Source organism: Flavobacterium sp. C3NV (assembly GCF_046825355.2).
GTDB lineage: Bacteria > Bacteroidota > Bacteroidia > Flavobacteriales > Flavobacteriaceae > Flavobacterium.
Genome location: NZ_JBKQBJ020000013.1, coordinates 115,344 through 173,014, shown reverse-complemented (window position 1 = coordinate 173,014; position 57,671 = coordinate 115,344). Strand labels below are relative to the sequence as shown.

General features: G+C 34.6%; 47 protein-coding genes (2 of these 47 cut by a window edge). 19 read left to right on the top strand and 28 right to left on the bottom strand.

The window, feature by feature from the left end:
* Positions 1-21, bottom strand: partial view of an MFS transporter gene (locus ACIDC4_RS18255; protein ID WP_412045469.1) — the 5' end (the start) only. The gene continues 1,182 nt to the left of window position 1, outside the view; 21 of the gene's 1,203 nt are visible here — the first part of the coding sequence; it begins with the start codon at positions 19-21; the stop codon falls past the left edge of the window.
* A 40-nt stretch (positions 22-61) separates the two neighbouring features.
* Positions 62-892 carry a helix-turn-helix domain-containing protein gene (locus ACIDC4_RS18250; RefSeq protein ID WP_412045468.1) on the bottom strand — a complete coding sequence of 277 codons (831 nt, stop codon included), beginning with the start codon at positions 890-892 and terminating at the stop codon, positions 62-64.
* A gap of 1,245 nt (positions 893-2,137) precedes the next feature.
* Here ACIDC4_RS18250 and ACIDC4_RS18245 point away from each other — a divergent pair.
* Positions 2,138-4,540, top strand: coding sequence for a TonB-dependent receptor (locus ACIDC4_RS18245; RefSeq protein ID WP_412045467.1), 2,403 nt, complete (start codon positions 2,138-2,140; stop codon positions 4,538-4,540).
* A 34-nt stretch (positions 4,541-4,574) separates the two neighbouring features.
* Positions 4,575-5,909: a DUF4374 domain-containing protein gene (locus ACIDC4_RS18240; protein ID WP_412045466.1), complete on the top strand. Its 1,335-nt coding sequence runs from the start codon at positions 4,575-4,577 to the stop codon at positions 5,907-5,909.
* 298 nt (positions 5,910-6,207) lie between these two features.
* Here the strand turns inward: ACIDC4_RS18240 and ACIDC4_RS18235 are convergent, their stop codons facing one another.
* Positions 6,208-7,425 carry a DUF4272 domain-containing protein gene (locus tag ACIDC4_RS18235; protein WP_412045465.1) on the bottom strand — a complete coding sequence of 406 codons (1,218 nt, stop codon included), beginning with the start codon at positions 7,423-7,425 and terminating at the stop codon, positions 6,208-6,210.
* Positions 7,426-7,998: 573 nt separating this feature from the next.
* On the opposite strand from ACIDC4_RS18235, the gene ACIDC4_RS18230 reads away from it, so the two are divergent.
* Complete coding sequence (locus tag ACIDC4_RS18230; RefSeq protein ID WP_412045464.1) at positions 7,999-9,687, top strand: glycoside hydrolase family 28 protein; 1,689 nt, start codon at positions 7,999-8,001, stop codon at positions 9,685-9,687.
* A gap of 123 nt (positions 9,688-9,810) precedes the next feature.
* On the opposite strand, the gene ACIDC4_RS18225 is transcribed toward ACIDC4_RS18230, so the two are convergent.
* Complete coding sequence (locus tag ACIDC4_RS18225; protein ID WP_412045463.1) at positions 9,811-10,530, bottom strand: MBL fold metallo-hydrolase; 720 nt, start codon at positions 10,528-10,530, stop codon at positions 9,811-9,813.
* Positions 10,531-10,626: 96 nt separating this feature from the next.
* Here ACIDC4_RS18225 and ACIDC4_RS18220 point away from each other — a divergent pair, with 96 nt between their 5' ends.
* The 8 genes from ACIDC4_RS18220 (at position 10,627) to ACIDC4_RS18185 (ending at position 24,700) form a co-directional block, all read left to right on the top strand.
* Positions 10,627-11,499: a LysR substrate-binding domain-containing protein gene (locus ACIDC4_RS18220; RefSeq protein ID WP_412045462.1), complete on the top strand. Its 873-nt coding sequence runs from the start codon at positions 10,627-10,629 to the stop codon at positions 11,497-11,499.
* A 300-nt stretch (positions 11,500-11,799) separates the two neighbouring features.
* Positions 11,800-12,387 (top strand): RNA polymerase sigma factor, encoded by a 588-nt coding sequence (locus ACIDC4_RS18215; protein ID WP_412045461.1) that lies wholly within the window; start codon positions 11,800-11,802, stop codon positions 12,385-12,387.
* A 226-nt stretch (positions 12,388-12,613) separates the two neighbouring features.
* Positions 12,614-13,654, top strand: coding sequence for a FecR family protein (locus ACIDC4_RS18210; protein ID WP_412045460.1), 1,041 nt, complete (start codon positions 12,614-12,616; stop codon positions 13,652-13,654).
* A gap of 223 nt (positions 13,655-13,877) precedes the next feature.
* Positions 13,878-17,204 carry a TonB-dependent receptor gene (locus ACIDC4_RS18205; protein ID WP_412045459.1) on the top strand — a complete coding sequence of 1,109 codons (3,327 nt, stop codon included), beginning with the start codon at positions 13,878-13,880 and terminating at the stop codon, positions 17,202-17,204.
* Positions 17,205-17,216: 12 nt separating this feature from the next.
* Positions 17,217-18,587: a RagB/SusD family nutrient uptake outer membrane protein gene (locus ACIDC4_RS18200; RefSeq protein ID WP_412045458.1), complete on the top strand. Its 1,371-nt coding sequence runs from the start codon at positions 17,217-17,219 to the stop codon at positions 18,585-18,587.
* Between the two features lie 64 nt (positions 18,588-18,651).
* Complete coding sequence (locus ACIDC4_RS18195) at positions 18,652-19,599, top strand: ABC transporter ATP-binding protein (RefSeq protein WP_412045457.1); 948 nt, start codon at positions 18,652-18,654, stop codon at positions 19,597-19,599.
* A gap of 11 nt (positions 19,600-19,610) precedes the next feature.
* Positions 19,611-21,875, top strand: a complete 2,265-nt coding sequence (locus ACIDC4_RS18190) for a Gldg family protein (protein ID WP_412045456.1) — start codon at positions 19,611-19,613, stop codon at positions 21,873-21,875.
* An 11-nt stretch (positions 21,876-21,886) separates the two neighbouring features.
* On the top strand, positions 21,887-24,700 hold the full coding sequence (locus ACIDC4_RS18185) for a M16 family metallopeptidase (RefSeq protein ID WP_412045455.1): 2,814 nt from the start codon (positions 21,887-21,889) through the stop codon (positions 24,698-24,700).
* Between the two features lie 172 nt (positions 24,701-24,872).
* Here ACIDC4_RS18185 and ACIDC4_RS18180 read toward each other — a convergent pair whose 3' ends face one another.
* The 4 genes from ACIDC4_RS18180 to ACIDC4_RS18165 form a co-directional block, all read right to left on the bottom strand.
* Positions 24,873-25,355, bottom strand: a complete 483-nt coding sequence (locus ACIDC4_RS18180; RefSeq protein WP_412045454.1) for a hypothetical protein — start codon at positions 25,353-25,355, stop codon at positions 24,873-24,875.
* Positions 25,356-25,571: 216 nt separating this feature from the next.
* Positions 25,572-26,975 carry an efflux transporter outer membrane subunit gene (locus ACIDC4_RS18175; protein ID WP_412045453.1) on the bottom strand — a complete coding sequence of 468 codons (1,404 nt, stop codon included), beginning with the start codon at positions 26,973-26,975 and terminating at the stop codon, positions 25,572-25,574.
* A 19-nt stretch (positions 26,976-26,994) separates the two neighbouring features.
* On the bottom strand, positions 26,995-30,162 hold the full coding sequence (locus ACIDC4_RS18170; protein ID WP_230039218.1) for an efflux RND transporter permease subunit: 3,168 nt from the start codon (positions 30,160-30,162) through the stop codon (positions 26,995-26,997).
* Positions 30,163-30,168: 6 nt separating this feature from the next.
* Positions 30,169-31,329 (bottom strand): efflux RND transporter periplasmic adaptor subunit, encoded by a 1,161-nt coding sequence (locus ACIDC4_RS18165; protein ID WP_208685745.1) that lies wholly within the window; start codon positions 31,327-31,329, stop codon positions 30,169-30,171.
* A 265-nt stretch (positions 31,330-31,594) separates the two neighbouring features.
* Here ACIDC4_RS18165 and ACIDC4_RS18160 point away from each other — a divergent pair, with 265 nt between their 5' ends.
* The 3 genes from ACIDC4_RS18160 to ACIDC4_RS18150 are packed head-to-tail and all read left to right on the top strand — an operon-like array spanning position 31,595 to position 33,683.
* Positions 31,595-32,644 (top strand): sensor histidine kinase, encoded by a 1,050-nt coding sequence (locus ACIDC4_RS18160; protein WP_412045452.1) that lies wholly within the window; start codon positions 31,595-31,597, stop codon positions 32,642-32,644.
* Entirely contained in the window at positions 32,641-33,372 is a 732-nt protein-coding gene (locus ACIDC4_RS18155) for a LytR/AlgR family response regulator transcription factor (RefSeq protein ID WP_412045451.1), read from the top strand. The genes ACIDC4_RS18160 and ACIDC4_RS18155 overlap by 4 nt, the downstream gene beginning before the upstream one ends.
* Positions 33,373-33,389: 17 nt before the next feature.
* Positions 33,390-33,683, top strand: a complete 294-nt coding sequence (locus ACIDC4_RS18150) for a DUF3861 domain-containing protein (RefSeq protein ID WP_230039226.1) — start codon at positions 33,390-33,392, stop codon at positions 33,681-33,683.
* Positions 33,684-34,236: 553 nt separating this feature from the next.
* On the opposite strand, the gene ACIDC4_RS18145 is transcribed toward ACIDC4_RS18150, so the two are convergent.
* From ACIDC4_RS18145 to ACIDC4_RS18100, 10 genes are all read right to left on the bottom strand, one after another.
* A complete protein-coding gene (locus ACIDC4_RS18145; RefSeq protein WP_208685732.1) occupies positions 34,237-34,851 on the bottom strand; it encodes a thioredoxin family protein in 615 nt (204 codons plus the stop codon).
* A gap of 3 nt (positions 34,852-34,854) precedes the next feature.
* Positions 34,855-35,334 (bottom strand): TlpA disulfide reductase family protein, encoded by a 480-nt coding sequence (locus tag ACIDC4_RS18140; protein ID WP_412045450.1) that lies wholly within the window; start codon positions 35,332-35,334, stop codon positions 34,855-34,857.
* 115 nt (positions 35,335-35,449) lie between these two features.
* Positions 35,450-36,103: an Imm19 family immunity protein gene (locus ACIDC4_RS18135; RefSeq protein ID WP_412045449.1), complete on the bottom strand. Its 654-nt coding sequence runs from the start codon at positions 36,101-36,103 to the stop codon at positions 35,450-35,452.
* A complete protein-coding gene (locus tag ACIDC4_RS18130; RefSeq protein WP_412045448.1) occupies positions 36,096-36,422 on the bottom strand; it encodes a hypothetical protein in 327 nt (108 codons plus the stop codon). Before ACIDC4_RS18130 ends, ACIDC4_RS18135 begins: the two co-directional genes overlap by 8 nt.
* Before the next feature lie 84 nt (positions 36,423-36,506).
* Positions 36,507-37,094 (bottom strand): hypothetical protein, encoded by a 588-nt coding sequence (locus ACIDC4_RS18125; RefSeq protein WP_412045447.1) that lies wholly within the window; start codon positions 37,092-37,094, stop codon positions 36,507-36,509.
* A gap of 65 nt (positions 37,095-37,159) precedes the next feature.
* The gene (locus ACIDC4_RS18120) at positions 37,160-37,873 is read right to left on the bottom strand and encodes a YARHG domain-containing protein (RefSeq protein ID WP_412045446.1); all 714 of its coding nucleotides are present in this window, start codon (positions 37,871-37,873) and stop codon (positions 37,160-37,162) included.
* A gap of 12 nt (positions 37,874-37,885) precedes the next feature.
* Positions 37,886-38,335: a hypothetical protein gene (locus ACIDC4_RS18115; RefSeq protein WP_412045445.1), complete on the bottom strand. Its 450-nt coding sequence runs from the start codon at positions 38,333-38,335 to the stop codon at positions 37,886-37,888.
* 39 nt (positions 38,336-38,374) lie between these two features.
* The gene (locus ACIDC4_RS18110; protein ID WP_412045444.1) at positions 38,375-38,776 is read right to left on the bottom strand and encodes a hypothetical protein; all 402 of its coding nucleotides are present in this window, start codon (positions 38,774-38,776) and stop codon (positions 38,375-38,377) included.
* Between the two features lie 158 nt (positions 38,777-38,934).
* Complete coding sequence (gene tnpA, locus ACIDC4_RS18105) at positions 38,935-39,393, bottom strand: IS200/IS605 family transposase (protein WP_412045443.1); 459 nt, start codon at positions 39,391-39,393, stop codon at positions 38,935-38,937.
* Between the two features lie 771 nt (positions 39,394-40,164).
* On the bottom strand, positions 40,165-40,482 hold the full coding sequence (locus tag ACIDC4_RS18100; protein ID WP_412045442.1) for a winged helix-turn-helix transcriptional regulator: 318 nt from the start codon (positions 40,480-40,482) through the stop codon (positions 40,165-40,167).
* A 165-nt stretch (positions 40,483-40,647) separates the two neighbouring features.
* On the opposite strand from ACIDC4_RS18100, the gene ACIDC4_RS18095 reads away from it, so the two are divergent.
* Positions 40,648-41,565 (top strand): DsbA family protein, encoded by a 918-nt coding sequence (locus tag ACIDC4_RS18095; RefSeq protein ID WP_412045441.1) that lies wholly within the window; start codon positions 40,648-40,650, stop codon positions 41,563-41,565.
* Between the two features lie 82 nt (positions 41,566-41,647).
* Here ACIDC4_RS18095 and ACIDC4_RS18090 read toward each other — a convergent pair whose 3' ends face one another.
* The 5 genes from ACIDC4_RS18090 to ACIDC4_RS18070 all read right to left on the bottom strand — a co-directional run bounded on the left by ACIDC4_RS18090 (position 41,648) and on the right by ACIDC4_RS18070 (position 48,055).
* Entirely contained in the window at positions 41,648-43,924 is a 2,277-nt protein-coding gene (locus ACIDC4_RS18090; protein ID WP_412045440.1) for an ATP-binding protein, read from the bottom strand.
* Positions 43,914-44,525 carry a biliverdin-producing heme oxygenase gene (locus tag ACIDC4_RS18085; RefSeq protein WP_412045439.1) on the bottom strand — a complete coding sequence of 204 codons (612 nt, stop codon included), beginning with the start codon at positions 44,523-44,525 and terminating at the stop codon, positions 43,914-43,916. Before ACIDC4_RS18085 ends, ACIDC4_RS18090 begins: the two co-directional genes overlap by 11 nt.
* Before the next feature lie 190 nt (positions 44,526-44,715).
* Positions 44,716-45,189, bottom strand: coding sequence for a CinA family protein (locus ACIDC4_RS18080; protein WP_230039252.1), 474 nt, complete (start codon positions 45,187-45,189; stop codon positions 44,716-44,718).
* Between the two features lie 25 nt (positions 45,190-45,214).
* Positions 45,215-45,871: a DUF6766 family protein gene (locus ACIDC4_RS18075; protein ID WP_412045438.1), complete on the bottom strand. Its 657-nt coding sequence runs from the start codon at positions 45,869-45,871 to the stop codon at positions 45,215-45,217.
* A 33-nt stretch (positions 45,872-45,904) separates the two neighbouring features.
* Positions 45,905-48,055: a catalase gene (locus ACIDC4_RS18070; RefSeq protein ID WP_412045437.1), complete on the bottom strand. Its 2,151-nt coding sequence runs from the start codon at positions 48,053-48,055 to the stop codon at positions 45,905-45,907.
* A 378-nt stretch (positions 48,056-48,433) separates the two neighbouring features.
* On the opposite strand from ACIDC4_RS18070, the gene ACIDC4_RS18065 reads away from it, so the two are divergent.
* The 4 genes from ACIDC4_RS18065 to ACIDC4_RS18050 all read left to right on the top strand — a co-directional run bounded on the left by ACIDC4_RS18065 (position 48,434) and on the right by ACIDC4_RS18050 (position 49,889).
* The gene (locus tag ACIDC4_RS18065) at positions 48,434-48,583 is read left to right on the top strand and encodes a hypothetical protein (RefSeq protein ID WP_230039256.1); all 150 of its coding nucleotides are present in this window, start codon (positions 48,434-48,436) and stop codon (positions 48,581-48,583) included.
* A gap of 22 nt (positions 48,584-48,605) precedes the next feature.
* Entirely contained in the window at positions 48,606-48,980 is a 375-nt protein-coding gene (locus ACIDC4_RS18060) for a hypothetical protein (RefSeq protein ID WP_412045436.1), read from the top strand.
* A gap of 197 nt (positions 48,981-49,177) precedes the next feature.
* On the top strand, positions 49,178-49,579 hold the full coding sequence (locus tag ACIDC4_RS18055) for a hypothetical protein (RefSeq protein ID WP_230039260.1): 402 nt from the start codon (positions 49,178-49,180) through the stop codon (positions 49,577-49,579).
* Positions 49,580-49,607: 28 nt separating this feature from the next.
* Positions 49,608-49,889: a PrgI family protein gene (locus tag ACIDC4_RS18050; RefSeq protein ID WP_412045435.1), complete on the top strand. Its 282-nt coding sequence runs from the start codon at positions 49,608-49,610 to the stop codon at positions 49,887-49,889.
* A 182-nt stretch (positions 49,890-50,071) separates the two neighbouring features.
* On the opposite strand, the gene ACIDC4_RS18045 is transcribed toward ACIDC4_RS18050, so the two are convergent.
* From ACIDC4_RS18045 to ACIDC4_RS18025, 5 genes are all read right to left on the bottom strand, one after another.
* Positions 50,072-50,473: a hypothetical protein gene (locus ACIDC4_RS18045; protein ID WP_412045434.1), complete on the bottom strand. Its 402-nt coding sequence runs from the start codon at positions 50,471-50,473 to the stop codon at positions 50,072-50,074.
* A gap of 125 nt (positions 50,474-50,598) precedes the next feature.
* Positions 50,599-50,973, bottom strand: a complete 375-nt coding sequence (locus ACIDC4_RS18040; protein ID WP_412045433.1) for a SpoIIAA family protein — start codon at positions 50,971-50,973, stop codon at positions 50,599-50,601.
* A 1,163-nt stretch (positions 50,974-52,136) separates the two neighbouring features.
* A complete protein-coding gene (locus ACIDC4_RS18035; RefSeq protein ID WP_412043643.1) occupies positions 52,137-53,909 on the bottom strand; it encodes a RagB/SusD family nutrient uptake outer membrane protein in 1,773 nt (590 codons plus the stop codon).
* A 3-nt stretch (positions 53,910-53,912) separates the two neighbouring features.
* The gene (locus ACIDC4_RS18030) at positions 53,913-57,197 is read right to left on the bottom strand and encodes a SusC/RagA family TonB-linked outer membrane protein (protein ID WP_412043642.1); all 3,285 of its coding nucleotides are present in this window, start codon (positions 57,195-57,197) and stop codon (positions 53,913-53,915) included.
* A gap of 73 nt (positions 57,198-57,270) precedes the next feature.
* Positions 57,271-57,671, bottom strand: partial view of a FecR family protein gene (locus ACIDC4_RS18025; protein WP_412043641.1) — the 3' portion only. The gene runs 523 nt beyond the window's last position; only the last 401 of its 924 coding nucleotides appear in the window; the start codon falls outside the window, past its right edge — the gene reads right to left on this strand; its stop codon occupies positions 57,271-57,273.

Below are 57,671 nucleotides of genomic sequence, written 5' to 3'. Positions count from 1 at the left end.
TTTTTTTGATTTTGTTTTCATATGTAATAATTGAAAGACAAAATTCTAAAAAGGGCATTCCTTAGGATTGTACAAACGCGACAAAATCGTTGCTGATGGTCTGTTTTGCTTTTCGTGCAAATGCACCCGGCGTGGTACCGCTGTAGCGCTTAAATTCTCTGCTAAGATGAGATTGATCTGTATACCCTAATTCCTGAGCCAAACCGGCAATATTAGCATTGGGAAAATGCCATAAATGATTACGTACCTGCTCAAAACGCATCAAACCTGACACGTCTTTTACGCTATGACCGGACGATTGCTTGAAGTTTCTTTCTAATGTACGAACTGTTGCGTGAGCCGCCGACGCTACTTCACTTACCGGAATAATTCCTTTGGCGTTTCGCATTGCCAGTCCAGCTTTAAACAATAAACTGTCAGTAGGAATTTGTGAGTGTACATTCACAAAAAACTCTTGTACATGAGCAATCGCCTCTTCTATTTTATGGTTTTGAATTAATTCATTCAAACGTGATTGAAGCTGAGCAATAGGATGTTCGAAAATATGTACTCCGTCTTTACCCTTTCCTGATGGCAATCCGAGTAAATCAAAAACAGTCCACGGAAAACATCTTATAGCAATGATTTCTAAACGGTTATTCGAATTTAAAATAACAGGCTGATTGAGTAATCCCATTATAAACGGCGATGGCAAGGGCTGTAAAACTCCATTATAAGAAACACTGCAGGTACTTCCAAAATAAAAAATAATTTCAGCATAACCATCCGGCATAACTTCAAAATCTGAGAATTCTTCACAGGAATCTCGTCTGTCGTACCAAAAACACTTAATGCTATCCTGCAATATTTCAGGAGCGTCAAATTCGAGATGGTGCAATTTGAAATTAAGCATAATTAAAATTTAAGAGAGACAAATATAAAGAAGAATATATCAAAGCCTGACCACATTATAATGTGAACTACAAAGTTTATCATCCTGAAAGAAAGGATCACATTAGTAACTCCGGAATCTTTATCGAGTTTCTTTGCCATGGCACACGGATGACACGGATTTGCTTCGCAAAAACGCGGATTAAAACGGATTTTTATTCTTTTGTCGTTTGCTTAACGCAAAGTAACCGCAAGATTGTCTTCCTGAGGAATGAAGGATCACACTAGTAATTCCGTAAAGTGATGCCGCAATCTTTGTCAAGCTTCTTTGTCATGGCACACGGATGACACAGATTTGCTTCGCAAAAACGCGGATTAAAACGGATTTTTATTCTTTGTCATTTGCTTAACACAAAGTAACCGCAAGCTTGTCTTCCTGACGAACGAAGGATCACACTAGTAATTCCGCAAAGTGATGCCACAATCTTTGTCGAGTTTCTTTGTCGAGTTTCTTGTGTGATCCTTCCTGCGTCAGGATGACAAATACTTTGGGGTAATGTTGCGTGTTGATTGTTTTTTCCATAAAGTAACCACAATCTTGTCTTCCTGAGGAACGAAGGATCACACTAGTAATTCCGTAAAGTGATGCCACAATCTTTGTCGAGTTTCTTTGCCATGGCACACGGATAACACGGATTTGCTTCGCAAAAACGCGGATTAAAACGGATTTTTATTCTTTGTCATTTGCTTAACGTAAAGTAACCGCAAGCTTGTCTTCCTGAGGAACGAAGGATCACACTAGGAACTCCGTAAAGTAATTCCGTAAAGTGATGCCGCAAGCTTTGTCGAGTTACTTTGTCGAGTTTCTTGTGTGATCCTTCGTGCCTCAGGATGACAAATACTTTGGGGTTATGTTGCGTGTTGATTGTTTAACGCAATCTGTGTAAATCCGCGTTTTTGCGAAGCAAATCCGTGTCATTAGTGTGCCATGATAAAGATTGTCGAGCTTCTTGTGTGATCCTTCCTTCGTCAGGATGACAAAAAATCTGTGTAAATCCGCGTTTTTGCGAAGCAATTCCGTGTCATCCGTGGGCCATGACATTGTTTGTAAACTCAAACTGGAACTTATTCAAAATCCTTATAATTTGCAACATTTTCTCCAACATTAGAATTTCTAATGTAATTCTAATGATCTTCTAATTCGTTTATTTAGATTAAATATAAACAATAACATAAGTTTGCGCTCCTATTGGTAAGTAAATAAATTATGAAATTTTTAGCAGTTGTGTTTTTGTTTGTTCATTTTTCAGTTTGGTCTCAAAAGGGAAATATTAACGGAAAGGTTCACTTTTCTCACAACGAACCGGCTTTGGGTGCTACAGTATTAGTTTTAGGAACACAGAATTTTGCTGTTGCAGATCATAACGGAAACTTCGAAATCAAAGCAGTTGCTTACGGAAATTATACTTTAGAAATTTCTTCGCCTGAGGGCAAAACTAAAACGCATACCATTCACGTACATCAGCCTTCTCATCATATTAGCATTGCTTTAGAAAAAAATGATCCTAAAGCTTTGAAAGAAGTTGTGATTCAGAAAACTACGGTAAAGAAAGAAATTATGGAGAAAGGTTTCTCTGTAAATGTTATCGACACTCAGGAAGCTGCAAAACGTAATATTCAGACCAATGATCTTTTAGGGCAATCGGCTGGGGTTCGCATCAGACAAAACGGAGGTTTGGGATCGAGCATCAATTATAATTTGAACGGAATGTCGGGTAACGCCATTCGAATATTTATAGACGGAATTCCTATTTCGACTTACGGTTCTTCATTCAGTTTAAACAGTATTCCGCCTGCATTAATTGAGCGAATCGAAGTGTACAAAGGAGTAATTCCGGCACATTTGGCAGATGATGCTTTAGGAGGAGCCATAAATGTAATTTTGAAAAAAGGGGCTAAAAATACCCTGAATGCTTCGATATCTTACGGTTCGTTTAATACCACTCAATCCAACTTTAATACCACTTACCGCGATAAATCTGGTTTTACCTTAAAAGGTTCCGGTTTCTATAATTACTCGGATAACGATTATGAAATTTGGGGTAAATTCGCCTATAATATTGCTCCTAACGGAGTAATGACGCAAATAAAAGCCAAACGTTTTAATGATGCGTACCGTTCTTATGGCGGACGTTTTGAAGCCGGATTTACAGATGTAAAATGGGCAGATACTTTCTTAATTGGTATTAATGCTTCTGACGATTATAACGAAATTCAGCACGGGCAAGCGATGTCTAAACCCTACAAAGGCCGGTTTACTGAAGCTGATGCACAGGTAATCAGCATTAATTATGCTAAAAAAGATTTTATTGTAAAAGGACTTGAATTCACCGTCAACTCTGTTTTTAGCCAACGAGGAGAAGTTTTGAACGATACAGTTAAATGGAATTACAATTGGTTTAACGAAAAAGCAATTGGCATTGATGGTCAGCATTTTTTATCGCCAACGGGTGCGCAACAAGGTGCTGCTACAATTTTGCACATCAATAACAAAATATTCAGTACCAGAGGCGGATTGAATTATACCTTAAATGATAATCACAAATTTGTTTTTAGCACGATGCTTTATGACTTTTCCAGAGATGATTATGATGAATTGAAATCTGAAATGGAAAGAAATTTTCAGCAAAAACGAGATCTTCAAAAAAGCGTTTTGTCTTTTGCCTACGAACTTCAGGCGTTTGATTCCCGCCTAAGAACCAATTTGTTTGGGAAACGTTATAACCAGAAAACAGAACAAAGAACCCCGCAGATCATTACAACAGGCGGACAGTCTGCAATAGTTGAAAAATTAGAAAACAATAATACTACTTTTTACGGTTACGGTTTCGCAGGGTCTTATTTTGTTTTACCAAAATTGATGTTTTCTTTATCGGCAGAAAAAGCGATCAGACTTCCTTCTGAAAATGAAATTTTTGGTAATCCGGGCGAAAATCAAACCAGTAACAGCGCATTAAAACCTGAAGAAAGCGACAATCTGAATGTAGGATTACGTTTTGGACCTTACCTCATTAATCAGCATAAATTTAGTTTTGGCGGCTCGGGATTCTGGAGAAATTCTAAAGACAAAATCGTTCGTGAGTTTAGTAATCGTTTAAATGAAGCTTTGCAGACCTCACCTTCAGTAAACTTAGGTACAGCACAATCTTTAGGTTATGAAGCTTCATTAGAATATTCATATAATAAAAGATTATTTATAGGAATGAATATGTCTAAGTTCAATTCGCTCTTTAAAGATAAATACGATAAAAACGGACAAATACTGGATTACTATAACAAGCAATATCCTAATGAGCCTTATTTTATTATTAACGGAAATGCTCAATATAATTTTAAAGATGTATTGCAGTCTAATTCGGAGTTGAATTTGTATTACAATTTTACTTATGTGGGCGAATTTTTCACCACCTGGCAGGAAACTCAAATAGATAAAGTGCCCTCTCAGTTTCCGCATGATTTAGGTTTGAGTTATACTTTTCCTAACAAAAAATACATTGTGAGTTTTGATGCCAAGAATATCACCAACGAACAGGTTTACGACAATTTTGGGGTTCAAAAACCGGGAGTAGCATTTTATCTGAAATTCAATTACATACTGAATAAGTTTTAAATCTATATAATTAATTTTTTTAAATACCATGAATATGAAAAAAAGTACATTTAAATTAATGGCATTTGGTTTGGTTTTTACCACATTTGCCTTAACGACAAGCTGCAGCAGTAATGATAATGAAGACCCGATAACACCAACATTGCCAGAAACAGAGAGCCGCTGGATAACAGTTGCAGGAGCCTTAATGCAAACTGCTCCCGGAGACGGAAACGGTGGTACAAAAGTTTTTTCTGTTAGTAAAGAAGATGCTAAAAACCCTAATATTTCTATCAACGTTTACGACAACGGAACACCTGTACAATCAACCAGAACAGCTCGTTTACAATCATCTGTAGACGGAAACACGCTTTTTAATATTACGTATACAGGTGCAAACGGTGGTGAGTTTATGACGTATAAAGTAAATGGCGGTAATAATTTTACACAATCAGGATCTACAGTAAACATCTCACAATATGCGGGAACTTCTCCAAGATGGACTAAACTTTTTGACGGAGATAAAACAGGTGTAGCAGTAAACGTAACTGCGCCGGTAATTGTAACTAATGAAGATAAATCATATAAACATACAAGAGGTTCTGCCACTGTGTTAAGTTTAGATTTAAAAAATATCCTGATTTCTGCTGCAAAACAATACGAGATTCCGTTAACTCCTGAAGAAGAAGCTTTAGGACATCATATTTTCCGTTTAGATGCGCCAACTCTAAACAAAGCCGGAAACAAATTAATCATCGGAACATGGATGCGTAAAACAAATACTGCTACCGGAGCAAACGAAACTGAATTTGAGCGTTTAGGTTCTAAATCACTTGTGGTGGATTATCCGTCATTATTAAACCCTAAAATTATTACTTCTACAGTTGGTTTTGGAGATACAAGCGGATACCGTAGCTTTAATAGTTTTGTGGCTAACGATGGTAATATTTACCAAGCTACTCAAAGAGATACAAAAAACGGTTCTTATATCTTAAAAATCAACCAAAGCAACGAATATGACAACTCTTATGTATTTAGTTTAGATACTGCTCTTGGAGTAAAAGGATCATACATTGATGCATGGAGATACGTAGGAAACGGAATTGCTTTTGCAGTTTACACTCACGATGGTGCTAACAATCAAGGTTTTGTAGCAAGAATCGATCTTAACGCAAAAACAGCTAAAAAAGTAGAAGGAATTGCTTACGATACTGATTTAGATTTTGGTCAATATCAAGGTTTTGTAGTTGATGGTAATGATTTATATGTAGCTGTAACACCAGTTGGTAAAGATGGAAACATTTATATCATTGATGCTGTAACAGGTGCTGTAACAAAAGGAGCTAAATTGGTAAACAAAGCAGGAAACCATTATATTGGTGTATTCTAAAAATAACAATAGCAGAAATGCAATTGCAACAATGCTATTACTTGAGTTTTTTTTTTAATTAGAACATTCCGCTTCAGATTTTGGAGCGGAATGTTTGCTTTATGTTGATTCTTGAGGGATAAATTAACCGCAAAGAACGCAAATGTTTTACTTTATATTATGCTGATAAACAAAAAGTTCGCAAAGCTTTCTATTGATACAGCTTTGCGAACTTTGTCTTTTTTATAAACCCCACAGATTTATAAACTTTGCGTTCTTTGCGGTAAAATTATGCTCAAAGAAAAGCAACCTTTACAAATTAAGTATCACAAGTAATAGAATCCCAATCCTGCTCCATATAATTAATCAGCCAGTTTAAGGCATATTGTCTTTCATAAACAATACCCGGATTAATCCCTTCGATTTCCCTGCCATTGATTCTCTCATCAACGCAAGCCCAATTGAATCTGTAATACAAATCATTGGCATCCAAAATTTCACTTTTAGATCGTATTTCAACAATCGAATCAATAAAAATATTGGGGTCTTTGTCCTGACCCACAGGGTAATTATCAGGATCAATGTTTTCCAGATCACAAAATTCATCCGGAAAATCCAGTGTTTCTATTTTATTCAAAGCCCACATCAAAACCCATATTCCTTCACATTTCCAGCTTTCGTTTGCTTTTTTATCATCGGTTGGGTTGCCCAGAAATTCTTTCTCATTCTCGGTCGTAAAATCCCAAAGATTATAATTTTGAAGATATTCTGTCGCTTCTTCGGGAGAAATACTACTAAACGCCACTAAATTGACGACAGCCAAAGCACTCACTCTCTGCGCAATTTCTTTTGGAGTTCTTAAAGTAGTTTCTGCTTCAGATTCAATACAAGGTAAATTCCTGTTGATTTTGATATCATATTCTTCCAGAATTTTTTCGTTATTCTCTTTTCTTTGCAGCTGATCTTCTGTCAACTCATTCTGATCTGCATCAAAATAAACCGAGTTGATTTTGACATCTAATGCATCAATTTCGCAATTTCCTTCGGTATCAATAATCAAATCTAAATTTTTATCCAGAAAATGTTGTCCGCTCGATTTACTAATAACAGCATCAGGCTCAACAAACAAAATCGCTTCAAGTTCGTTGGCGATATTGGCTATTATGGTTTTCAAATTGGCTAATTCTCCCTCTTCCTGAATAATGGTAAATTCAGAATTTAAAGTTTCTATTTTGCGCAAAAACAACTCTTTTACTTTTTCGTTTGCAGTTGGCAATCCATATACAAAACCATAAAGTCCTTTTAAGTTCGCTGTTAGCGCAGAATCATCAATTTCAGGAATTTGATAAGAAGGCTCGGCTCTTTCGCGATATAAGATTTTTATTTTTTGAGAAGAATTTCCTTCTTTAATTTCCAATTCTATGATATCAGATTCCTCCTCTTTATCAATTAAAACATTTCCTTCCGGAAAATGAGAAACGATTATTTCTTTAATATTATCAAACCCGGATTGGTGTGAGTAAATAGTACAAATCATGCTTTTATTTTCTATTTGTGATTAAATATTCAGGCGTATAAAATTGGTATATTTAGGCTAATATAGGTTTATTTTACTACAAAATGCAAACGTAATCAGGATGAAATTTATTGCGGTACAAAAAAATGTTTCACGCAGATTTAATATGGATTTAAGCAGATAATGCAGATTTATTTTCAAAAAAAATATCAAATTTTAATCTGCTGAAATCTGTAAAAATTTGCGTGAAATATTTTTAATTGGCTTTCGCCGAAATTTACTTCTTTATCTCTAAAATTAAAAAATAGAATAAATCTTAAATTCTAAAAATGTATCCCGTACTTTCCTGATACCTTTAAAATAAACCGATGAATGAGACTTTCTTAACGAATCTCTTTTATTTTGTGGCTACGATCAATTTTAATCTCTTTTCTAAATATTTTTTTATAGATTTGTGTAATCGATTACATTTACATATATTTATCGATCGAAGTTCTTTTTTTCTGAATCAGCAAAAAAACAAGGATCAATAAATACATTTAGCAAAAAAGTCTCTCTATTAAGACTGAAATTTTTAACCATAATACAATTAGAATGAAAACTAACCCAATTAACTTTTTACGTATTGCTCTGGCAGTTATAATAACAAGTTGTGTGCAAAACAGTATTGCTCAAAATTCAAAGTCTTATGATACTTATAAGAATATTGAATTTAAAATGGCTAAAGTCAAAGAACCTGTAATTCCAAAAAACAGCGTAAACCTTAAAGATTTTGGTGCTGTAAATGGCGGGTATGTTTTAAATACAAAGGCTTTCGCCGATGCAATAAACGCGGTTTCAAAAAAAGGCGGTGGAAAAGTGATCATCCCTCCAGGAATCTGGCTTACAGGTCCAATTTTATTAAAAAGCAATCTTGAACTTCATGCAGAAACTGGTGCATTAATTATTTTTTCGCAAGATAAAAGTTTATATCCCCTTATAGAAACCAGCTTTGAAGGATTGAATACCTGGAGATGTATCTCTCCTATTTATGGTAAAAACCTTGAAAACATTGCTTTTACCGGTAATGGTGTCTGGGACGGATCCGGAGAAGTTTGGAGACAAGTAAAAAAGAACAAACTAACGGATAGTCAATGGAAAAAAGTGATTGCTTCGGGCGGAGTTTTAAACAAAGAGAAAACAAGCTGGTATCCGTCAGAAACTTTTATGAATGCTTCTAAAGGTGCCGATCAAAACGTACGTCTGGATTTAAAAACCAAAGAAGAGTTCGAAACCATTCATGATTTCTTACGTCCGGTAATGGTCAGCATTCAAAACAGTAAAAGAGTATTGTTTGATGGTCCGGTATTTCAAAATTCACCAGCCTGGAATATTCACCCTTTGATGGTCGAAGATTTAATTGTACGTAATGTAACGGTTCGTAATCCGTGGTATTCTCAAAACGGAGATGGTCTTGATGTAGAATCCTGCAAAAATGTAATCATCGAAAACTCTAGTTTTGATGTGGGTGATGATGCTATTTGTATTAAATCAGGAAAAGATAAAGACGGACGTGATCGCGGTGTTCCCTGCGAAAACATTATCATAAAAAATAATATTGTGTATCACGGACACGGTGGCGTAACGGTTGGAAGTGAAATGTCAAGCGGTGTAAAAAACATGCACGTATCTAATTGTACTTTTATGGGAACTGATGTTGGATTACGTTTTAAAAGTAATCGCGGACGTGGCGGTGTAGTCGAAAACATTTTTATCTCGGATATTTTCATGACTGATATTCCTTCTCAGGCAATTTCATTCAATTTATATTACGGAGGAAAATCGATCGAAGAAACGCTTGCCGAAGGCGGTAATACATTAAGTTCTAAAGCAATGCCGGTGAATGAAGAAACGCCGCAATTCAAGAATATTTCTATCAAAAATGTAACGATAAAAGGAGCCCAACAAGCTGTATTTTTACAAGGTTTACCTGAAATGAATCTGGAGAATATCGAAATTTCTAATCTGACAGGAAATGCCAAAAAAGGCTTTTCTATCATCGATGCAAACGGAATTAAAATAAGCAATGCGAAACTAGACATCGAAGAAACGACTGTTTTTGAAATTTACAATACTAAAAATATGTCCCTTAAAAATGTAGAATTCAATTCTACTTCTCCTAAAGCGATTACGGTTAACGGAGAAAACAGCCAGAATATAGAGTTTGTTTCATCGCCTAATTTTAGCCTAAGCAATAAAACTACAGTTGGAGAAACTGTTCCTAAAGGAGCCGTAAAATTCTAAATTGAAAGTAATTCATAAAAAAAGGGTTGAATCAAAATATATCTGATTCAACCCTTTTTTATATCCTCTTCATTCTAGTTTCTTTGTTCTTTTCTCTTTGTTCTTTTCTCTTTGTTCTATCCTCTAAAACTCCAAAACCGGCTTCTTCATATCATGATACAAAAGAACTTTCCAGTGTTGTTCTCTAGCTTCCTGTTCCCATTTTTTTCTAGATTCCATGGCACGTTTACCATCATAATCTGTTTTGTAGGCAACATGCATTTTTAGATACGCTTCTTGTGGCAAATCATCTGCTCCGTAAAAGGTGATCTCGTTATTTTCCTTAATCCAGAAAACCTGATGAAATGGCGAATGTCCGCCTGAAACTTCATAGAAAATTTCATTTGTGATTTGTCCCTTATCATCGTTAAGAAACTCAACATTAGGAAACGATTTAAACAGATTGAGGATGTCAAGATTATAAGAAGGATGTTGTTGCGCTAAAGCAAAATCAAGTTCTCTTTCCTGCATATAAATGGTTGCATTTGGAAAATTCTGAATAAAGTTTTCTCCTTCAAAAAAACCAATTCCCTCGATATGATCTTTATGAAAATGCGAAATCAGAACTTTTGTAATTTGTTCCGGTGCTATATTGTGAGTTTGCAGTAAATGATGAATAAAAGGTTTTCCGTTTTTGTTAATTCCTAAACCTAAATCTAAAAGTATATAATCATTTTGAGTAACGATCAAAAAAGGCTGAATGGCCATTTTAAGTCCTGAATCTAAAGGGAATTCATTGATGAGTTTAAATTCTTTCTCGCTGCTTACAACATAATTTCCTTCTTGTAGTGGTATTATTTTCATTTTACTCGTTCATTATTTTTACAAAGGTCTAAAGAATTTCTATATTTGTAAAACGTTATTTTTCGATAGCATCAATCGATAAAACCGATTTAAAAAATGGAACTCAGACAACTTAAATATTTCCTTAAAGCCAAAGAATTACTCAACTTTACTGAGGCTGCAAATGCTTTAAACATTAGCCAGAGTACTTTATCGCAACAGATTAAACAACTGGAAGATGAATTGCAAATTTCGCTTTTTAACCGAATTGGCAAGCGGATTACCTTAACCGAAGCTGGAGAATTATTCTCAGGTTTTGCCTTGCAAAGTATTAGCAAAGCCAATGAAGGGTTTGCATTATTAAAAGACTTAAACAACCTGAACACCGGAAAAATTGCGATTGGTGTTACTTATGCTTTACGCAATATAGTGACGCAAACCGTCATTGAATTTGCCAATCAGTATCCTGAAATAGAATTTAAAATTGTGTTTGGAACTTCGAAAGAACTGATCGAAAAACTAAATCACTTTGAATTGGATGTCATTCTGACTTTCGAAGAAATCATTACCGAGAATCATTTTAAATATCAAGCTCTTTTTACCTCGCCGATGACTTTGGTAACTTCGACAGAATCTGCTTTAAAAAATAAAAAGTCTATTTCATTAAAAGAAATAAGCAGACTTTCTCTTGCTCTTCCTTCAAAAGGATACAGCACAACACAATTTATTAGTGAAGCATTTAATAAAAATAACCTGCACCCAAAAGTGGCTATCGAAATCAATGATATCCCAACCTTATTAGAACTTGTAAAAAGTGGCAAATGGTACACCATTCTTACTCAGGCCACTATCAAAAACGAAAAAGGAATTTCGTGTATTCCGATCGAAGGAAAAAATATGACGAGAACTGCTATGATTATTTCGATAAAAGAAGTTTATGAAAAGAAAGCGGTAAAGGTGTTTTTGTCCATTTTGAAATCGCTGGTTTAAAAAATTCTTTACAACAAGAATTCAAAATCATTTTTATCTCCAAAACCATTAGTTACATATTTTCGTATATTTTATAAAACAAAGCTCTTAAAGCTTGTAAAACAGAAGCTTTAAAAGAATTTCGTACTCAAAATAGTACGTTTCGTTGATTTATAAAATGACTGATGTATTTTTACAAATTAAACAAATTTTGTAGTAAATAATTAACAAAATAACATTTCGACTAAATATTTTTAGTGGTAATAGTGCATATATTCAAAAAAGTAATAATATTGTCCAAGTTAACAAATTATTATCTAAATGTCTTTAAATCCCAATTCCGACCAAAGCAAGCTCCTTTACGAGTTATCGCAAGGGAATGAACTGGCGTTTACAAAACTGTATAATGAATACAAAAATGTTGTTTTTTCTACTGCTTTAAAAATAACAAAATCCAGAATCTTAGCCGAAGAAGTTGTTCAGGATGTCTTTTTGAAAATCTGGCAAAATCACGAAAATCTGGCTGAAATTACCAGTATCGAAAACTATCTTTTTATTATTTCCCGCAATCATATTTTTGATATGATCAAGAAAATTGCCAGAGATACGTCTATAGTTGTCGATACTAATTACAAAAGTACATCGACAAATGATACCGAAGATGCTATAAAAGACGATCAGTACAATGTTATCTTAAATCAAATCGTCGATCAGCTTCCGCCACAACAGCAAAAAATCTACAAAATGGCAAAATGGGATGGTTTAAGTCACCAGAAAATTGGTGAGGATTTGGGCATCTCTACAGAAACAGTAAAAAAACATATGGCACAGGCGCTGAAATTTGTTCGCACAAAAATTTCGCCTTATATGAATATGTTCATGACATTGTTTTTATTTTTTAAAATGTAAACTTTCGGCTATAGCTAAAAAGGCTGTTTTATATTATTTTACATTTTTTTTACATTTTTTTCACTTTCGACTACTCCTTCCCTATTTTTCAATCGTCTTTATAATAAAGATCATTACTTGACATAGGTTTATCTCCTATTTTAACAAGATCATTGCATTAAAACAAAAACAAAAAACACTCAGGTTTACTATTATAAACGATTATTAACTCACAATCAAAACGCAAATGCAACAAAAAGTATTTGAAGAATTATTCGAAAACTACCTGCAGAATAATTTATCTGAGGCAGAACAACAAAAGCTGATGGAGATTATCCAGTCAGGCACGCACGATGATTTTATAAAAGAAAAGATTCAGTCGCTGATGAAGGAAAATCAGAATGTTGAAATTCTGGATAAACAAAAAAGTGATGATATCCTTAGTTTTATTCTTTCTCAATCATCAGCTCCTAAGGTTATTTCGATTCATGAGAATAAAAGATCTTATAGAAAAATTGGAAGAACGCTGGTTGCCATTGCCGCAGCGATCACCATTTTATTTGCTTTAAGAACTGCTTTTGTTTATGAAAATGTACCCAATGCCATAAAAACAAAAGACGAAAATATAGAGAAAGAAAGTTCGGTTTTGGCATTTAACGGAAAACAGCTTATTCGTTTACCAGACGGAAGTACGATTATCCTAAACGATAAAAGCAGTATCACGTATGACCAAAATGATTTTGACAAAGAAACCAGAGAAGTTACTTTATCCGGAGAGGCTTATTTTGATATTAAGAGAAATGAGAAAAAACCATTTATCGTGCATACAGGCAAAGTAAGTACAAAAGTTTTGGGAACTGCCTTTAATATCAATGCTTACGACACATCTGACAATATCGAAATTACGGTTGAACGTGGTAAGGTACAAGTGGGAGATGTTAAAAAAACCTACGGTATCATCACGCCTAACCAACAAATAAAAGTGAACAAAAACACTTTAGACTTTGAGCAAAATAATATTAAAATCGAAACTGCAATCGCATGGAAAAGTAATTACCTGATTCTGGACGATATCAATATGGAAGAGGCTGTTGCGCTAATTTCTCAAAAATATAAAGTCTCGATTGTATTAGAAAATGAAAATATTAAAAAATGCAGAATTACTGCCAGTTTCTTAAACGAAGAAGATTTAGATCATGTTCTAAAAGTAGTATGCAGTGTAATCGAAACCACATATCATTATAATCAAAATAACGCCATTGTCCTGGAAGGAAAAGGCTGTGAATAGCACCAATAACTGAGTATTAACCTTTTAAAAAACGATATAAAAACTAGCTAAAACCAAAATAAAAAAGCCATCTAGCTCCTACACCAGATGGCCGCGATTCTTAATAATTAATTCCAGTAACCATTAAAAAACATGCAAATTTATGAAATTACGCTGTAAAACAACCATGTTTGACAGGGAAAAGACATCTACGTCTTTTTTTAACCTGTCAAAAAAAACCATTATGATCATGCGAATCAGTTTATTCCACATTTTCTTACTGACCTGCGGCACGCACATGGTCTTTGCCAACGAAATGAGCGGTCAGAATCTGGAAGCGATATCTGTTGATATTGAACTTCATAATCAGGATATTAAAACCCTTTTTAAAACGATTGAAAATAAGACAGGATTACTATTTGCTTACCAGCCACAGATCATAAAAGATTTTCCTAAAGTGAGTACACCAAAAGGACGCCGCAGTGTAAGCGATATTTTGAATAGTGTACTTCAGGGCAGCAATTTGGTCTACAAACAAGTAGATAAAAATGTAGTCATTTATAAAAAAGAAAAGTCTAAAACTGAAGCCGAAACAGAAACAAGTGCTTCTAAAAAAGAAAATTCAGATGATGCTGATTATATGCTGTCAGGAAAAATCCTTGATGAAAATGGTCAGCCTTTACCTGGTGTCACTATCTCGCTTTTAGGCGGAAACAGACAAGGTGTTTCTGATTTCGACGGACAATTTTATGTTCAGCTTCCATCAGGAAAACACACCCTTAGAATATCTTATTTAGGGTATAAGACACAGGATATTACGGTTGAAAACCAAGTATCTGTTACGATCAAAATGCAACCCGATTTAGCGAAACTAGATGAGATCGTAGTGATTGGTTATGGTACCACAACCAAAAGAACTTCGACAGGATCTGTAGTAAAAATTACGGCAGAAGATATCGAAAAACAACCGGTAACCAATATTTTGCAAACACTGCAAGGAAGAACTCCGGGGGTATTTGTAACTCAGACATCCGGTTATGCAGGATCTGATATGAATATCAGTATTCGTGGAAGAAATTTTATTGCAGGAAACAATTTACCACTTTATATTGTTGATGGGGTTCCTTATATTGGAGATGACATTAAGGAACAGGTTCAGGATCAAAACGTTATTAGAGGTGCTCAAAAATCGACCAGCCCCCTTAATATCATCAACCCAAATGATATAGAAAGTATCGAGATCTTAAAAGATGCAGATGCTACGGCAATTTACGGTTCAAGGGGAGCGAATGGTGTGGTATTAATCACGACCAAAAAAGGAAAATCTGGAAAAACAGAATTTACTGTAACTACCAATTCAGGAGTTTCTGAAGTAGCCCATATGGCAAAAACATTAGGCACGCCGGCGTATTTAAACATGCTGCAAACGGCATTAACCAATAATGGTGATATTGCAGATGTTGATAGCAACGGTATTGCTATTACAGACTGGGACCCGAATGCACAAACGAACTGGCAGAAAAAATTAATAGGCGGAACAGCGAATTTCAATAATTATTCTGCGTCATTAAGAGGCGGTAATGACACTACAAATTTTCTTTTAAGTGGTACTTACCATAAAGAAACGACTGTTGTACCGGGAGATTTTAGCTATGACAAATTTTCTACCAACTTTAATATCAATCACAGTACACTGAATAATAAATTAAAAGTTGGTGCTTCTGTAATTTTTGCAACAGACAACAATAAACTGCCATTTTTTGATATCACAACTTATGCTGTAGGCACCGCTCCTAACCGTCCGTTGTACAATGCAGATGGCAGTTATTACTGGTCTCCGGATTATTTTAGCGATATTAATCCGCTTGCTGCTTTAGAGAAAAGAGTAGACGATAAAGGAACGAACTTAATTACAAGTTTAAGTCTTCAGTATGAGATTGCAAAAGGGTTTTCTTTTAAAACTGATCTTGGATACGGAAGAGCTCAGATGCAGACCAAACAATTCATGCCGGCATCTGCAAGTAATCATGTTTATGCCGAAGCCAATGGCATGGATATGAACTTTCAGAGGTCTTATACTGTTTCGACAAACAATACCAATAATTTTACTGTAGAGCCTCAGCTGAATTATACAACTGAATTATGGAAAGGAAATCTTACCGCTCTTGTAGGAGGTTCATGGCAGAACAGAAAATCAGAAATGCCATCTTATGTGAGTTCAAGCGGATATAGTTCAGACAATTTAATTGGAAATCTTGGAACTGCAGAAAACATAACCGCTAATAACGGAAGCGCAGAATATAAATACATTTCTCTTTTTAGCAGACTTAACTATAATATTGACAATAAATACATTCTGAACATTAACTTTAGAAGAGATGGTTCATCCCGTTTTGGAGCTAATAATCGTTTTGGAAACTTTGGTTCTGTGGGTGGTGCATGGGTATTTACTCAGGAAAAATTCTTAAACAGCCTTAGCTGGCTGAGTTTTGGAAAACTACGTTCGAGTTATGGAGAAATAGGAAGTGACGAAATTGGAGATTATCAATATGCTGAAACTTTTGACACTCGTAATTACGGTGACGGAAATGCTTCTATGGCAGCGGCCAGAATTGCAAATCCTAACATCAAATGGGGATTAACAAAGAAATTTGAAGCTGCTCTTGATTTAAGTTTCCTAAACGACCGTATCTCTTTTACTGCTGCTTATTATAAAAACACTTCTAGTAATCAATTGGTAAACTATACACTTAGTGCGCAGGCAGGTTTTACAACTTATACGGCAAACTTACCTGCAAAAGTTGAAAATCAAGGTTGGGAATTTACTCTTGCTACAACCAATATTCATACTAAAAACTTCAACTGGTCAACGTCGTTTAATATTTCGACCAATTCAAATAAGTTAGTATCATTTCCTGGTATAGAATTCACCAGCTATTATTCACAATATGTTGTTGGAAACCCTTTAGGCGGCAGGTATTTGTATAATTATACCGGAGTAAATGCCAATGGAATTGCTCAGTTTGAAGATCTAAACGGAGACGGAAGAATCTCTAGCGGATATGCTGACACCGGCAGAGGTGACCGAAAATACGCAGGACCATCTTACCCTCAATATTACGGGGGAATCTCGAATACAATAAGTTATAGAGCTTTTACACTTGACTTTTTGTTTCAATTCGTAAAACAAGATGGTACTACTTTACTGTCTTCTACTGGTGCTCAGCCGGGTTATCCTTATTCAACAGCGAATTTTCAGGTAGACGAGTACAATGATTATATCGCACAAGGAAATGTTTTAAGTTCCGGTTTTCAAAATAGTTTTTTCAATTATTTAGGATCAAATGCTTCTATTGTAGACGCATCGTATATCAAACTTAAAAATGTAAGCGCTTCTTACCAGATTCCTTTAGATGAGGCAACAAAGAAATATTTACAGAGTATTCGCCTTTCGGTTCAGGGACAAAACTTAGTAACATTTACTAAATACAAAGGTCTTGATCCTGAAACGCAGGGATTGGCTTTGCCTCCATTACGTACCATCACTTTGGGAACTCAGTTTACATTTTAAATCTAAAAAATCATGAAAAATATTTCTATAAAATATACCTCTATATTTTCGTTTTTTCTTTTATTAGGAATTACAAGCTGTGATAATGCTCTTGATGTTGATCTTCCCAGCAATCAGCTATCATCAGAAAGTGTTTATGCTTCAGAGCCAACAGCTGAGGCTGCTGTAAACGGAATTTACCAAAGCATGGTTGCCGATTTTTTTTATAACAGAGTACATACTGTTTTAGGAGAAACGGCCGATGAATTAGTACCAAGAACAGGTATTGCCAATATTTACAGTTCGAATGAAATTCCGGAGACTGACGGGACTATAAACGCTAACTGGGGCGAATTATATAAAACTATTTATAACGCAAATAACGTAATCGAAGGGCTTACTAAAAGCACATCTCTTAATGCCGTAAAAAGCAAACAATGGATTGCCGAAGCTAAATTTCTAAGAGCGTATTCTTATTTTTACCTGACCAATCTTTGGGGCAATGTGCCGCTGGTACTTACTACAGATGTAGATGTATCTGCATTGTTACCGCAATCTTCGCAAGAAAATGTTTATGCGCAAATTTTGCTGGACTTAACCGATGCTTCAAAAGATCTTCCTACAGATTATAAAAATTATGATCAGGAAAGAATCAGAGCTACAAAATGGGCGGCAGAAGCTTTATTGGCAAGAGTAAATCTTTATTTAGAAAGATGGAACGAAGCCTCAAACCACGCATCTGCTGTAATTAATGAAACTGGTACTTTTGGTTTAATTACAGGATTAACAGATACTAACAGTCCTTTTATTGCTGATAATAAAGAGTCTATTCTTCAAATACCTTATTTTAATGTTGATTATACTTATGAAGGATCTTCTGTATTTACAACCGCTGGTACTTTATTACTAAGAAAAGGCAATGCGCTTTTTGAAACCGGTGATGCCAGAAAAACAAACTGGACCATTGACATTAATGACAGATTGGGCGTATTTTTAGGGATTGCACCTCATAAATATCAAAATGATTTTGGGGACTCTCCTTCAGAGCGCTCTACTCTGCTTCGATTAGCAGAACTTTATTTAATACGTGCCGAAGCCAGAGTAAAATCGAATGATATTACCGGAGCTCAGCAGGATATTAATACAATTCGAAACAGAGCCTTACTAGACAATACTACGGTAACAAATCCAAACCAATTGTTAGACTTAATTGCTCTTGAGAGACAACGCGAGTTCTTTGCCGAGAACGGACATCGCTGGCTGGATCTTAAAAGAACCGGAAAACTAGATGAGACACTCTCTGTTTTATCTGATAAAATCTGGAAATCTACGGATAACTTATATCCTATTCCGGAGCCGGCAATTCGATCTAATCCTTTCTTAAACCAAAATTCTGGATACTAATAAATAAAATAAGCGCAAGAATGTTACTTCAAAAAAAACATTCTTGCGATTTTTAAAAAACACTATGGAAACAACAATTGTAAGAGTTGAGGACTTGTCACATCAATATAGTAAGGATTGGGCAATACAAAATATTAGTTTTGAAATTAAAACAAATCGAATTTTAGGCCTTTTAGGATCTAATGGCGCCGGAAAATCAACTACAATGAATATTCTTTGCGGCGTTTTAAACCAAACCAAAGGAAACATTTTTATTGATGGAATTAATCTAAAAGAAAATCCTGTCGAAGCCAAAAAACTAATTGGTTTCCTGCCACAAACCCCTCCGCTACATTTGGATTTAACGGTAAATGAATATTTGATTCATTGTGCAGAATTAAGACACGTAAAAAAAGAAGATTTAAAATATGCTTTAGAGAAAGCCAAAGAACAATGCGGTATTGCACATTTCAGCAACCGATTAATCCGAAACTTATCCGGAGGTTACAGACAGCGTGTAGGTATTGCTCAGGCCATTATTCACGAACCTAAATTGGTCGTTTTAGATGAACCAACGAACGGACTTGACCCTAACCAGATATTGGAAGTTAGAAAATTAATCAAAAAAATATCCAAAGATAAAGCTGTTATTTTCTCCTCTCACATTCTATCTGAAGTTCAGGCAACCTGTCAGGATATCAGAATGATCGAAAACGGACATATGGTTTTTTCGGATACGCTTGATGCTTTTAATAATCATATCGAAGCAGACAAACTAACGGCAAGTTTTGAAAATCCGCCGGCCCTTGAAGCATTAACAGATATTCCTGAGATAACAGCTGCTGTTTTTCTGTCTCCAAAAAAAGTACAGATCACCTTTACCGGAACACAAGAAGTTGCGGAGAAAATTATTTCGCTTAGCGTTTATAACAACTGGAAATTGAGAGAAATTCAATTTGAAAAAGTATCTCTTGACGAAATTTTTGCTCAATTATCTAAAAAAGCGCCTTCTAAAAACGCTATTCTTTCTTAAAAAACAAACAAATGAAAACAATATACAGAATCGCTAAAACAGAACTCTACACGATGTTTTATTCGCCGGTAGCATGGGTCGTTTTAGTCATATTTTCAATCCAGTCCAACTGGAAATTCTTTGACTCTCTGGAACGCTTTGAAAAATCACAAAAAATGGGCGACGGAATGGGTAATTTGTCGCAAGCTATTTTTTCAGGTTTCATGGGACTATATACTGAAATGCAGAATTATTTATATCTATATGTTCCGCTATTAACAATGGGATTGATAAGCCGTGAAATCAACAGTGGTTCTATCAAACTATTACTTTCTTCGCCCATTAAAATTAAAGAAATTGTACTAGGCAAGTATTTAGCCATTGCGGCTTATTGTCTTTTATTTGTTGGTATATTGGGGCTGCAGGTTGTTATTTCTTATTTCTCTGTCGAAAATTTAGATTTAAAATTTGCCATTTCGGGACTTATTGGTTTGTATTTACTGGTTTGTACCTATGCCGCAATTGGTCTTTTTATGTCTTGTTTAACCTCTTATCAGGTTGTTGCTGCGATTAGCACATTGGTAGTTTTAGCAGGATTAAATTTTATTGGAAAATTATGGCAGGATGTCGAGTATGTAAAAGACATCACTTATTTTCTATCGATTGCCGGTCGTGCCAATGAAATGCTCGAAGGTCTTATCATCAGTAAAGATGTATTGTATTTTATACTCGTAAGCAGTCTTTTTATTGGCTTAAGTATTTACAAATTACAAACCGGAAGAGATGCGCAGCCAGCTTCTCAAAGAGTTCTAAAATATACCTTGCTAATAACTGTTGTTTTGGCACTTGGTTATGTTACTTCAAGAGCATCGCTGACATTCTATGAAGATATGACGCGCAATAAAGACAGAACATTAACCAAAACGAGCTTAGACATTGTCAATAAAATAGAAGGCCCTGTCAAGCTTACCACTTATGTAAACTTATTAGATATTAACTATTATATGGCTATGCCGTATTCGCAAAATCAGGACATTTCGAGTTTTGAAAACTACACCCGCTTTGTGCCTCAAATGCAAATGGAATATGTCTATTATTACGACACTTCAAACAATGAAGCATTATATGCACAAAACCCGGGATTAAATGACAAACAGCTTGCCGAGAAACTGATCGAAACTCAGAACGTAAAACTAAAGAAATTATATTCTCCTGAAGAAATTAAAAAAGTAATTGACCTGAAACCGGAACAAAACCGAGTGGTAAGAACAATTGAATACAACGGAAAGAAAACATTTTTAAGAATGTTTGATGATTTGTTTAAAGCGCCGGGCGAAAAAGAAATCTCTGCTTCTTTAAAACGATTAGTCGTTCCTGCGCCAAAAATTGTTTTTGCAACCGGAAACATGGAACGCAGCATTGACAAAAACGGAGATAAAAATTATAAAACAGGATTTAACGAAATCACTTTTAGATATTCACTTATCAATCAAGGTTTTGATGTTTCATCCGTAGATATAAATGCGCAGAATATTCCGGAACAAACCGGTATTTTAATCATTGCCGATCCAAAAACACAATTGAGTCAGGGCGCTATTGACCGTATTACGAAGTATATCGACGAAGGAAAAAATGTAATGCTTTTGTCTGAACCTGAGACCAATTCGGCTTTAGCTGCTATAACAGATAAATTAGGGTTAAGTTATACCAAACAAACACTGGTTCAGGAAAGTGAAACCAACTCTCCGGATTATTTAGTAACCGATCTTCAAAAAAATACAGATCCTGTTATAAAATTTAGTAAAACTCGAAATAACTATCCAATTCCGCTTTTAGGAAGCAGCGGAATCACAATCACTAAAGATGCCGGATTTAAAGTTACGCCACTTTTAAAAACCAATAATCAGCCTGCATGGGAATCTCAAATGGGAATTACTTCGGTTTCGGAAGAGTTGAAGAAACAGCCTTCTATAACGGCGATTCCTCTGGTTGTGGCATTAACGAGAAATATTAACGGAAAATCTCAAAAAATAATTGTTACCGGAGATGCTGATTTTATGGGCAATGCCGAATTAAGCCGAAACGGTTCAGGAACATTTCAGTTTATGACTGATATTTTTAGCTGGTTCAGCAATTACGAATTTCCAATCGACACCACTCGTCCGGAAAATACAGATAAGAAAATAACCATCAATGCAAATCAGGTTTTCATTAATAAAATTGTCTTTATTGGGCTCTTTCCTTTATTGATCATATTGAGCGGTGCTTTTATACTAATTAGAAGAAACAGAAGATAAAAAATATCAAAATGTATACTAAAAAAAATATCATCATAGGCATTTTAGCGCTTTCAGTTCAGGGTGCTTTTGCGCAGTTCAAAACCAATATCCCGCTGGATAAAAACGTGACAACCGGAAAATTAAAAAACGGATTAACGTATTATATCCTGCACAACGAAGAGCCAAAAGACAGAGCCAGTTTTTACTTTGTTCAAAATGTTGGCGCCATACTCGAAGACGACAATCAAAACGGATTGGCGCACTTTCTGGAACATATGGCTTTCAACGGAACGGAACATTTTAAAGGAAAAGGAATCATTAAAATGCTGGAAAAAAACGGAGTAAGTTTTGGTAAAGACATCAATGCTTATACCGCTCAGGATGAAACTGTTTATAATATTAGCACGGTTCCGGTTAGCAATCAAAAACTGATAGATTCTACACTTTGGGTACTTCATGACTGGTCAGGATCGCTGTCTTTAACGGATGCTGAAATTGATGCCGAAAGAGGTGTAATCAGGGAAGAATGGAGAACCCGAAGAACAAGTGGTTTTCGTTTGAAAATGCAGACAGATCCTGTTTTATACAAGGGTTCAAAATACAGTAAAAGAGATGTTATTGGTGATTTGAATATCATCAATAACTTCAAATATCCTGAATTACGCAATTACTATAAAAAATGGTACAGACCAGATTTACAGGCCGTAATTATTGTGGGAGATATTGATGTAAAAGCAATGGAGCAAAAAGTAAAAGCCATATTTTCAGGTATACCTTTGGCTAAAAAAGCAGCTGCAAGAACTTATACAGAGATTCCAAAACACGATGAATTGTATTTTGGAACAGCATCAGACAAAGAAGCTTCATCTACTTCTATTACTCTTCAGTATGTTCTGGATGAGCCTTTGTTAAAAGACAGCATCGTAACACGCAAAAACGTGATGAACTCTTTTTATACCAGTATTTTAAACAATCGTTTCAGAGAATTAATCCTGAAAAACCAAGGTTCGGCATTAAACTTAAAAACATATTTCGAACCGGTTTCAAGATTAAATACGTCGTTTAATATTTCGGCTTTAGCCAAAAAAGGAAAAACAATTCAGGCTTTTGAAGACGCGTATACTGAGGCAGAACGCTTAAAACGTTTTGGTGCCGCACAAGCCGAATTAGACCGGACAAAAAAGATTTTTATAAGCTCATACGATGATTTCATCAGCAATAAAGATAAAGTCGACAACGACAGCTGGGCAGATAAACTGACGAATTATTTCCTGAAAGCAAAACCATTTCTTTCTCCGGAAGATGATTATAAATTGACTGTTGGTATTATTAAAAGCATCACTTTGGAAGAATTGAACGCTTACGCGAAAACGATCCAGAAACCTGCCAATCAAGTGGTTTTAGTGACAGGTTCTGATCAGGATAAAAATGATTTCCCGAATAAGGAAGCTGTTGTTAATGTGATGAAAAAGGTAGAAAGTATGACTTTAGAACCGTACACCAAAAAAGAAAACAATTCGCCTTTAATAGAAAAAGAATTAAAACCTGCTGCTATCAAAAAGACATTTGATGTAGCCGGAATTAAGAATGCAAAAGGTTATATTTTAGAAAATGATGCAAAAATAATTGTACTTCCTACAACGTATTCAAAAGATCAAATTACGTTTTCTGCTTTTTCAAAAGGTGGTAAATCTTTAGTAAAAACTGAAGATTTGGCTTCCGCCGAAATTGTAACAACACTGGCAAGATCTTCCGGTTTGGGCAATTTTGACAATATAGGTTTAAAAGAAAAACTAACCGGAAAAGTAGCGCAGGCCGCCCCTTTTATTGGCGAAAATACGCAGGGTTTTCAGGGAAGTTCTAACAAAGCCGATTTCGAAACTATGCTGCAATTGCTTTATCTTTCTTTTGAAGCGCCACGTTTTGATCCTAATATTTTTAGTATTCTGAAAGAGCAATATAAAAACAATCTTGAGAATATCAAACAAGACAACGGAAACACTTTTAAGGATACTATTGAGCTGGCCAATTCTAATTACAACCCGCGTACATTTATATTCAACGAAAAATTCCTTGAAACTATTGATCTCAAAAAAGCAGAAAATATTTATCGTGACCGCATAAAAAACGCTGCCGATTTCACTTTTATTTTTGTTGGAAACATTCCGGATTCGGCCTTAGAGCTGATTCAGAAATATATTGGAAACATCAAATCAAATCCGGCTTTAAAGGAAAATTATGTCGATCATAATATTGAACCTAAAAAAGGAAAAACAGAAGTTCATTTCACCCGTCCGATGGAAGTTGCGAAAACAACCGTTTATTTAAACTTAACCGGAACGATAGAATACAGCAAAGAAAATGCTTTGTCGATGTATGTGATCGGCGAAATATTATCAAAACGATTCCTGCAGACGATTCGCGAAGAAGAAGGCGGCAGTTATGGCGTAAACGTGGGCGGAAATCTGGAAATAATTCCAAAACCCACATTTAGTCTTGCCCTGACTTTTGACTGTAATCCTGATAAAGAAGAAAAATTAATGCAGATTGTCTGGAAAGAATTAAACGATTTAAAATCAAATCCGGTCAATGCAAATGATTTGGAAGACATTAAAAAAGCACTTTTAAAAAACAGGGAAGAATCACTTAAAACCAATTCTTTCTGGAACAATACACTTTATAACAACAGCTTAAATCAGATTCCGTTTTTACAGGATGAAGAATATAAAAATTTAATTTCTAAAATTAATCAAAAAACTATTCAGCAGTTTAGTAAGCACGTTTTGGATAGTTCTAGTAGTGTCGAAGTTATTATGAGCCCTGAAAGTAAATCAGGTAAGTAAAACTTTAGAATACATTTTTATTTTATTAGTCATTAAAGGTTGTCTTGCCAGGACAGCCTTTTTTGTTTATTTAAATAGTTTATGTGTAAAAAATGAAATAAGCACAAACATTACTTTAAAACAAAAAAACGCCTCATTGCTGAGACGTTCTTCAAATTTAGTCATGTTTTACTTAGTGGTGATCATGTCCGTGATCTTTTCCTTTATTAGAGTTCCCTTTGGACTTACCTGGATGATCGTTTTTATTTTTATCCTTGTTATTTTGCTTATAGGCTTTATCCGGTTTATTTCCTCTGTTTTTTTGAGGCTTTCCGTGATATCCTTTTGGATATTCAGCTCTGTGTTTTTTATGATAAGTATAAGGAGCATCTCCTCTGTAATCATTTAAAACTACTTTATATCCTCCGTAAAGATCATATTGTCTGTAGGCTGAAGGTAGTCTGCTTTGTCTTACCCATCTGCCGTTATTATCATAAATAAACTGCTTTTGACTAACATCATAATAGGTGTCGATATCCGGCAGATAATAATATCTACTGTCGTCATAACCTTGTGGACCCCAGCTTGGAGGTGTACCAATATTTACATTGATCGAAACTTGCGCGTGGGCAAAAACACTCATCAGGAGCATTAGTGCAATTACTATTTTTTTCATTTTCGTGGTATTTAGTATTAATGTATTTAATACAATGCTAAAGTAGTGCCATTTATTTGCTTTTATGCCTTCAATTATACAAAAACAACATACTAATCGACGAATAGCAACTCACAGCCGACAAAATCCATAAAAAAACGCCTCAAAAATTTGAGGCGTTTTTTAGTCATGTTTTAATTTGTGGCAATAATCGTAAAGATCATTTATCGATATATTTTATTTCCATCCACCACCCAAGGCGCGATACAAATCTACCACTGCTTGTAGTTTTTGTAAATTATCATTTACACCACTCAATTGAGCTGCTAAAAGGTTTTGTTCGGAAGTTAATACATCTGTATAATTAGTTGCCGAACTGTATTCTAAAAGCTGTTGTGTAAAGTCTACTGCTTTTGTTAAAGCTTCAATTTGTTTTTCTCTCGAATCTTCTTTGGCTACAGCCATTTCGTAAGCATACAAAGCATTCGAAACTTCCTGACCTGCCACTAAAAGACTTTGTTGGAAATTATTAAAAGCCTGTACTTGTCTTGATTGTGCGTTCGTTAATCTTTCTCTGTTAAGTCCCTGATTAAAAATAGGCTGTGTTAATCCTCCTATTATAGAATAAAAGATAGACTGATCAAAGAAATTCTTCAATTGCAAAGTCGACAAACCACCACTTGCTGTAAGCGTTAAACTTGGATAAAAATAAGTTCTGGCCAAATTTGTGGTCTCAAAAGCAGTTCTGAAATTAAATTCGGCCTGACGAACATCCGGACGATTTTCTAATAACTGAGCTGGTAAACCAATAGCTATTTTTTCAGGAATTACCTGTTCACCTAAAACTCCTCTTTCGATTGGTCCTGATGCTTGTCCTAATAAAATATTAATTGCATTTTCAGTCTCACGAATGCTTCTTTTTAAATCCGGAATCAAAACTTCGGCTGCATGTTGATTGGCTTCACTTTGCACAACAGATGCACCGGTTACAATTGCTCCTTCTTTTAAAGCTTTGATAACTTCGACATTTTTAATACGGCTTTCTAATGTTGCCTGCGTAATTTCTAATTGCTTGTCATAGGACAGCAATAAAAAATAATTATTAGCAATATCCGAAATCAATTGTGTTTGTACCGCTTGTTTTGCAGCATCTGTAGAAAGGTATGTGGCCAAAGCTGCTCTTTTAGAACTACTTAGTTTTCCCCAAATATCAGCTTCCCAAGAGGTATTAAAACCCATTTTATAAGTCGTAGTCAGCGTATTGATATTAATTCCCGGAGGAAAATTCAATGCTGCTTTAGATTGCTTATTGCGCGTTGCATTAGCATCAAAATCTAAAGTTGGGTAATACGCTAATTTCGTCTGACGTAAAGTAGCACGAGACTGAACGATATTTTCGATTGCATTTTTTAAGTTCAGGTTCTGGTCTAATCCTTTCTGAATTAAAGCATTTAGTTTTTGATCCTTAAAAACAGTCTGCCACGGCATAGTAGCGATCGTAGTCGAGTCAGTAGAAGTCTGATCTCTGTACAAATTATCTGTCGATAATGTTTTGGGACGTTCGTACTTTTTGGTAACGCAGGCACTCAAAAGAGTGACTGCAACTACCATAAGAATATATTTATTTGAACTATGAGTCATTTTTTCTTAATTAAAATTATTACTCTTTATGAGCTTCGATTAGTTGTACCTCTTCGTCATCATCGTCATCATCATAACCATCTTTTGCCGGGCCACTCACTTTTTCCTGTAATGTCTGGAAAATGATAAACAATACCGGAATAACAAATACTCCTAAAATGGTACCAATTAACATTCCTCCTACTGCTCCTGTACCAATTGATTTGTTTCCTACAGCTCCTGCTCCGGAAGCAAACATCAAAGGAACAAGTCCTAAAATAAAGGCAAAAGACGTCATTAAAATTGGTCTTAAACGCGCAACGGCTCCTTCGACTGCTGCTTGTACAATTGGCATTCCTTTACGCCTTCTTTCGAGGGCAAATTCAACAATCAAAATACCGTTCTTCGCCAGCAATCCAATCAACATGATCAAGGAAATCTGCAGGTAAATATTACTGTTTAATTTGAAAATGATCGAGAACAAATACGCTCCTGCCAATCCAAACGGAATCGATAATAATACTGCAAATGGCAAAATATAACTCTCGTATTGTGCACTTAATAAGAAGTATACAAAGACAAGACATAATATAAAGATAAAAATAGTTTCGCTTCCTGATGCCAATTCCTCACGTGTTAATCCTGAGAATTCATATCCGTAACCTGTTGGAAGTTCTTCTGCTGCAACTTCCTGAATGGCCTTAATAGCATCTCCTGAACTAAATCCAGGATTTGGTGCTCCGGTAATAGCAATAGAAGAGAAAAGGTTAAACCTTGAAATAGATTCCGGCCCGAAAACTCTGGTCATTTTTACAAACTCTGTAATTGGAGCCATTGTTCCTGCACTGTTTCTAACAAATATTTTATTTAATCCTTCTGTATTGGTACGGAATTCCGGAGAAGCCTGGATCATAACACGGTATTGTTTCCCGAATTTATTGAAATTCGAAGCATACAATCCTCCGTAATAACCTTGCATCGTTGATAAAATCGTGTTGACAGGTACGCCTGCATCTTTTGCTTTTGCCAGATTGATATCCATCATGTATTGAGGAAAACCTGGATTAAATGGCGTTGTAGCATATTGAATTTCAGGACGTTTTGACAACTTTTCTAAAAAATCAGTATTTACTTTAAAGAATTCAGCCGTAGTGTGACCACCTTTATCCTGCAATTGGAATTCGAATCCTCCACTTTGTCCAAATCCCTGAATGGTTGGCGGAGAAATAAAGAAGATATTAGCTTCACGAATACCACTTGTTTTGGCAAAAAGCTGACCAATTACATCATTAACACTCAAATCACGTTTCTCCCAAGTTTCCAGTTTTACAATTACCATACTGTAAGCACTTCCCGCTCCTGCAGTAAAGTTTTGTCCCACAATACGAAGTGTATTTTTAACTCCCGGAATTGTTTTGGCAATACTATCCACTTTTTTTGCAATAATATCAGAACGTTCCATAGAAGCAGATGGCGGTAAACTAATATTCGCAAAAACAGTTCCCTGATCTTCCGCAGGAACGAAAGCAGATGGTGTTGTTTTCATCATATAAAATAACGATGCACCAGCAATAACAATCGAGGCTAATACGATCCATTTTTTTACAGAAAGAAATTGAACTGATTTTTTATATTTACTCGTAACGTTATCAAATGCAACGTTAAACGATGTATAAAATCTTTGAATAAAACTTTTATGTTTATGATCGTCAGCATGTGGTTTTAAAAGCAAAGCACACAATGCAGGACTTAAAGTCAAGGCGTTAATTGCCGAAAGGATAATCGCAACGGCTAACGTAATACCAAATTGTTTGTAGAAAACCCCTGTAGATCCTGTAATAAATGTTACAGGAATAAATACCGCAGCCATTACAAGTGTGATCGAAATAATCGCTCCGGAGATTTCATCCATGGCATCGATAGTTGCTTTCTTAGACGATTTATAACCGTGATCCAGCTTGGCATGCACCGCCTCGACGACGACAATAGCATCATCGACCACAATACCAATGGCCAATACCATTGCAAAAAGGGTCAATAAGTTAATCGTAAACCCAAATAAATTCAGGAAGAAAAATGTTCCTACAATCGCTACCGGAACTGCAATCGCCGGAATTAAAGTTGATCTGAAATCCTGAAGGAAAATAAATACTACGATAAAAACCAATATAAAAGCTTCAATCAACGTATGAATTACCTTTTCGATAGAAGCATCAAGGTTTTCATTAACGTCAACAAGAATCGTATATTTTACTCCTTTTGGGAAGATTTTTGCAGCCTCTTCAATAAGAGCTTTAGAGTTGTTGATTACATCACGGGCATTAGATCCTGGAGTCTGGCTAATTGCCATTGCAGCAGATTCTACACCATTTGTTTTAATCGTCGAAGTATAACTTAAAGATCCTAGCTCTACTTTAGCAACATCTTTTAATCGCAGCATTTGTCCGTTTCCAACAGATTTGATGATAATATCACCAAACTCCTTGTCGCTGGTTAAACGTCCTTTATACTTAATTACGTATTGAAAAGCCTGATCTCCGTTCTCGCCAAATTTACCTGGTGCAGCTTCGATATTTTGTTCGGCCAAAGCAGCTGAAATATCACTCGGAATCAACTTGTACTGTTGCATAATATCCGGCTTTAACCAGATTCTCATGGAGTAATCTTTTGCACCAAAAACGGTTACATCTCCTACCCCCACTACACGCTGAATTTGCGGTACAAGGTTGATTTTAGCATAATTTTGAAGAAAGGTCTGATCATAAGCAGGATCATCACTATATAAAGAGAAAATCACTAAGTTACTACTCTGACTCTTTGTTACTGTTACACCCGCCTGAGTTACCTCTACAGGCAATAAGCTTGTTGCTCTTGAAACCCTGTTCTGAACGTTTACTGCAGCTAAATCCGGGTTTGTTCCTACTTTAAAGAAAATTTTAATAGAGGCATTACCATCATTTGTTGCTGTAGAAGTCATGTAAGTCATGTTTTCTACACCGTTAATTTGCTCCTCAAGCGGAATTACGATACTTTTAAGTACAACGTCAGCATTGGCACCTGTATAACTTGCCGAAACGTTTACTGTTGGTGGGGCGATATCAGGATATTGAGATATAGGTAACTCAATAAGTCCTAAAACTCCCAAAATGACAATAATAACAGATATTACCGTCGAAAGTACAGGTCTTTGTATAAATATTTTAAACATTTTTTCTTATTTTAAGTCAGCGTAAACCGTTTCCTGATTCTGATTTTGAGCTTTAATTTCGGTTCCTTCTTTTAAAGCAGCGACTCCTTCTAATACAATTTGATCACCTGCTTTTAAGCCACTTGTTACAACATAGTAATTCCCTGCTGTGTTTTCAAGTTTAGCAATATTGACATTTTTAGTTTTTCCGTCTTTCCCTACAGTAACAGCAAAGATTTTATCCTGAAGTTCGAATGTAGCGCTCTGAGGAATTAAGATAACATCTTTTACTTCATTCGGGATTCTCACCGTTGTACTGCTTCCGCTTCTGATGATTCCTTTAGGGTTAGGAAAACGCGCTCTGATATTTACCGAACCAGTTTCTGTATTAATAAGTCCGTTTACGGTTTCAATACGTCCTTTTTCAGGATAAGTTGAACCATCTGAAAGTAAAAGTGAAACAGCTGGCAATTGTTTGATCTTTTGTTCTAATGAAGTTCCCGTACCGCTTTGACTAAAATTTAGCAAAGCTTTTTCGTTCATTGCAAAATAAGCAAAAACGTTTCCTATACTGGAAACTGTTGTAAGAGGTTCAGTTGTATTAGAACTCACCAAACTTCCTAAACGAAACGGAATTGACCCTACAACTCCATTAACCGGACTTGTAACTGTAGTATATCCCAAATTGGTTTTGGCATTTACTAAAGCTGCATTTGCCTGAGCTACTGATGCCAAAGCTGACTCATAAGTATATTGAGCCGATTCAAGATCGTATTTACTAATGATTCCTTTTTCTACCAGTGGTTTTACTTTATTTACCGCCAGTTTTGCTGAACTTAAATCTGCCTGAGCACTTTTTATACTTGCAGTTGCTGTACGAACTTGTTGCTCATATTCTGGTGCGCTGATTTTAAATAAAGGCTGCCCTGCTTTAACAACAGCACCTTCATCAACATAAATTTTATCGATATAACCTTCTACCCTAGGGCGGATTTCGATGTTTTGCTGTCCCTGGATACTGGCAGGAAAGTCTGTATTTAATGTGGCTGATTTAGTCTCTAAAGTCAGCGTTTTATACTCTTTAACTTGTGGTGCACCTCCGGCCTGAGCCGATTTGTCATTTTTATTACCACACGATGTGATAACAACAGCTACTGCGAGAATGCTTAAAAAGGATTGCTTATTCATTGTGAAAAATGTGTAATTATCAATTTATATCGAAACAAAAGAACTAAAATATAACAAGCAAAAAATTTACAATAGACGGAGCGCAAGAAACAATCGATAGATATCACATAAGAACCGATAGAAGTTTATTAATGAATAACAACACGTGTTACAACATACTCGTCGGCTCTAAAATGGTTTTTACGGGTTCTCATACTATTTTGGGCGATTGCTTTTATATCTTCTATAAATATAATGTAATATTGTCATAAAATCATAATATAAAATGTCAGCAACCTTTTTTAAACCATACATTTTCACCGGATTACATATTCTTGCCTGGCTTTTATTGGGTTTTATAATGCTATTTTATATTCCTATAACCTGGAATGTAATACTTCCAACAGTTTTTTGGATTTGGCAAATGATTGTACTGGTTTTGCTTATTATTATATTTTATTCTAATGCAAAAATCATCGTTCCTAAAACCATTATAAAAGATAGTACATCTCCTTTTTTGCTTTGGGAGTTCTGTATCATCTTTGTTATGCAGGTCATCGCCTATTTCTATACATCTCAAACAGATCTTCATACTAAAATCAGTTTGGTTTTAGGGTTTAAAAAATACAAAAATCCCTATTTTGACAATTATGTTTTCATGCTTACTTTGTTGGTTTTAGGAATTAGTACGAGTTGGGCCATGTTACACCACTGGCAAAGAGCAGCACAACACAAGCAAAAACTGGAGCAGGATAAAACAATGGCCGAACTGGCAATGCTAAAAGCACAAATCAATCCGCACTTTTTCTTTAATTCGCTTAATAGTATTTATTCGCTTACGTATACCAATATCGAAGATTCACGAAGTGCACTTCATACCTTAAGCCGTATGATGCGCTATTTACTTTACAGTACCGAAGGCGAAAGAACTACTTTATTAAAAGAAGCCGACTTCATGAAAGATTTTATAGCTTTAATGAAACTTCGCGCCAATAGTAAGCTTACCATAACAACAGATATTCCCGAAAAAATACACGATTACCCAATTGTTCCCATGTTGTTATTACCTTTAGTAGAAAATGCTTTTAAACATGGCGTACATGCCACAGACAAAAGTGAAATACATATTAAACTTAGACAACAAGAAAACAATCTTGAATTTGAAGTTGAAAATACTTTTTTCGAAAAAACAGCAACAACAGATCAAGGCGGAATTGGATTAACGAATACGAAACGCAGATTGCATTTAATTTATCCGCACAAGCATATGATGACATGCGGAATTGCTTCAAACGGTAAATACAAAGTAAATCTGCAAATAACTTTAGAACAATGATGGTATTAAAATGTATAGCAGTAGATGACGAACCATTAGCATTAAGACTGGTGGAAACTTTTATCGAGCAAACTCCTTTTTTAGAATTAACCTGCAGCTGCGATAATGCAGTTGAAGCAATGAGTCTGATACGCGAACAGCAACCTGATATTGTTTTTCTGGATATCAATATGCCCAATTTAACAGGTATGGAACTCGCCAGACTTTTGCAGGAACAACCCGGACCATTGCCTAAAATTATTTTCACGACCGCATATAACCATTATGCTATTGAAGGTTACAGGGTAAATGCTGTAGATTATCTTTTAAAACCTTTTAGTTATGAAGAGTTTCTAAGAGCTGCTAATAAGGTTTTACAAATGTCTGAAGAAGCATCAAATCAATACCCTTCTGTAACTGCTGATGATGAATTTATATTTTTGAAGGTCGAATACCAATGGGTTAGAATTTCATTAAAAGACATTTTATACATCGAAAGCTTAAAAGATTATGTAAAAGTGCATCTTGAAGATACACAGAAATCAGTAATGTCTTTAATCTCCCTTAAAGCGCTGGAAGAAAAACTGCCTGCATCAAAGTTTATGCGAATCAATCGTTCCTTTATTGTTTCACTCGAAAAAATAAATGCGATCAGTAAAAATTCAATTTTCATTAATAAAACCGAAATAACTGTTGGGGAACAGTACAAGGAAACCTTTAAAACCATTGTAGAAAAATGGTTGAAATAATTATAATATAAAATCAAATGGAAAAAAGATCAAATAAATATTACCTGACACTAAGTCTAAAAGAATATGCAGACGGTACAACCGAACCAGCAAAAGAACTCGGAATACAATTTGACAATCACGACGAAGTTTTTAGCATTATTGAAAAAATAAAAGAGAAAAATATTTTTGAAGATCCTAACGAAGCGACACAATTTGCCCTTGGTCTGAAATTGTTTAGCGAAATAAAATTAAAGCATCGTAAAAATCCTCTTTTTGAAGAATTGAACGAAGTGTTTCCCGTTTTTATGAAAAAGCTGAAAAGTTTGTAAAAAGCATAATAGAGACTGTTCTTTTAAGACAGTCTTTTTTTTGTTTTAAAATTGATTGGTTTTTTACTTATCTACAGCGAATGTCGCTCTGAGCGTAGTCGAAGAGAGTGTCTATTGGAACGGGGCTTCGACTTCGCTCAGCCTGACAAAACTAAATTAACCACAATCTGTGTGCTGGGGAACGAAGGATAACACTAATAATTCGGAAAGTCATTTCCTAATCTTTATCGAGATTCTTTGTCGAGTTTCTTGTGTGATCCTTCCTGCGTCAGGATGACAAATATTTGGGGTTATTTTGCGTGTTGATTGTTTAACGCAATCTTGTCTTCCTGAGGAACGAAGGATCACACCAGGAACTCCGTAAAGTAATTCCGTAATCTTTGTCGAATTTCTTGTGTGATCCTCCTGCGTCAAGATGACAAAATTGCGCGTATGATGGATTAAAATCCATCTCTACAATATGATTTGTTCCTTCGAAACGTTTTTAAGAAAACTCTAAACAAAAAAAACACCAGCTTTTCAGTGGTGTTTCTTTATACGAAAGTATAAAAAACTATGCTTTCGCTTTTCTTTTTACCGTACAACCAATTTCTTTAGTTTCAGTTATAGCAGGTTTTTGATTGCTTTTTAAGGCCGCAATAACATCTTCGGCATATTTTGTTTTCTCTGTTTTTGTGCCTTCAGGATCATTGTCGATTGCTCCTACATATTCTACGATATTTCCTTTTGTTGTTTTAGAAACAATAAAAAGATGCGGTGTATGTTTTGCTCCGTATTGATCTGTAACCACTTGTCCCTGATCGAATAAATATGGAAAAGGATATTTTTTATCTTTTGCCAATTGTTGCATTTTATCATAAGCGTCAGCTTTTGAAGCCTCTGGATCATTTGGATTAATAGCAATTACAGGATATCCTTGTGGTTTGAATTTTTTATCCAGCTCAATTATTCTTTTTTCATAAGCTACTGCATACGGGCAGGTATTACAAGTAAAAACAACAATAAAACCTTTGGCTTTTGGGTAACTGGCAAAAGAAACCTCTTTTCCATCAACATTTTTTAATTTAAATTCAGGTGCTGTTTGTCCTGCCTTAAGCGTTGCCGTTTGTGCCTGGGCAAATAAAATACTAAATACTAGTATGGTAACTGTAGTAATGAACTTTTGCATAATTTATAGTTTTTTATATTCGGTTAATAATTGTTCGTAGGTAAATTCAGATTCGATAAATTTTCTTTGATCTCCTTTAATGAAAAGTGTTGCCGGAATACTTCCTGACCAGGATTTATCGATTCGGTCAATGTATTTTTGTGGATCGCTTTCGTTCAGTAAGAAAACCTGACTTTTCATGCTTTTTCTTTTTACAAAAGGAATTACAGCCGAGTTTAATTTTGATTTAAAATCAACGCTTACCAGCAAAACAGCGAGTTTTTCTGATTTAAATTCTGCGTTTAACTTTTCAAAATGAGGCAATTCCTTAATGCAGGGCGCACACCATGTTGCCCAAAAATTCACTACATAAGTACTGTCTTTTCCGTTTTTGATTCTTTCGTTCAACTGATCGATATTCATCAACTTTACATTTTGACTGTATCCTGCAATTGAAAAGGCAAAGAATAAAAAAGTACAGATTTTAAAAACGTTGATTTTCATATTGGCGAAGGCTTAAAATTAAATTTGCCTTACAAATATAAACTAATGAAGATTTAGTTTTTGTTAATAAAAGTTTAATACGAAAGATTAGCCACGAAGGCACTAAGTCTCAAAGTTATTTTTTTAAGGATAGAAGAATTCTATTCAACTGTTTTACATCTTCCTCATAACGCGGATATTTTATGACATTCCTTACGCTGTGATTTTCATTATTTGTCAGGCCAATTTCAGCTGTTTCCTGAAATGAAGAGTCCATTATTAAACCATTTAAAATACAATTGGCAATATATTCAGAATGCGATTCAAATTTAGGAATAGCTTCCAGATGTTTTGTAATTATTGGTTGTAAAACCGATTTCTGATTTTCCTGTATTCCTGTCATTGGTAAAAAAAGCAAAAAGAAAACAGGATCTTTTTCAAAAGCCAGCAATTCATCCAATGTTAAAAACCATGCTTCGAAATGACCGCCCAAATTACCAATATAAATATCATTCAGAAAAAAATTGATTTCATATTCCTGGAATTCAACAGCAAAATTTAAATTATCTGTTAGATTCCCCGCGATATATCTTGGGTTTTCTTCGATCCATTCATGATTAAAAAATAATCTTTCCCAAGTATAAAATTCGGTTTCATTGGTTTCTATAACATCAACTGCTTCATCAATATTAATTTCTTCTTTATCATCAAAGCCTCTGAACCAGCATAAATAAAACTTCCAGAAAAAAGTATTTTCCCTGATTTCTTCTATAGTTATTTCGTTATTCATTCTTTAAATTATCTTGTGGACTCCACATTCTAAAAAATTTGAACATTTTTGAATATTCTTCTCTGGGTACAAATGCCAAACAAACTTCCTGATTATCCAAAGCCGATTCAGTTAATACAATATTGTCCGGTTCTTTCTGTGCATTTTTAAATTCTGTTTCAGAAACAACACAAACTACTTTTTTAAAAATTCCGTTGATCCAGGTTTGCATGTTTTCATTCTGTTCAAACTTTCTAAAACAAGCTAAAGAAGCGTGCGCAGTAATTACAGGAACCAACTTATCAGGAACACCCTGTTTTACTAAAATGTACATTTTCATATTATTATCTTTTTAGGAGTTATCCCCTATCTTTTTATATTTCGAACAAATCTTATTCTATTAAAATTGCAACAACGCCAGTACTTACACTTCCACTTTAAACTGATAATTAAAATCTGCTGTATAATCTGGTTTTTCTGCGGAAGGTTTCAAAACAAATTCAAAAGTGGGTTCCATGCTTTCAAATTCTTTTATTTCACCTGAAACCGTTTCTATTTCTGTAAGCTGTTTTGTTAATCCGGCTAGAACAGAAACTGTATACCAGCCATTTGGCAATTCGATCGTCGCATTTTTGAATTTCTTTAAGGCTTCGACTGTGGGTCTTGTAAAATTTCTTAGATAAGGAATTGTATAAAGGTAAATCCGTCCGTTGACTACTTTTAAGCAATATCCGTCACGCTGATGCTGAAGTTCATTTCCTGGTTTTAAAAGCTCAGGAGTTTCAACCGAAAGATTAAAATAGATAGTGTACGGATGATTTTCAATTCCTATCATCGGTACCATTACTCCTTGTTCTACAACATGATCACCGGTTTCTTCTGTAGTAAATTCCGTGAGCAAATCATCAGGCAAATTATTTTCAGTTTTATACTTCAATAAATAATCCGGATCGCCTAAAATGAAATAATCCATTAAGTCGTTTAAAACTTCGTCGAATTTGTATAGAGACATATTGGTGATTTTATGTTGTTGTTTTAAATTTTCATTTCCTAAATGATCTAAAAAAAATCTATTCTCTAGCCTGCTACATTCATTTTTATGAATTTCAGTGTGTCATTTTTCCATTCAAATTCCCACCAAAAAGAAAATTCATCAGAGAATTCGCTTGGGTACAAAGATTCTGCAATATCAGATCCTCCTCTGCTGCTATATTGTACGGTTACATGATTCTTTTCTATTTTTAGCTCATACGTCATTACATAATCGCCGTTATCAATAGTTACACTATATAAACCTGTATTTTTCGACCAGTTTACATCCTCAAGATTTATTTTTTTTAAAGCTTCAGTAATATTTTTGTATTGCTCATTTTCGGTTGTAAATGAATATTTATTTTTTAGGGTAACTTTATCATTAGCCAATATTGTAGCTTTAAATATCTTTAGCTCATTCATTAACTTATTACGATCTGTTTTAAGTTCAGTTGTTCTTTGCTTAAATAATTGCAAATTTTGCTGTTCAATTGTGTTGTAAACAATTTTCTCATTGTCATTGATTGCTTTATACCATTTTTTATCAGAATAGTAACTGTCTATTTCACCACTTTTGAATTTATATCCTTTTCGGGCGTATAAATCGTTGGTAAGAAAACGCAATTCATCTATGCTTAAGTTTTTTATTTGTTCTTGCTTTATTGTTTTAGACAAACAAGTTTCACAGTCTTTAATTGCCTGCGATTGCACTGTATTGACAAATATGAGTACAAAGAATATTAATTGTAATTGCTTCATTTTTTTTATTAATTAAAGATGTAATGCTAAAGAATCTAATTTTTTATATTCTTGCTTCAGCAATATTTCTAAAGGTTTTATCTTAGTATAATTTACGGAATCCTCTTCCCCATTGATCAATTTATATTCTTTATCTGCATTTATTGTTATTACAACATCTGAACCATCATACTGAATACGGCGTTTACCACTATTAATACGCTCAAAATCTACCAACTTTATGCTATTAATTATTTTTTTCCATGTATCGCTCGATGTTACTTGAGATCTGGTTTTTGTTTCCTTATAATTTGCCCATATATACTGTGTCGAATCTTTTGAAATTAAAAGACTGGAACTGGCAGCGCCCTTACTACCATTTTCGATACTATAAGAAACGGAATAAATAGTGTCTGCAGTATTTCGTTTACAGGAAACAATTGTTATTAAAAACAACACAAATAAGATTAAAGGTATTTTCATTTTTTTGAAACTAAATTATCGATAATTTATTTGTAAATGCTATTTCCTTACTATGACATCAGTATTGTTTACAAATAATAGTTGCTCCATATTATCCATTTTAGTAAGTGATAATATGCCATTTTTGTTTTCGTTGATTGCATTTATTCTAAAACAAAATTCATTTCCGTCTTTGTCCATTAATGTTATAAATTCAATAGTATCAGATGAATAATTTTGACAGGAATGCGAAATGGTATAGCGATACATTACTTTAAAAATATTTTTATTATAGTTGTAGACTTTTCCATCCTGACTGAAAACCCATTTCGTATCCCGGTTTTGATGCATGTACCAGGTTCCGATAATTTTTTTTGATGAAGGGTCTTCACTTTGGTTTTGTCCCGAGATTGTAGGTGTTTGCAATAACAACAGTAAAATTAAAAATAGCTTTTTCATCATTTTTCTTGCTTAATGGTGTATTTGGTTTTCATTGTTATTTGAAAACTTGTTTGTAAAAATAATATTTAATTTGATGAGTAGAATATATAAAACTCATCTACTGCTCACTTTAAACTGCTTCATTTTCCATCGGAACATTTCATTGGTAGTTGATATCATTAAATTGGTACTGTAAAAATATATTGTTCATCATATTCGATTTCAAATGCTTTCAGGATTTTTTGATATTCCTCTAAAAAAGTTTCTTTCTTATGATGTTCCTCCTGATTTTGTATGTACCGAATTACATTGGGAACATGACTTCTTGAATACGAAAAAGCACCGTAACCTTCCTGCCATGCAAAAGCTAAACACAATTTTTCTTGTTTAATCCATTTACTTGTTTCTGTTTTTACATTTTGAATAAGCGCAGAAATAGATTGTGTTGGACGCATACCTATAAAGATATGAATATGATCGGGCATACTGTTGATGCAAAGCATTTTATGATGATTTGATTGAATTATACCCGTTATGTATTGATGCAATCTGTCTTTCCATTCCTTGTCAATTAATGCTTTACGATATTTTACTGCGAAAACAAATTGTATATGTAACTGTGTGTATGTATTTGCCATTTTTTTTACCTATGAGATGTTCCGATGGAACATTTATTTTGATTTCCTATTAATTTATTATCAAACAATTTACAAAACCGCAAATAGCTACCGACGAGATGTTCCGATGGAACATTTATTTTAATTTCCTATAATTTATTACCAAACAATTTGCAAAATCCCAAATATCTATCGATGAGATGTTCCTATGGAACATTTATTTGTAAACAAATTTGCAATTCGTGATTTTACAAAATTTATTATCGAAGAATTTACAAATTCCCACATATTATCTCTTCCATTCGCCAAAACCCAATAACAATATTTCATGTTCCATAGGAACATTTCATCGGTAGCTAAAAAAAAATGTTGTTTTAGATATCGTCCCGGAGGGACGGTTGAAATTATACAATTGATTTTTTGAAAAATGTATTGTTCAAACGAAATTTTTGAATCAAAATGAACAACATCATCTCAACCAACGAGATGTTCCGAGGGAACATTAAAAAAAACATTTTCTCATTTGTCTACCAACGAAATGTTCCGAGGGAACATTCTTTGTAAACAAAATAAGTAACTTGTTATTTTTACTTCGATTTACTTTGAAAAATTTTAGTGGTAAATAAACCATCAAATCTATAAAATTGCCAATTTAATATTACCTCAAAAAGCTTTAATTATAATAGATAAAGGCAAGCATTTTATTGTAATTGATACCTGGAAACAGATAAAGAATTTGTAGAAAATTTTAGCATTGTCAAAACTTTAATGAAGTTTTAAAAGCATAACAATTTATTTCTCCAAAAAAAACTCCAGTTGCTTAAAAACCGGAATCAAAGATTTTCCTTTTTCGGATAAATTATATTCGATATGAAGAGGTTTCAGTTTGATCACATTTTTATCTAAAATACCAAAATCTTCCAGCTCGCGAAGTGCTACTGCGATCGATTGTTTGTTAGCACCTTTAATCTCTCTTAAAAGTCCGTTGAAGCGTAAAGGACCATTTACAGCCAACAAAAAAATCTGCGGTTTCCATTTTCCGGACAACAATTTTAAAAGCCCTTCTGCCGGACATTCATTTTCTTTTTGAGATTTATTTTCTGTAGTCATATTTTTTAGACTAATTGACTTGTGATTAAAGATAAGCGATGTTTGCAGTAAAATTATAAAATTAAAAACCGAAGCGTAAATTTAAAACAGTTATTTATGAAAATACTGTCGCTATTACTAATCCTGATTTTCAGTTGTAGCTGTCAATCGCAAATTATCTCAAAAATGAACGAAAACAAGATAAATCCGTTATTGTGCGATCCCGAAACCGGAACATGCGAAATGCCTGTTGATGAAAAACAAAATGAAATTGGCACTATTACGACAGAAACTAAACCGATAAAAATAGTGTATTACACAGATCCCATTTGCTCTTCGTGTTGGGGAATTGAACCGCAATTGAGAAAACTAAAACTGGAATACGGCGATTATATCGATATTGATTACCGAATGGGCGGTCTCCTACCCGATTGGTCTTACAACAGCGGCGGAATAAGCAAACCCTCAGATGTAGCGCATCATTGGGACGAAGCCAGTTTGCATTACGAAATGCCTATTGATGGTAATGTTTGGATTGAAGACCCTCTTGATTCTTCGTATCCGTCTTGTATTGCGATGAAAGCAGCACAAATTCAGAGTAAGGAAAAAGCAATAAAATTTATGCGAATTCTTCGTGAAAAATTATATCTCGAAAAGAAAAACATTGCAAAATGGGAAAACATTGCAGAGTCTGCGCAACTTGCCGGTCTTGACATTAATAAATTAAAAACAGATTATGAAGGAAAGGCAAAAACACTTTTTCAGGAAGATTTGGCTTACGCAAAAACCCTGGGCGTACGAGGTTTCCCTACTTTGTTTTTTTCTGATGGAAATAATAATCAATTAACGGTTTACGGTTCTAAACCTTACTCTTCTTATGAAAACGCTTTATTGGCATTATATCCTGAAGCTAAAAAGAAACCATTTCTAGCTGCAAATTCGTTAGCGCTTTTTGAATTTTATCCCACTTTAGCTCCAAAAGAATATGCCGTAATTCTGGATAAATCTTATACCGAAGCGACAACTATTTTAGAAGACTTATATGAAAAAGGAGAATTGAATAAAAAATCAATTAAAAATGGTTCGCTTTATAGTAGAAAATAATCTAAAACTAAAAAGTCGTAAAGGAATTAATCTTTACGACTTTTATTTTTTAATAATATTCTGTCTTCCAAACCAATTACAATCAATTGGCTATAAGAGAATCATTTGGATCACAAGGAAAATAAATCGTAATTTCTGTTCCTTCATTCAGTTTACCCACAGCACGTATATTTCCGTGGCAGGTTTGCATAATTTTTTTACATAATGCCAATCCAACTCCTGAACCATCATATTTTTCGAGCGTATGTAATCTGGTAAATATTTTAAAAATAGACTCGGCATATTCCTGTTCGAAACCAATACCGTTATCACTAAATTTTACCCAATTACAATATACTTTATTAGAATATTCATTGATTTCAGGTTCTTTTGAAGCTGTTACCTTTATCACCGGAAGTCGGTTTACAGAAGCGTATTTTAATGAGTTTTGCATGATATTCGAAAATAACTGCTTCATCAAAAACGGAACAGCATGCACTTCAGGCAAACTTTCGCATTCAACATTGGCTTTATTTTCTTCCATTATCTCCTTCATATCCCGCAAGGTTTCTTCCATAATAGTATTAAGGTTTACTTTTTGAATGGATTCTTTGGTATGTTTTATTCGGGTATATTTCAGGATATCTATCAATAAATTCTGCATTCTATTCGCAGATTTGGTCACTCGCTGTAACGAATCTATGATCGCTACCGAAGGGATTTCGTTCGTATCTGAAAGTACTTTCGAAGCAATAAACTGAATCTTACGTAAAGGTTCCTGCAAATCGTGTGTACTAATCCAGTTAATGTTTTCGAGTTCCAGATTTGTTTCTTTCAACACATCACTAAGGTTTCGGTATTTCTCTTCTTCTTCACTAAGCAATAACATGATAATCTGATTATGAAGAGAATGCGCATAACTTGCCGCCGCAGTTAGTTCCGGTTGTAACCAGGCTTTACTTTGGTGTTTTATAATTTGTTTCCATAAATTGAATGAATTTCTGGGATGCAGTCCTTTACTATCAATAATAATGGCTTTTTCAGGATCTCCTGCCCAATTGATCACGGCAACCGTTTCCGGTCTGTACCAAATAATATTATTACCATTTCCCAAAGCATAATAAATGATTCCGGAAACATCCTCGTAATTTTCTAAGTTCGTTACAAAATTGCTCACTTTATTGGTACTGAATGTTTTTCCGTACTCGTTATCCTGCATGCTCATGATGATCTTTTCGATCTCTTTATCAGATGGAGTTATTCCGTTTTTATAGGTTTTATGTCCAATACAAATAGAAACTCCGGTCGCATTACAAAGCTTTAGCAATTCAGGATTGGCACAAATAACTTCAAAAGAATCATTTTTTAACGGAAGATTTAAAGCTGTTAATCGTTCCAGGGCTTTATTCGTTTTACGTGCAATCTCATATTCATCATTCGATTGCCTTAAATCGATTTGAGAAGTAATAAACTGACCCTGAAGTTTGGCTGCCAGTCGAATTTCGGGAGAAATATTTTTAGGCGAATAATGGTGACAGGCAATAAGTCCCCACAATCTGCCGTGATGAATAAGAGAAATAGTAAGCGTTGCTCCAACTCCCATGTTTTTAAGATATTCAACATGAATTGGCGATGTGCTTCGCAACGACGAAAGACTCAGATCAAGATTTTTATTTTCTTTGTCATCAATGGTAAAAATAGGAACCGGTTCGTAACCAATATCAACAATAAGCCGCAAAAGATTTTTCATATACAATTCTCTCGCCTGCACCGGAATATCAGTATGCGGATAATGAAGTCCTAAAAATGGCTCCAGATCTTCTCTGCAGTCTTCGGCAAAAATTTCACCGTTATAATCTTCATCAAAACGATAAATCATTACACGATCATAGCCTGTTATTTCCCTTGTTCCCTCAGCAACAAGTGCACATAATTCTTTTAATGACCGGGTATTATTCATATTAGACACAAACTGAATGGTCTGCGCGTAAATATTGGCTAATTGTTCTTTACCTGTAGATTGTGGCTCTGCTTCGAGCACATATATTGCACCGGATTTATGTATCGTAATCTGAAATGCTACTTCTTTTAGTTCGACTTCAAGCGGAAAAACTAGCTGCTCTTTTTGATTGTGTACGTAATCATAAAGCTGTTTTTGTGCCGACGCTCCAAAAATCTTACTGAATTTATGTCCTAATAATTCGTCGTACGTTACATCGAGAAACAAATTAATATTGGCTGTACAAAATTCAATTTTCCAATCTAAATCAATTCCCAACAAAAAACCATGCGGCTGAATACTTCCCGGAATATGTATGGGTTCATGCTCACAATTTGTTAGGGTGACCAAATCACGGTTTACAATGTCCTTAATTTTCATTGTTACTGTTATTCAAAAAATGGTTGTAAATAGTATCAAAAGCATAAACAGCACCTTTTATGATTTCGTCCTGACAATTATTTTGTTGTTCGTATGTTGTAAGCTGGTTTAGAAAATTTTTCCAGTAACTTCCTGTTTTATTGCCATAACCCGTAAAATACGAAACTCCTTCCTGTTGATCTAATCCCGGGATTGTTTCTATATTTTTTAAAATAAAACGTCCGCCAAGCGAGGATCCTTCTATAACATAGAGAATGCCCAGTGCAAATGGAACATTAATATCCTGATTGCTAAAAACCGAAACTGTATTATTTTTTGTGTAATGTAAAAAAGAAAGATCTTTATTTATTAATTGCGTTTTTTCCCTTTCTGCTAAATCTGTAATATGATCTTTTAGTAAAGGAAAAACAATTTCCTGAACACTATAATGCACATCATACATTAGCGATAAATAATGGCAATAATCAGCCATTTTCATTTGAGGAGAAAGTATGGATGCTGAAACCGGAAGGCTTTCGAGCTTTTTATGCGATGTTGCTGTTTGATTTTTAAGGTTTTCTAAAAAATCAATAGTTAAAGTAGAATCTAAATTGTTACTCATTGTAGATTGTGGTAATGTAAATTAATCTTTGTACGATATGCTATTTAATTCATGTTTTAGGTAATGTAAAAAACACAATTATGGCATTCTGGTAAATGTAGCCTTTTTAATCGGTAAAAATTTTATCGGTTTATTTAAAATTACATTTTACTGTGCATTTTTTGCCGGAAAACTCATTTACCACTTACATTTATACTTCTTCCAAAATCAATTCTGAAACTGCATCAATCGCCTGATCAACGATACTTTCAGGTTTTCCTTTAAATGTAAATTGTCTGGCTATTTCTTTATCCGGAAAGATAATATGAACAAAAATGGTTCCTACAGGTTTACGTGGAGTTTCGCTTCCGCCCGGTGTTGTGAGCCCGGTTAGGGCTACGCAAATATCAGACAGAACATAACGATGAAAATTTTGTGCCATTAATTTGGTTACAATGGCAGATTCTGCAGTATGTTTTTGAATGGTTCCCTGCGGAATTAAAAGTAAATCTTCTTTCATTGAAGTGTGATAACAAACCATGCCGCCAATGAGAATTTGTCCCGAATTGATTACGGTAGAAAATTCATAACTTAATTTTCCTGCCGAGGCACTTTCTACAAAACTGATGGTCCAATTTTTCTTTATTAAAGCCTGGCAACATGCAGTCACTTTTTCTGAAGCCATATTATTACTCAATTAATTTTACTTATTATTCTCCTGTTTCGCTATGAGGTGCGTCTACAGGTTTAGATTGTGAAGATCCTTTTTGTCGTAAAAAAATAGACAATACGATAATAGCAAAAACCGAAAGAAATTCGCTTTGCCAATTCTGAAAAGATTCAAACCAAAATCTTGATTCTTTACAATAATCCATCATAGAAAGTGGTGGATTTCCTTTTAAGATATTCATGGTATTTTCGTCTTTTAAACTTCCATAAAAATGAAGTATAAAAGAAGCGAAAAACAACAAAAACAAACTGATTGTCAATGAGTTTTTATATAGCCAAAGCCAAACTCCCCCTTTTTTAACGGGCCATGGTGCGCCTTTTCGGTTGGCTGAAGGTTCACGGTCCACTTCTTCATCTCCATCAAAACCTTTAGATTCTGATGATCCTTTTTGCTTGAGAAAAATAGTCAGCCATACTAACAAAGCCATTTGCAGAAACTCACTTTCCCAATTTTCGAAAGTAGCTTCTATGAAATGTCCGGTGGTCAGATAATTACTCATCGTAACTGCATCACCACCGTTTTCTAAAAGCTCTTTGTTATATTCTTCTATACCAAAAAATATCTGACCTATAAAGGCACCGATAAAAAGTAACAGAAACACAATTGACAAACTGTTATGGTAGAAAAACTTTTTCATTTACTGCTTATTAGAAATTACATTTCAAAGAAATTATTCTTTTTTTAATAACTCTTCTCTTTCCCAGAAACGGTGTCTTCCCATTGCTTTTATAAAAGAAGTGGCCAAAGCCTTATCCCCTATTTTTTCGCTGGTTAAAATTCCCGCATCTTTCTGTACATCGTCTTTTAAAGGAAGAACCTGAACGCCCTGACCTTCGGCTGCGATAAACTTGCAGTGATGGTAAGCATCTTTTATAAATTCACCTACTTCTTTCTTGTTTTTAAGTGCCAAAATTCCTTTTCCTGCCGGAATATAAACAGCATCAAACAAGACCGAAGCGGCAATAAGATAACTTTGATCTACAACAATTTCAAGACCTTCTTCTGATACAATTGTACCTAAATGCGGTGCAATAACTACCGCTTTTGCTCCGGCATCTTTCAAGGCCAGTTTCATGGTTTTTACAGATTCTGCATTTACGCCTTCTGCACATAAAAAAGCAACTTGTCTGGTGGCAATTGTATTCGAAATGGTTGGATTTTTCAACATACTTAAAGCATCCGAATTCTCGATAGATTGTTTCACTTCTTTAGGTTCTTGTTTCCCGTCATCATCAGCTCCAACGCCGTGATTAATTGGTTTTTCAAGTTCAGTTGGTACATTCATACCTAATGCTTTACCTACTTTTTCCGCAAGATTTTTATCGATTTGAGAAATTAATCCCAGCATGCGTTCTCTAATGGCTTTTGTTTCTACTTTTCCTAATTCAAAAGACAAAGCGTCTCCAATATGGTTTTGCTCAATTGGAGTTTGGCTGTTGAAGAAAAGTTTTGCCTGGCTAAAATGGTCTGAGAAACTTTCGCTTCTTTCACGTATTTTTTGCGCATCGATTCGTTCGTTGAAACTACTAAAACCTCCTTCATCGATTTTTGCCTGAAACGGGCAACCGCCGCCTAATGAATTAGGATGATAACTTACACGACCGGTTGGAATTTCCTGACGCATATGTCCGTCACGCTGATTGTTGTGCATAGGCGCAACAGTACGATTGATTGGGATTTCATGAAAATTAGGACTTCCTAATCTTGATAATTGTGTATCTGTATACGAGAATAAACGTCCTTGTAATAATGGATCATTCGAGAAATCGATTCCAGGAACTACATGTCCCGGGTGAAAAGCAACTTGCTCTGTTTCTGCAAAAAAGTTATCCGGATTTTTATTCAGAACCATTTTGCCTACAATTTGTACCGGAACTAATTCTTCCGGAATCAATTTGGTTGGGTCTAAAATATCGAATTCAAATTTATGTTCGTCGGCTTCAGGAATTATTTGTACACCTAATTCCCATTCAGGAAAGTTTCCGCCTTCAATGGCTTCCCATAAATCCTGTCGGTGAAAATCGGAATTTTTACCTGAGATTTTTTGTGCCTCATCCCAGGCTACGGCGTGAGTTCCTAATTTAGGTTTCCAATGAAATTTTACGAAATGAGATTCGTTGTTTTTATTGACGAATCTAAAGGTGTGTACTCCAAAACCTTCCATCATCCTTAAACTTCTCGGGATTGCCCTGTCGCTCATTACCCACATAATCATGTGCATCGATTCTGGCATTAGAGATATAAAATCCCAAAAAGTATCGTGAGCAGAAGCTGCCTGAGGCATTTCGTGATGTGGTTCCGGTTTTACGGCGTGTATTAAATCAGGAAATTTCATGGCGTCCTGAATAAAAAAGACAGGCATATTGTTTCCTACCAAATCATAATTTCCTTCCTGTGTGTAAAATTTAACCGAGAATCCGCGTACGTCACGCGCTAAATCGGTCGATCCTCTTGAACCTGCAACAGTCGAAAAACGAACAAATACAGGAGTTTTGATGCTTTTATCGTTAAGAAAACCCGCTTTGGTATATTTCTCCATCGACTCATACAATTCAAAATAGCCATGAGCTGCCGAACCTCTTGCGTGTACGATTCTTTCCGGAATACGTTCGTGATCAAAATGGGTGATTTTTTCTCTAAGAATAAAATCTTCGAGTAAAGATGGTCCTCTTTCACCGGCTTTTAATGAATTGTTGTTGTCGTTAATTTTCACTCCCTGATTGGTGGTCAGAAATTGATTGTCAGCATTTGATTTATTAAATTCTAAATCTCTTTGTTTTTCATCAGCATGATCCTGACTTGGTTTCTTTGAATTTTTCATTTTTTTGATAGTTGTTTAGGATTTTTAAAAATGGTTTTAAAAAGCAGTTTATATTCTCAATTTAATAAGTCATTAAAGTAGTTAGAGAGAATTATAAACTGTAACAAGCCTGACAAATGTAGGTTACAATACAACCAACTGCTTACATGATTTTACCCAAAGATTACATCATTTAAACATTTGATAATCAGCTGTAATTACTGATTTAATCTTTTGAGAAAATAGATTTTTATCTCTCCTGAAAAGTTATATCATTAAACAAAAAACTTACATTATAACCTGCTGTTAATTATACAATTACATTATGTTTTTTTATAAGAAAACAAGAGCAGTAAGGAACTAGATTTGTACTATAACAAACAATTTAAAAAAAATATCATGAAAACTACAGATCAAAAAAACAGCAGCACTTCGACATCTGGTGCAAAGTCTATGGACAAAAAAATAGACAAAAAAGAAACATCTCCAAAAAGAGAAACTAAACCAAATGAAAAGGATGCGAAGAAGCCTTCGACAACAAAAAAGTAATTAATTCTAAAGTATATTAACTATGGAAAATGAAAACAATAAAAATTACGGTCAGGAAAATCGTAATTTTAATCAGGACTTAGATACGCTTATTGATAAAGAAAATGCTAATCAGGATGAAAAATACCAGATTCAGGAAGAGTTTATCGATGATGTTAATCACCAGACAAATGATTATAACCGAAACGAAAATAATCCTGGAGGAGAACCAATCACTAATGATGAGGATCAAATAACAAATGATGAAGATCCTGAAGATTTGGATGATACAGTAGAAAAAGACGGTGATCTTGATGACGATGATTCTGAAGAAGAGGAAAATTTGAGAGATATAGAGGAAGATTTGGACGAGGTATCTCATGATCCTTTTCCGAGTACGAATCCGCAAAATTTTTAGAAAATATGAAATATTATAATTAGATAACCGTTAAGATTTTAAAACTTAACGGTTATTTTTTGTATATTGAAATCTGAAATTCGGTATAAATTCTATAATAAAAAATTAAAACTATGTAAACTTTCTAAGTGCCAATTGCTGTAATTTTAAACTATTGTTTTTAAATAATTTAAAACGATTATAGAAATGCATTTTGTATGATGGATATTACAACTCAAATTATCTGGTTGTTTGTTTTGGCTATTCCGATAGCCTGTATCAGCTGGACTGTGACGCATGAAGAAATATTTAAGGAACCTCGTGAATGGTGTGTAAAACATTCTAAAAACGACAGGACGCTTTTGTCCCGAAAAGCCTTTTATCTCTTTACCTGCGAATATTGTTTTAGCCATTATGTCACAATTGCATTTTTGATCCTTTGTAATTATAAACTTTTGCTAAATGATTGGCGTGGCTATATTTTGGCAGGATTTTCGCTTGTTTTTATGGCTAATGTCTATATGAGCCTTTTTGCTTTGCTCAGACAGGCTATTAAAAAGGAAAAAGTAGAAATCGAAAAAATTGAGAACGAAACAGATAGTGAAAAACTATCTACATAAAAAAGTATAACTAATAAATTGAAAACTTATGGAAAATTTAAATTTTATAGATCCATTATTACACGGAATTACCCCTGAAAAATCAACAAACAAAATACCTAATCTTTCTGCTAAACAGCTTGCCTGCGCAGGAGTGAGTTCTCTTATAGTTGGCGCTGTATTAAAAAAAGCGGGACAAAACACAATTGGTAACCTTATTGGAGGTTTTGCCTTACCTTTATTAGCTTCAGCAGCGTACAAACAATTTACTAAAGTATCTAAAGCAAAAAAAGAACTTACTGATAGTAGTGGTATCGAATACAATCACTAAAAATTTCTTTTGTTTTAAGTTTTAAATAAGAAACCAAAAAAAATATTTGTCAGCCGCGAATTCACGAATCATGCTACATCATCAGCTATAAAGATTCTTGAATTCGCGGCTTTTAAATTTTAGCAATAAAAAAAGCCTGAATAATTTCCAGGCTTTTTTTATTGCTAAAATTCAACTAACTTTTATTTTTTAGTTGGACTTTTTACGGTATCCAATCGAACAGGATTAGCCGTGGGATCTGATACTATTTTAGTAGTATTGGGTTGTTGTTTTTTTCCCGTTGCTGCTTTTTGTACTGATTTCTGTTTTGAATGAGCTGGATTTTTTACGGTATCAATATGCACAGGATTTGCCGTAGGATCTGATACTATTTTTGTTGTATTAACTTCCTGCTTTTTGCCTGTAGCTGCTTTTTGAACATTGTTTTTCCTGGCAGTTGTATTATTTTTTACCGTATCGAGATTAACAGGATGAGCGGTAGGATCTGATACTACTTTTGTTTCATTATTTTTTTGTGGCTTTTGTTGGGCAACTGCAGTTCCTATAAAAAGGATCATGGCGCAACTTAAAAATAAATTTTTCATAATGTTTGATTTATTAAATTAATAATGGGGTAAAAACATAAACCAATTTTAATTTAAAGCCTTGACATCTGAGCTAATTTACTTCAATCAAAATCAATTTATAAGCGTATACTGGCTGGCAATGATTATTTAATTTGAATATTTCCTTCGACCCAATTTAAAGCTTTGTTGAATTCTAATTTTTTAAATCCTTTAAATTCTCCGGGAACGACAAAACTAAAACCGTTTGTAAAAGTTATGATTTCGTCAGAATCTGTTACGATTGCAGCTCTATTCCATTTTCCTAAATGTTTTAATCCTAGTAAAGCATCTTGCAACCAGGCACCGGCTGTAAAATTTTGAATATCAGTGTCGAGAACTAATAAAAAGTTGACTTCGTTACTTTGCTTAACTAAATGCTCTACAGCGGGAACAACTACGCTAAGAAAGTCTTCTTTTGTTACTTCGGCCAAAGCTCTAAAAGCTACAATATTGTCTGTTGTATCGATTTGATGTATCATTTTATGTGATTTTTTTGAATTATTGATTCTTGAATTTTATATTTTCTAAATTTTCGAAGGGTTGAAAATTAGTATCAAATTTAGTTATAGAATTGGTTTTGAATCTTATAAGATCTCGGTTGAGTTTTATATTATAACTACTTCTTTTTTAAGGGACAAAGGTTCAGAGGTACAGAGATTCAAAGGTTTTTGAATTGTGGTGTAAAGTTTTTTTAATTGGACGTGCCAATTGGGCTTTAGACGCACTGCTGTGCGTCTCTACGATTTAGCATGTGTGGATATTATTATGACGATGCAATTTGATTATTAATCAACAGTGATAACGAATCGACAATGATAAATTTGATAATGATGAGTTGATAATTAATAATTGACAATGATTTTCCGTAGAGACGCACAGCAGTGCGTCTAACATTTGCTTTTTCCTATTAGTTTTCTAACTGGACTTGTGAATTGAGGTGCAGAGGTTTTTTTGTTGGGCGTGCCAATTGGGCTTTAGACGCACTGCTGTGCGTCTCTACGATTTAGCATGTGTGGATATTATTATGACGATACAATTTGATTAATAATCAACCGTGATAACGAATCTATAATGATAAATTGATAATTAATAATTGACAATGATTTTCCGTAGAGACGCACAGCAGTGCGTCTAACATTTGCTTTTTCCTATTAGTTTTCTAACTGGACTTGTGAATTGAGGTGCAGAGGATTTTTAATTGGACGTGCCAATTGGGCTTTAGACGCACTGCTGTGCGTCTCTACGATTAAGCATGTGTGGATATTACTATGACGATGCAATTTGATTAATAATCAACAGTGATAACGAATTGATAATGATAAGTTGATAATCGTCTTATGAAAACTACGCGCGCATGAGGGATAGAGCTAAGCTACCGAAGTAGCAGTGAAAGCCCGACAGCATCCCGATAAGAGGGCGTATACGCGCAAAGAAACTTTGCCCTCTTATCGGGATGGTGGCATGCCCCTATTTTTAAGGTTCTGAGATGCTAAGTTTTTTTTCTGGGCTTGAGATTAGTTGGAAAGTTTATAAGGTTTTGTTAGACGATAAAACTTTGTATATCCTTGAGAACTAAAAAGACAAAAGCCTGTCTCTTTCGAAACAGGCTCTTTGTAAAAAAAAATAAACTAACACAAAACTTTTAATTATATCCTTGATTTTGTTTGAATACCTTTTGATCAATAACGGTTTGCGGAATTGGGAATGCTCTTCTAAAGGGTTGAGAAGCAGCTTTTGCAGTTCCGGCTAAATCAAATTTTCCAAAACGGATACTTTGTGGTCTTCTTTGTAATTCCCAGTACAATTCGAAACCTAATTCTTTGTACAATTGATCTGAGTCTAAAGCAGTAAGTGCTTTTCCCGGAGCATTGCCATATAAAGATTCTCTTTTTCTGCTGGTACGCAATTTATTAAGATCGATCATAGCTAATCCTGCGCTTCCTTTTCTAAAATAGGCTTCGGCTCTCATGGCGTAAATTCCTCCTAAACGGAATAACGGAATATCGACATTACTGTTACCGTTTCCTCCTTCAGGATCGAATTCGTATTTAAAAACACGAGCTCCCTGATTGATTTCGTTTTGAGCAAAAACAGATTTTGTAGGGTCTGCAAAGGTCAATGATGGTGTGAAATTCATTCTTGTACCTGTACTTTTTTCCATAAATAACGGAGAAACTTTGATACGGTTACCTACCATTTCAAGAGATCCTGAAGCTAATAATATAGGACCATATTGAAGCCCAGCCTGAATTCCTCTGTTGAAATGGAACCAAGGCAGCGCCGGGCTGCTTTTAGGTACAATATCGGTTGCTGGAACACTTACATCTGTACCATCGTTCATGAACCATGTACCGTCAGCATATTGATAATGCTGTTCGAATCTTGGATCATCATGATTACCATCCCATGATGCGTAAAATTCAGGAGTTATACAAGCAGCATTTGTTCCTCTGTTTGCTGCAGATGCTCTTTGGTTACGCTCCATACACACATAAGCAAAACTGTTTGAACCGTTACGGATGTAATCTATTTTTTGAGAAATGGCGAAAATAAGTTCTTTACCATTATTGTTGTCTCTTGCAAAGTTTTTGAAAAAATCGCTTTCTAAACTGAATTTTCCTGAATCGATTAGTAAAGAGGTGTAGTAAATAACACGGTCCATATCTGTTCCTGTGCTTCCTGTTACGGCCGGTTCATTAAAATTGAAATTTGATGACGCATTGTAACGATCTTTGAACACAGCACGATTTAAATACATATTGGCTAAAAAAGCATAAGCGGCTTGTTTGGTAAATCTTCCCTGATAGGTTCTTTGCGTACCAATATCAGCCAAATCAGGAATTAAAGCCTCAACATCTGTAATTAATTTATCGATTTGAGTATCTGCTTTTAAAATTTGTAAAGTGGCTTTTGTATCCATTGGATCTTTATATGGAGCCTGTGCGTATAAATCTAAAGTGGTATACATGTAAAAAGCCATAAGTGCTTTTGCTTCTGCAGCATATAATTTCTTTTCAGGAATTGTACTTTGTTCAGCTGATTGTATAGCGGTTATACAACGTGTAATACCATTTGTTAATAAATCCCAGTTACCTACAATGATTGAATTGGTTGAGCTCCAGGTAAATTCGTGCATATCTCTCCATTTTCCGCCATCTCCCCAGTCACTTCCGCGAGTTGGTAAAATAGCTTCATCTGTAGTGTATTCCTGCATGGCAAAAATGGCTCCATGATCAACGAAAGTTCCGTCACCCAATCTGTCATAAGCGGCAGCAAGTGAACCCGCAGGATCTGAAACTGTATTTCCAGGTATTTCATCTAAAAAAACTTCATCCAGATCAGTACAGCTGTTGAGAAGAAAAATAAAAGAGAATAATGTTAAAAATTTTATGCTTAATAATGTCTTTGTCTTCATAATTTATAATTTTAAAGTTGCTCCAAAACTGAACGTTCTCGAAGTTGGATAAGCTGCGTAATCAATTCCAATAGATTGGTTTCCGTCGGTTGCTTTAGGCGTATTTACTAATGGATCAAATCCTGTATAATTTGTAATTGTAATTAGGTTGTTTCCTGTAACATAAAGTGTTAAGCCATTAATCCAGTTTAATCCTTTCAAATCAAAATTGTAACCTATACGTGCCGCATTTAATCTTATAAAATCAGACTTTTCTAAGAAAAGCGTAGACAAAATTGGTGAGTTTGTTGGGTTTGCCCCTGACTCATAATATCCTGTTGCCACGTTACGATCTGATGCTAAGTTGTTAATATTCAAAGCATTCAATCCTGTGTTATTCAACAAATAACCGCCTGTTTGCCCGATAATTGAGAATGAAAAACTAAAGTTTTTATATCTCATATCACTGTTGAAACCGTAATAAAAAGTGGGTAAAGCTCCTTCGATAATAACCCTGTCGCTGTTATCAATTTTACCGTCTCCGTTCTGGTCTTTAAATATGTTTGCTCCGTTTTGATCAAAACCAGTGTGCTCTAATAAATAGAATGAACCAGCCGCATAACCGCTTTTGTAAATATTAGCATTAACACCTGATTGTCCAGGACCAGAAATAGCACCTGTTAAGATTTCTGAAAGCGGTAAGTTTTCAATTTTGTTGTTTAAAGTAGATCCATTCACATCAACATTCCAGGTAAAATCTTTTCTATCGATGATTTTAGAACCCAACATAATCTCAATACCCTTATTAACAATTTTACCATCGATATTTGTCCAGATAAATTTTGTCTGACTCAAAGGAGTTGAAGGTATATACAAAATAGCATCTGTAGTTGTTTTATTAAAATAATCTACAGTTCCATAAAATCTGTCATTCCATAAATTAAAATCAAGACCTACATTATATTGTGTAACAACTTCCCATTTTAAATCCGGATTTGCTGTTCTGGAAACAGAAACACCATTTACAAGATTTAAATCATCATTTAAATAATATCCGTCAGGGCCAGCCAAAGAGTAACTTGCCTTAGTTTGTTTATTGGGTACTTCCTGATTTCCTGTTTGTCCCCAACTTGCTCTAAGCTTTAGGTTATTGATTGTTTTAGAATCTTTCAGGAAATTTTCATTAGTAATATTCCATCCTAAAGCAAATGAAGGAAAATAACCGTATTTGTTATTATCTCCAAAACGTGTAGAACCATCAGCTCTCATAGAAGCTGTCAATAAATATTTATTATCGAAACTGTAATTTAATCTTCCAAAATAAGATTGCAATTCGTTTTCCTGAGCATAACCTGTTGTACCAGATTGTGTTCCTGCAAAACCTGGATTAATAGATGGTTTTACACCTGCTCCCTGCGCTGAAATTCCATCAATACTGAAACTTGTTCCTGATCTTTCAAATTTTTGATAAGAGAATCCGCCAAGAACTTCAAATTTATGTTTATCGAATGCCTTATTATAAGTTAGATAATGCTCAACCAATGAATTTTTTGAATCAAGATTGTTCTGAACATATTTACCTTTTGGATTTAAATCGGTAAGGTTGGGATAAATTGTAGTATTTCTTTCTGATGTAGAGCGATCTACACCAATATTCAATTTATATTCTAATCCGTCGATAATTCTGAAAGAAGCCTCCAGATTTCCTAAAACTCTTAATGTACGCGTTTGATCCTCATAAATACTTAATAAATAAGCTGGGTTATAATGTGCGTTCATATTAAAATTGGTGTACTTTCCGTTAGCATCAAAAACTGATCTGGTTGGGTTAGCCATCAAAGTATGCACGATCAATTGTCCGTTAGAACCACCGTCATCACTTGTAGGAACGCCATCATCTGTAGTCTGGCTCGCAGTAAGATTCAATTTTAATTTTAAACGTTTGTTGTCTAAAAATGATTCAGCAGCATTAATTCTACCCGAAAGACGTTTGAAATTACTGTTATGAATAATACCTTCCTGATCCATTTGTGCAACAGATGCATAATAATTTCCTGATTCTGTTTGTTTTGCAAAAGACAAAGCGTTGTTTGTAGTAATTGCAGATCTAAAAATTACATCCTGCCAATCTGTGTTTCCACCATGATCAAATGCTTTATCTTTTATAGCGTTTCTATATTGGCCTGCATCTAAAACATCTAATTTATGAGCAACAGTAGAAACTCCCATATAAGAGTCAAACGTTAATGTTCCTTCGCCTTTAGATCCTTTTTTAGTCGTAACCAAAACAACTCCGTTAGATCCTCTTGCTCCGTAAATAGCTGCAGCAGATGCATCTTTAAGAACTGTAATCGATTCGATATCACTTGTATTCAAAAAGTTTAATGGATTTTTTGCCGTTGAACCTCCAAAACCAACATTAGTTCCGGCAGGGCTTGTATCATCATTAGACAATGGCATACCATCAACAACAAACAAAGGTGTACTTCCGCTTCTGATAGATCCCACTCCACGAATGGTAACGTTTACACCAGCACCAGGTTCTCCGCTTGTATTCACAACACGAACACCCGCAACTTTTCCTTGTAATAGATTATCAACAGAAACGTTTACACCTTGTTTAAAGTTAGCCGCTTCTAATTGTGTAACAGCTCCGGTAACATCTTTTTTGGCTTGTTTTCCGTAACCCACAACTAAAACCTCGTTCAATTCGGCAGTGCTTGGTTCTAACTGAACAGTCATAAAACCAGACTGTGCAGCAAGAACTTTTGTTGTGTATCCTACATACGAAACTTCGATATTTTTTCCTTCTCCTACAGAAAGTTCAAATACCCCGTCAAAATCAGTAACAGTTGAGTTTGAAGATCCGCTTTCGATTACAGTTGCACCCGGAATTGGTAATTTATTTTCGTCAACAATTTTTCCTTTTACTCTAATTTTATCAACTGCTTTTACAGGAACTGCTTTTGGCGCAGCTGCCTTTTGAATTAAAACCAATTTACCATTAATGTTATAATTGAAATTGGCTTTTTTAGAAAGATCACTTAAAATTAATGCCACAGATTCATTTGTGTAATTTACTGTATACGTGGTATTATCAGCAATAATAGCTTGTCCGTAGCTGAATTTATAATCCGTTTGCTGGCTTAATTTTGAAAAAATAGAAACAAGTGTCGCTTTTTCTATTTTATTTTCTATTTTTGATTTTTTTAATGAATTAGTTTTACTAAAACCACTCTCAATGGTCAGTAACGCTAGTACTAAAAAGATGAAACTCTTTAGATTTAAATAAGAAGGTTTAAAATACATGATTTAAGTTATTGGTTTTTTTACGATACTTAATGATAAATGGCAGTTGTTCTCAGCAACTGCTTTTTTGTTTTTAATCCACTTTTACTATTTCGCCATAAACTTTAAATTTTAGGTTTGTGATATAATTTATTTGTTCTAAAACATTCTCTAATGATGCGTCCTTCTTTATGAACACCGTTAATGGCGTTGCCAATACGAGCTTATTTTCATACTGAAATGAAACTCCGTATTTATATTGTAAAACCGTAATTACTTGTTTTAAAGTAGTTTGATTGAGCGTAACATCTGTATTGTACCAATTGACCAAATAAGATTTTTCAGCCATTTGTTTGGTTAATTTTTGTGCCGTAAACAAAGCTTCCTCGTTTGGAACCAAATCTACGCTCTGCCCTTTCGTAGAAACATTTACCTTACCGGTTAACACAATCACTTCGCATTTTGATTTTGACATTTGAATGTGAAATGAAGTTC

Coding starts and splice junctions, on each gene's coding strand:
- ACIDC4_RS18040 (WP_412045433.1), bottom strand. CDS start 50,973: ATGATACATCAAATCGATACAACAGACAATATTGTAGCTTTTAGAGCT.
- ACIDC4_RS18095 (WP_412045441.1), top strand. CDS start 40,648: ATGAACGAAAACAAGATAAATCCGTTATTGTGCGATCCCGAAACCGGA.
- ACIDC4_RS18200 (WP_412045458.1), top strand. CDS start 17,217: ATGAAAAATATTTCTATAAAATATACCTCTATATTTTCGTTTTTTCTT.
- ACIDC4_RS18225 (WP_412045463.1), bottom strand. CDS start 10,530: ATGAAAATAATACCACTACAAGAAGGAAATTATGTTGTAAGCAGCGAG.
- ACIDC4_RS18175 (WP_412045453.1), bottom strand. CDS start 26,975: ATGACTCATAGTTCAAATAAATATATTCTTATGGTAGTTGCAGTCACT.
- ACIDC4_RS18130 (WP_412045448.1), bottom strand. CDS start 36,422: ATGAAAATGTACATTTTAGTAAAACAGGGTGTTCCTGATAAGTTGGTT.
- ACIDC4_RS18030 (WP_412043642.1), bottom strand. CDS start 57,197: ATGTATTTTAAACCTTCTTATTTAAATCTAAAGAGTTTCATCTTTTTA.
- ACIDC4_RS18090 (WP_412045440.1), bottom strand. CDS start 43,924: ATGAAAATTAAGGACATTGTAAACCGTGATTTGGTCACCCTAACAAAT.
- ACIDC4_RS18195 (WP_412045457.1), top strand. CDS start 18,652: ATGGAAACAACAATTGTAAGAGTTGAGGACTTGTCACATCAATATAGT.
- ACIDC4_RS18060 (WP_412045436.1), top strand. CDS start 48,606: ATGGAAAATGAAAACAATAAAAATTACGGTCAGGAAAATCGTAATTTT.
- ACIDC4_RS18110 (WP_412045444.1), bottom strand. CDS start 38,776: ATGATGAAAAAGCTATTTTTAATTTTACTGTTGTTATTGCAAACACCT.
- ACIDC4_RS18145 (WP_208685732.1), bottom strand. CDS start 34,851: ATGCAAAAGTTCATTACTACAGTTACCATACTAGTATTTAGTATTTTA.
- ACIDC4_RS18035 (WP_412043643.1), bottom strand. CDS start 53,909: ATGAAGACAAAGACATTATTAAGCATAAAATTTTTAACATTATTCTCT.
- ACIDC4_RS18160 (WP_412045452.1), top strand. CDS start 31,595: ATGTCAGCAACCTTTTTTAAACCATACATTTTCACCGGATTACATATT.
- ACIDC4_RS18180 (WP_412045454.1), bottom strand. CDS start 25,355: ATGAAAAAAATAGTAATTGCACTAATGCTCCTGATGAGTGTTTTTGCC.
- ACIDC4_RS18065 (WP_230039256.1), top strand. CDS start 48,434: ATGAAAACTACAGATCAAAAAAACAGCAGCACTTCGACATCTGGTGCA.
- ACIDC4_RS18155 (WP_412045451.1), top strand. CDS start 32,641: ATGATGGTATTAAAATGTATAGCAGTAGATGACGAACCATTAGCATTA.
- ACIDC4_RS18135 (WP_412045449.1), bottom strand. CDS start 36,103: ATGAATAACGAAATAACTATAGAAGAAATCAGGGAAAATACTTTTTTC.
- ACIDC4_RS18150 (WP_230039226.1), top strand. CDS start 33,390: ATGGAAAAAAGATCAAATAAATATTACCTGACACTAAGTCTAAAAGAA.
- ACIDC4_RS18205 (WP_412045459.1), top strand. CDS start 13,878: ATGATCATGCGAATCAGTTTATTCCACATTTTCTTACTGACCTGCGGC.
- ACIDC4_RS18220 (WP_412045462.1), top strand. CDS start 10,627: ATGGAACTCAGACAACTTAAATATTTCCTTAAAGCCAAAGAATTACTC.
- ACIDC4_RS18235 (WP_412045465.1), bottom strand. CDS start 7,425: ATGATTTGTACTATTTACTCACACCAATCCGGGTTTGATAATATTAAA.
- ACIDC4_RS18230 (WP_412045464.1), top strand. CDS start 7,999: ATGAAAACTAACCCAATTAACTTTTTACGTATTGCTCTGGCAGTTATA.
- ACIDC4_RS18080 (WP_230039252.1), bottom strand. CDS start 45,189: ATGGCTTCAGAAAAAGTGACTGCATGTTGCCAGGCTTTAATAAAGAAA.
- ACIDC4_RS18115 (WP_412045445.1), bottom strand. CDS start 38,335: ATGAAAATACCTTTAATCTTATTTGTGTTGTTTTTAATAACAATTGTT.
- ACIDC4_RS18170 (WP_230039218.1), bottom strand. CDS start 30,162: ATGTTTAAAATATTTATACAAAGACCTGTACTTTCGACGGTAATATCT.
- ACIDC4_RS18125 (WP_412045447.1), bottom strand. CDS start 37,094: ATGTCTCTATACAAATTCGACGAAGTTTTAAACGACTTAATGGATTAT.
- ACIDC4_RS18050 (WP_412045435.1), top strand. CDS start 49,608: ATGGAAAATTTAAATTTTATAGATCCATTATTACACGGAATTACCCCT.
- ACIDC4_RS18165 (WP_208685745.1), bottom strand. CDS start 31,329: ATGAATAAGCAATCCTTTTTAAGCATTCTCGCAGTAGCTGTTGTTATC.
- ACIDC4_RS18100 (WP_412045442.1), bottom strand. CDS start 40,482: ATGACTACAGAAAATAAATCTCAAAAAGAAAATGAATGTCCGGCAGAA.
- ACIDC4_RS18045 (WP_412045434.1), bottom strand. CDS start 50,473: ATGAAAAATTTATTTTTAAGTTGCGCCATGATCCTTTTTATAGGAACT.
- ACIDC4_RS18190 (WP_412045456.1), top strand. CDS start 19,611: ATGAAAACAATATACAGAATCGCTAAAACAGAACTCTACACGATGTTT.
- ACIDC4_RS18215 (WP_412045461.1), top strand. CDS start 11,800: ATGTCTTTAAATCCCAATTCCGACCAAAGCAAGCTCCTTTACGAGTTA.
- ACIDC4_RS18070 (WP_412045437.1), bottom strand. CDS start 48,055: ATGAAAAATTCAAAGAAACCAAGTCAGGATCATGCTGATGAAAAACAA.
- ACIDC4_RS18055 (WP_230039260.1), top strand. CDS start 49,178: ATGATGGATATTACAACTCAAATTATCTGGTTGTTTGTTTTGGCTATT.
- ACIDC4_RS18185 (WP_412045455.1), top strand. CDS start 21,887: ATGTATACTAAAAAAAATATCATCATAGGCATTTTAGCGCTTTCAGTT.
- ACIDC4_RS18250 (WP_412045468.1), bottom strand. CDS start 892: ATGCTTAATTTCAAATTGCACCATCTCGAATTTGACGCTCCTGAAATA.
- ACIDC4_RS18075 (WP_412045438.1), bottom strand. CDS start 45,871: ATGAAAAAGTTTTTCTACCATAACAGTTTGTCAATTGTGTTTCTGTTA.
- ACIDC4_RS18140 (WP_412045450.1), bottom strand. CDS start 35,334: ATGAAAATCAACGTTTTTAAAATCTGTACTTTTTTATTCTTTGCCTTT.
- ACIDC4_RS18240 (WP_412045466.1), top strand. CDS start 4,575: ATGAAAAAAAGTACATTTAAATTAATGGCATTTGGTTTGGTTTTTACC.
- ACIDC4_RS18085 (WP_412045439.1), bottom strand. CDS start 44,525: ATGAGTAACAATTTAGATTCTACTTTAACTATTGATTTTTTAGAAAAC.
- ACIDC4_RS18120 (WP_412045446.1), bottom strand. CDS start 37,873: ATGAAGCAATTACAATTAATATTCTTTGTACTCATATTTGTCAATACA.
- tnpA (WP_412045443.1), bottom strand. CDS start 39,393: ATGGCAAATACATACACACAGTTACATATACAATTTGTTTTCGCAGTA.
- ACIDC4_RS18245 (WP_412045467.1), top strand. CDS start 2,138: ATGAAATTTTTAGCAGTTGTGTTTTTGTTTGTTCATTTTTCAGTTTGG.
- ACIDC4_RS18210 (WP_412045460.1), top strand. CDS start 12,614: ATGCAACAAAAAGTATTTGAAGAATTATTCGAAAACTACCTGCAGAAT.